Origin of the sequence: Pseudomonas sp. Pseusp11 (assembly GCF_047304405.1) — a bacterium.
Taxonomy (GTDB): domain Bacteria; phylum Pseudomonadota; class Gammaproteobacteria; order Pseudomonadales; family Pseudomonadaceae; genus Aquipseudomonas.
The window spans coordinates 171,378-227,257 of sequence record NZ_JBGLZF010000006.1 but is presented as its reverse complement, the minus strand read 5'-3'; the positions used below and the strand labels follow the sequence as shown (position 1 = coordinate 227,257).

The window sequence follows — 55,880 nt, the reverse complement described above, 5'->3', positions numbered from 1 at the left end:
ACCAACAGCGCCGAAATCAACACGATGCCGATGTACTCACCAACGAAGAACATGCCCCATTTCATGCCGGCATATTCAATGTGGTAACCGTCGGCCAGTTCCTGTTCCGCTTCCGGCTGGTCGAACGGGTGACGGTGAGTCACGGCGACGCCAGCGATGAAGAAGGTCAGGAAACCGAAGATCTGCGGAATGATGAACCACATGTTCTGCGCTTGGTATTCAACGATGTCGCGCATGTTGAACGAGCCAACCTGGATCACGATGCCCATCAGCGACAGGCCCATGAACACTTCGTACGACACGGTTTGTGCCGAGGCCCGCAAGCTGCCCAACAGGGCGAACTTGTTGTTACTCGACCAGCCGGCGAACAGCACCGCGTAGACCGACAGACCCGCCATGGCGAAGAAGAACAGGATGCCGATGTTGATATCCGCCACGCCCCAGGTCGGGGTGATCGGGATGATCGCGAAGGCAATCAGCAAGGCGCTCATGGCCACGACCGGTGCCAAGGTGAAGATCACCTTGTCGGCGAACGGCGGGGTCCAGTCTTCCTTGAAGAACATCTTGATCATGTCGGCCGCAATCTGGAACGCGCCGAACGGGCCGACGCGGTTCGGACCGTAACGGTCCTGCCAGAGGGCGAGCAAACGACGCTCGACCCAGCTCAGCAGCGCGCCGCAGACCACTACGGCGAGCAGAATCACGATGGCCTTGAGGACCGCGATGATTACGTCGATCACTTCAGGAGTGAACAAGGTCATAGCGCTGCCTCCTGCAGACCGTCAACGGATTTGCCAAAGATGGCTGGTGGAATGCCGGCGATACCTGCAGGCAATGCGACCAGACCGGCACCCAGCTCTTCGTTGATGCGCAGCGGCAGACGCAAAGTCTGGCCAGCAACGTTCAAGCTCAGCAGGGCACCGTCATTGACACCCAGACGATCGGCTTCGGACTTGGCCAGCGACACGTAGGCGGCCGGGATGCGTTCCTGTACCGGTGCGGCTTTGGAAGAGTTCTCTTCGCTGCCGAACAGATGGATGAACGGCACGACCTGCCAGGTGCCTGGGGCCGGGTTGAACGCACGCGGAACACTGGCGAACCAGTTCAGCGAATCACCAGTGCTTTCGATCAGGCGAGTGCCCGGGTCGCCAGCGCGCAGGTGACCACCGACTTCGTCCTGGAACTTGTTCCAGGCTTGCGGCGAGTTCCAGCCCGGAGACCAGGCGAAAGGTACTTGCTGACGCGGTTCGGCGGAGCCCGAGTAACCTTCCATCGAGAACGAGAATGCAGTGTCGTTATCCTGGGAGGTACGCGGTTCGTGCACGCTGATGTCGGCGCGCATGGCGGTACGACCGGAGTAACGCAGCGGTTCGCGCGCCAGTTTCAGGCCTTTGATCCGGAATGCGGCGGACGGTGCGGCATCGACGATACGCGCCAGTTGCGGCGTGCTTGCAGCAACGGCAGCGGTGACGTGGTCCAGTTGGGTCCAGTCGATCGGCTGGTTCAGCAGGGTCGAACGCAGGGCGTGCAGCCAGCGCCAGCCTTCGTGAACCAGGATGCTCGCGTCGAGGTAAGTCGGGTCGAAGACCTGGAAGAAACGCTGGGCGCGGCCTTCCTGGCTGACCAGCGTACCGTCGCCTTCAGCGAAGCTGGCCGCTGGCAGTACCAGGTGCGCGCGATCGCTGGTGGCGGTTTTCTGATGGTCCGCCACGATCACCACTTTCGCAGCGTTCAGGGCAGCATCGACCTTGGATTTGTCGGTACGGGTGTACAGGTCGTTTTCCAGCACGACGATGGCGTCGGCCTTACCGTCGATCACGGCTTGCAGTGCTTCGTCGACCGAGTTGCCGCCGAGCATGGCCAGGCCGAGGCTGTTGGCCTCCGGCACGATCAGGCTGATGGAACCGTTCTTCTCGCGCAGCTTCAGGGCTTTGGCGATGTTCGCCGCCGCTTCGATCAGCGCCTTGGAACCCAGCGAGGTACCGGCAATGATCAGCGGACGCTTGGCTGCGAGCAGGGCGTCGGCAATGCGCTTGGCCAGCGCCAGAGCTTCGGCGTCCAGACCTTCAACGGCCGGTGCGCTGGCGTCGAGGGCGTGAGCCACCGCGAAACCGATGCGGGCCAGGTCGTCTGGTGCGGCGTGAACGCATTCTTCAGCGATGTCGTCGAGCTTGGTTTCAGCCAGGCTGGCGATGAACAGCGGGTTCAGCTCGTGCTGGCCGATGTTCTTCACCGCGGCGTCGAGCCATGGCTGAACGCGCATGGCGTCGGCCATGTCTTCGGCCTTGCCCTTGACCGATTGACGCAGGGCCAGGGCCATGCGCGCAGCGGTCTGGGTCAGGTCTTCGCCAAGGACGAAAATCGCATCGTGGTCTTCGATGTCGCGCATGTTCGGGATCGGCAACGGGCTGTCTTTGAGCACCTGCATGACCAGACGAATGCGTTCCAGCTCCGAGGCTTCGATACCGGAGTAGAAGTGCTCGGTGCCGACCAGCTCGCGCAACGCGTAGTTGCTTTCGAGGCTGGCGCGCGGCGAACCGATACCGACGATGTTGCGACCGCGTAGCAGGTCGGCGGCTTTATCCAGTGCTTCGTCCAGGCTCAGTTTCGCGCCGTTCGCCAGCAGTGGCTGACGTGGGCGATCCTTGCGGTTGACATAGCCATAGCCGAAACGGCCACGGTCGCACAGGAAGTACTGGTTCACCGAACCGTTGAAGCGGTTTTCGATGCGGCGCAGTTCGCCGTAACGCTCGCCCGGGGAGATGTTGCAACCGCTGGAGCAGCCATGGCAGATGCTCGGCGAGAACTGCATGTCCCACTTGCGGTTGTAGCGCTCGGAGTGAGTCTTGTCGGTGAACACACCGGTCGGGCAGACCTCGGTGAGGTTGCCGGAGAACTCGCTTTCCAGGGTGCCGTCTTCAACGCGACCGAAGTACACGTTGTCGTGGGCGCCGAATACACCGAGATCGGTGCCGCCGGCGTAGTCCTTATAGAAGCGCACGCAGCGGTAGCAGGCGATGCAGCGGTTCATTTCGTGGGAAATGAACGGGCCCAGTTGCTGGTTCTGGTGGGTACGCTTGGTGAAGCGATAACGGCGCTCGTTGTGGCCGGTCATCACCGTCATGTCTTGCAGGTGGCAGTGACCACCTTCCTCACAGACCGGGCAGTCGTGAGGGTGGTTGGTCATCAGCCATTCAACGACGCTTGCGCGAAACACTTTCGCTTCTTCGTCGTCGATGGAGATCCAGCTGCCGTCGGTGGCGGGGGTCATGCAGGACATGACGATCCGACCACGCTTGTCGTTCTCGTCGGTGTACTGCTTGACCGCGCACTGGCGGCAAGCGCCAACGCTGCCAAGGGCTGGGTGCCAGCAGAAATAAGGGATATCGAGGCCTAGCGACAGACATGCCTGTAACAGGTTGTCTGCCCCATCGACTTCGAGCTCTTTGCCGTCTACGTGGATAGTGGCCATGGTTCAAAGTTCTTCGTTGGCCCGGTGTCAGCGGGCGTGGCTAATGGAATCTTGTTATCCGTCCAAATCCAAACAGCCTCGAAAGGCGTCATCGGACGAAAGGCGAACGGCACGGACCGTTCGCCTTTTTTAAAGCGTTAAGCGCCGACTACGATCGGCTTTGCCAGAGGCGGGACGACGGCGCGGGTAGGCGCGATGCCGGCTTCGAACTCTGGACGGAAGTATTTGATGGCACTGCCCAACGGCTCCACGGCACCCGGTGCGTGAGCACAGAAGGTCTTGCCTGGGCCGAGGAAACCGACCAGACCCAGCAGGGTCTCGATATCGCCGGCTTGCCCTTCACCGTTCTCGATCGCGCGCAGCAGCTTGACGCTCCACGGCAGACCGTCGCGGCACGGGGTGCAGAAACCGCACGATTCACGGGCGAAGAACTCTTCCATGTTGCGCAGCAGGGACACCATGTTGACGCTGTCGTCCACCGCCATGGCCAGGCCGGTACCCATACGGGTGCCCACTTTGGCGATGCCGCCGGCGTACATTTGTGCGTCCAGGTGTTCCGGCAACAGGAAGCCGGTACCGGCGCCGCCTGGCTGCCAGCACTTGAGCTTGTAACCGTCGCGCATGCCGCCGGCGTAGTCTTCGAACAACTCGCGACCGGTAACGCCGAACGGCAACTCCCACAGGCCCGGATTCTTGACCTTGCCGGAGAAGCCCATGAGCTTGGTGCCCATGTCTTCGCTGCCTTCGCGGGCCAACGATTTGTACCAGTCCACGCCGTCGGCAATGATCGCCGGTACGTTGCACAGGGTTTCAACGTTGTTCACGCAAGTCGGCTTGCCCCACACGCCCACGGCGGCAGGGAAGGGCGGCTTGGAGCGCGGGTTGGCGCGGCGGCCTTCGAGGGAGTTGATCAGTGCGGTTTCTTCACCGCAGATGTAACGCCCGGCACCGGTGTGGACGAACAGCTCGAAATCGAAGCCGCTGCCCAGGATGTTCTTGCCCAGCAGGCCTGCTGCCTTGGCTTCTTCCACGGCACGGTTCAGGTGCTTGGCGGCGGTGGTGTATTCGCCACGCAGGAAGATGTAGCCACGGTAGGTTTTCAGCGCGCGAGCACTGATCAGCATGCCTTCGATCAGCAGATGGGGCAGTTGCTCCATCAGCATGCGGTCTTTCCAGGTGTTCGGCTCCATTTCATCCGCGTTGCACAGCAGGTAGCGGATGTTGATGGATTCGTCCTTGGGCATCAGGCCCCACTTCACGCCAGTGGGGAAGCCTGCACCGCCGCGGCCCTTGAGGCCGGAGTCTTTCACGGTCTGGACGATGTCGTCCTGGGCCATGTCGGCGAAGGCCTTGCGTGCGGCGGCGTAACCGTTCTTGGCCTGGTACTCGTCGAGCCATACGGCTTCGCCGTCGTCACGCAGGCGCCAGGTGAGCGGGTGAGTCTCTGCGACACGCTTGATGCGGTTGGCAGGACCAAAGGAAGTCAGGGTCATACGTAGCCCTCGAGCAATTTGGCAACGCCGGCAGGCTGCACATCACCGAATGTGTCGTCGTCGATCATCAACGCCGGCGCCTTGTCACAGTTGCCGAGGCAGCAGACCGGCAGCAGGGTGAAGCGACCGTCGGCGGTGGTCTGGCCCAGGCCGATGCCCAGCTTGCTCTGGATTTCGCTGACCACCGATTCATGGCCGCCGATGTAGCAGACCATGCTGTCGCAGACGCGAATGATGTGACGGCCGACTGGCTGACGGAAGATCTGGCTATAGAAAGTAGCCACCCCTTCAACATCGCTGGCCGGGATGCCGAGGATTTCGCCGATGGCGTAGAGCGCGCCGTCAGGCACCCAACCACGTTCCTTCTGGACGATCTTCAGGGCTTCGATCGACGCCGCGCGCGGGTCTTCGTAGTGATGCAGCTCGTGCTCGATGGCCGAGCGCTCGGTTTCGCTCAGGGCGAAACGGTCTGTCTGGATAAGCGGGCTGTTCATGCTTAGCGGTCCACGTCGGCCATAACGAAATCGATACTACCCAGGTACGCGATCAAGTCCGCGACCATGCTGCCTTTGATCACTGAAGGGATCTGCTGCAGGTGCGGGAAGCTTGGGGTACGAATCCGGGTGCGGTAGCTCATGGTGCCGCCATCGCTCGTCAGGTAATAACTGTTGATGCCCTTGGTCGCTTCGATCATCTGGAAGGATTCGTTGGCCGGCATGACCGGGCCCCACGAAACTTGCAGGAAGTGCGTGATCAGGGTCTCGATGTGCTGCAGCGTGCGCTCTTTTGGCGGCGGCGTGGTCAGCGGGTGATCCGCCTTGTACGGGCCTTCCGGCATGTTGCGCAGGCACTGCTCGATGATCTTGATGCTCTGGCGCATTTCTTCGACGCGAACGATGCAACGGTCGTAGGCATCGCCATTGGCCGCCAGCGGGACTTCGAATTCGAAGTTTTCGTAGCCGGAGTAGGGGCGAGCTTTACGCAGGTCGAAATTGCAACCGGTCGAACGCAGGCCGGCACCAGTGACGCCCCATTCCAGGGCTTCCTTGGTGTTGTAGGCGGCGACGCCGATGGTCCGGCCACGCAGGATGCTGTTGTCCAGTGCGGCTTTCTGGTATTCGTCCAGACGCTTTGGCATCCACTCGACGAAATCCTTGACCAGTTTTTCCCAGCCGCGCGGCAGGTCGTGGGCGACACCACCGATGCGGTACCAGGCCGGGTGCAGGCGGAAACCGGTAATGGCTTCGATCACCGTGTACGCCTTCTGGCGGTCGGTGAAGGTGAAGAACACCGGAGTCATGGCGCCGACGTCCTGGATGTAAGTCCCCAGGAACAGCAGGTGGCTGGTGATCCGGAAGAACTCGGCCATCATGATGCGGATGACGTCGACCTTCTCGGGCACCTTGATGCCGGCCAGCTTCTCGACCGAGAGCACGTACGGCAGGTTGTTCATCACGCCGCCGAGGTAGTCGATACGGTCGGTGTACGGAATGAAGCTGTGCCAGGACTGGCGCTCGGCCATCTTCTCGGCGCCACGGTGGTGGTAGCCGACGTCTGGCACGCAGTCGACGATCTCTTCACCGTCCAGCTGCAGGATGATGCGGAACGCACCGTGGGCCGAAGGGTGGTTCGGACCCAGGTTGAGGAACATGTAGTCCTCGTTCGGGCCGGAACGCTTCATGCCCCAGTCTTCAGGCTTGAAGCGCGCGGCTTCTTCCTCAAGCTGTTGCTTGGCCAGGGTCAGGCTAAACGGATCGAACTCGGTGGCACGGGCCGGGAAGTCCTTGCGCAGCGGGTGACCTTCCCAGGTCGGCGGCATCATGATGCGGCTCAGGTGCGGGTGGCCGGCAAAGTGAATGCCGTACATGTCCCACACTTCACGCTCGTACCAGTTGGCGTTCGGCCAGATGCTGGTGACGGTCGGCAGGTTGAGGTCGCTCTCGGACAAGGCGACCTTGATCATTACGTCACTATTACGTTCGATCGACATCAAGTGATAGAACACAGTGAAGTCGACGCCGTTTGGCAGCCCTTGACGCTTGGTGCGCAGACGCTCGTCCACGCCGTGCAGGTCATAGAGCATGACGTACGGCTTGGGCAGGTTGCGCAGGAAAGTCAGGACTTCGACGAGTTTGGCACGGGCAACCCAAAGCACCGGCATGCCGGTGCGGGTAGGCTGGGCGGTGAACGCCTCTGGGCCAAAACGGTTGTTCAGTTCGACGACCACATCCTGGTCGTCTGCCTTATAAGGCGGGATGTACAGAGCACTGCCTGCAGTCATGGTTATTTATCGCTTTCGGTCAACGTAAAGAATGAAGCCAGTTTCTCGTTCTATAAAAGAAGCAGAGCTGGATCAGACTTCGTCGGGGCTGCGCAGGTTGGTTACCTGAATACGCTGTTCGCGGCGCTGTTCCTTTTGCGAAGGCATCTCGGCGCGGTAAACGCCTTGATCGCCAACGACCCAGGAAAGTGGGCGACGCTCCTGGCCAATCGACTCCTGCAACAGCATCAAGCCTTGCAGAAAAGCTTCAGGGCGGGGTGGGCAGCCAGGCACGTAGACGTCCACGGGCAGGAACTTGTCCACCCCTTGAACGACGGAGTAGATGTCGTACATGCCACCGGAGTTGGCGCACGAACCCATGGAAATAACCCATTTAGGTTCGAGCATCTGCTCGTAGAGACGCTGAATGATCGGCGCCATCTTGATGAAGCAGGTACCGGCGATAACCATGAAATCCGCCTGACGCGGCGATGCCCGGATGACCTCGGCGCCAAAGCGCGCGATGTCGTGGGGCGCCGTGAAGGCGGTGGTCATTTCCACGTAGCAGCACGAAAGACCGAAGTTATACGGCCACAGGGAGTTCTTGCGCCCCCAGTTGATCGTGCCGTTGAGCACGTCTTCGAGCTTGCCCATGAAAATGTTTTTGTGGACTTGATCTTCTAACGGATCGGAAACGGTTTCCCGTTGGCCAATCGGATACTGCTCGTTAGGAGCATCGGGGTCGATCCTGGTGAGATTGTATTGCATTGCCAAAGCCTCATTGTTTCAGCTTCGCTTGCCGCTTAAGACGAGCTGCCGGAGCCCAGTCAAGGGCGCCCACTCGAAATAGGTAGACAAGACCTGCCAACAGAATTGCTATGAAAACGAGAGCTTCGACGAATCCGGTCCAGCCGCTTTCGCGGACGGACACAGACCAGGCAAAGAGAAAGAGGGCTTCGATATCGAAGATCACGAAGAGCATCGCGACCAGATAGAATTTGGCTGAGAGCCGCAAGCGGGCGCCACCTGTAGGTAGCATGCCGGACTCGAACGGTTCGTTTTTGCTGCGGCCCCAGGCTTTTGACCCGAGGAGGCTGGAGACGCCGAGCATGAAGGCGCAAAGGCCGCCGACACCCAGAAGGAAAATGGCAAAGCCCCAGTTGTGGGCCATGAGTCCGGTCGCTTCGGGCATGCTGGTAATCCTTAACAGAGAGCAAAGGTCTCTGAGCTTGATAAAGAAATATGGCAGTGACGATATGTCGCAGCAATCAATCCCGCTGATTTTATGGCTAAACACCCTGCAAGTAAAATTCCTATAGCGAAATTATTTATTGGAATAAGGACATGGCGCACCTCCAAAGCCCTGTAGCCCATGCGGTCCGGGCATTAGCGGGGGTTTTGTCAAATATGTTTTGTAGGGAATGTAACGAACATAGTTGCCGCTAAATGATAATCAATATTATTTGGTGTGATTTTCAAACTGTTTAGCGGGTAGCGGCTCGGGAAGTTGTCTTATATGCGCGTTACTGCAAGTAGCGCGCGGGGTGGTTTTACCTTGTTTTCCTGATCGTGAAACTGCTCTGGATCAAGGTTTTTGCACAGGTTGCCGCCGTTCCCCTCTTGTAGGAGCTGACGAGTGAAACGAGGCTGCGATCTTTTGGTGTATTTTTAGAGGCAGGATCAAAGGATCGCAGCCTCGTTTCACTCGACAGCTCCTACAGGGGGTTGTGGTGTTCATGGAAACGCAGGCAAAAAAACGCCCCGAACCAGTCGGGGCGTCAGATGAGCGGCTTTGCGGTTAGCTTTTTATTCGGTCCGCAAGGGCCGTTTGTTTAAGCGAAGCAGATCAGTGGAACTGTTCTTCTTCGGTCGAACCGGTCAGCGCGGTTACCGAAGACGTGCCACCCTGGATCACGGTGGTCATGTCGTCGAAGTAGCCGGTGCCCACTTCCTGCTGGTGAGCCACGAAGGTGTAACCCTTGGCAGCGTCAGCGAACTCTTGCTCTTGCAGCTTCACGTAGGCAGTCATGTCGTTGCGGGCGTAGTCGTGCGCCAGGTTGAACATGCTGTGCCACATGTTGTGAATGCCGGCCAGGGTGATGAACTGGTGCTTGTAACCCATGGCGGACAGTTCGCGCTGGAACTTGGCGATGGTCGCGTCGTCCAGGTTTTTCTTCCAGTTGAAGGAAGGCGAGCAGTTGTACGACAGCAGTTGGTCCGGGTATTCCTTTTTGATCGCTTCGGCGAAGCGACGAGCCTCGTCCAGATCCGGCTTGGCGGTTTCGCACCAGATCAGGTCGGCGTACGGCGCGTAGGCCAGGCCGCGAGCGATGGCCTGGTCGAGACCGGCACGCACTTTGTAGAAACCTTCCTGAGTACGTTCGCCAGTCACGAATGGTTTGTCGTACGGGTCGCAATCGGACGTCAGCAAATCAGCTGCGTTAGCGTCGGTACGGGCCAGGATGATGGTCGGTGTACCGGCAACGTCAGCCGCCAGACGGGCAGCGGTCAGCTTCTGTACAGCTTCCTGGGTCGGAACCAGTACCTTGCCGCCCATGTGGCCGCATTTTTTCACGGAAGCCAGTTGGTCTTCGAAGTGAACGCCGGCGGCGCCTGCTTCGATCATGCTCTTCATCAGCTCGTAGGCGTTCAGTACGCCACCGAAGCCGGCTTCAGCGTCAGCCACGATCGGTGCGAAGTAGTCGATGTAACCTTCGTCGCCCGGGTTCTTGCCGGCTTTCCACTGGATCTGGTCAGCGCGACGGAACGAGTTGTTGATGCGCTTGACCACGGTTGGAACCGAATCCACCGGGTACAGCGACTGGTCCGGGTACATCGATTCGGCGGAGTTGTTGTCCGCGGCTACTTGCCAGCCCGACAGGTAGATCGCCTGGATGCCGGCCTTGACTTGTTGCACAGCCTGGCCGCCGGTCAGGGCGCCCATGCAGTTGACGAAATCTTTCTCAGGGCGGAAGGACGGCTTGGCACCCTGGGTAACCAGATTCCAGAGCTTCTCGGCGCCCATTTTTGCAAAGGTGTGCTCAGGTTGAACCGAGCCACGCAGGCGGACGACGTCAGCAGCGGAGTAAGCGCGAGTCACGCCTTTCCAGCGTGGGTTTTCAGCCCAGTCTTTTTCGAGGGCTGCAATTTGCTGTTCGCGTGTCAGTGCCATGGAGATAAACCTCGTCGCATAGGTCTGGGGTGGAAAATTCCTGCTCCTGCCCACTACGCAAATCAGGCGTAAGAGGCTGCTCGCTGACCAGAAGCTTAGGCGGTCAAGTCGGGTTCGGCGGGGATGGCGACGGGATGAACGATGGGCTCGAGGGGAAGTGAGCAGGTAAGGGCGAACTGGCGAGCGCATTCGGGCGTCGTGGGCCTTGGTGCGAACTTCAGTGTGGAGCCGGGTTACCTAATTACGCTTCCGTCCCTCGGGACAACTTCGTTCCAGTCGGCAACCTCGTCAAACACACCTTGTGGGCGGTACAGACACGAATCGGTTCGCGGGGTAGGGTACGAACAGCGACTCGAAAGCCCTTGCCAGGGCCTCTGATTAGCGGGAGCGAGGCCATCATGCCTTTGCTTTTTTGGCTCGTCAAACGTTTTGTAGTGCTTTTTTTAGAGCACTACATCTTTGGTCTAATACGACTAATCAGTCAGTTTTTGGTGCTTTAGTCCAAGGTGTCGACTTTCACCCGCAAAGTCATGTCATCCCGGCCCTGAGTCGAGTAGCTGCGGGTCAGGCCCTGTTTGTCGGCCTGAGTCTGACGATTCACGCCGGCCAGGGTGATCCACTCGCCCAGTCGGCCGCTGACAGTTGTGTCGGTACTTTGCACGTTCACTACATCGGGACGTTCCTGGCTCATCCGGTCACGGTTGGTACTGATAGCCAGATGAACGATGTCGCCGGTGACGCTGGCGGTGACGTAGAAACCCTGGGTGACATTGCGGTATTCAGTCTGGCTGCGCGGGTCGCCGTAGCTGTCGGTCTGGGTGCTGGTGAGCGGCACGCTTTGGCCGACCTGGATCAGCGCCGGTGCGCCTTCGCTGGCCTGAACCTGCTGGATACCGCCTTCACGGCTGTCGGTGCTGCGATTGATGATGCGGGTCTGATTCGGTGCGGCGCCATTTATCGAGTAGCCCTGATCGCCCTGAAAGTTGTTTTCATTGGTGTCGACGGTGATCAGCAAGCGTTTGGGGGCGGTGTCGAGTTGCGCGAGGAAGGCCTTGAGTTCGTCGATCTTGCCGGGGTCGGCATTGACGATCAGTTGGTTGCCGTAGGCGCTGACCTTGCCGTCCTTGCCGATGAAATCCTGCGCCACTGGCAGCAGGTCGGCGCTGGTGCGGTAATTCAGGGGCACGATCTCGGTGGCGGCCATGACCGAAAAACTGCAGGTCAGCAGCAGCGTGGTGAGCAGGGTGCGTAGGGACATATCCGTTATCTCCGCTTTCAAAGTCTTGATGATATTGCCAGTTTGTCGGCCTGGCGTGGTGCGAGTTGAATCACAGACAGCAAAACGCCCCGGCATCCGAGAATGACGGGGCGTTTTGTGGTGTTCTTGATATGTATTTGTGGTGAGGGGGGGCTTGCCCCCGTTGGGTCGCGCAGCGGCCCCAAGATTTTTAGGGCTGCTGCGCAGCCCAACGGGGGCAAGCCCCCTCGCCACAGGGAATCAAGCCGAGTGACGCACCATGTCCACATGCGGAATCCCGGCTTCCAGGAATTCCTCACTGACCATGCTGAAACCCAGGCGCTCATAGAACGCCGTGGCCTGCACTTGCGCGCTCAGCATCTGCTGCTTCAGCCCGCGCTTCTCGGCTTCACCGATCACCGCTTGCATCAGCGCATCGCCAACCTTCATGCCGCGCCAGTCTTTGAGCACCGACACCCGGCCGATGTGGCCATCGGGCAACAGGCGGGCGGTGCCGATCGGAAAGTCGCCTTCGAAGGCCAGGAAATGCACCGCCGTGGCGTCATCGGCATCCCATTCCAGTTCAGGCGGAACGGATTGCTCGGCGACGAATACCGCTTCACGAATGCGCCGGATCTCGGCGTTGTCCTTTTGCCAGTCTGCGACACGTACGTGAATCTTATTCATCGGCAAACCCCAGGCTGCCCTGCTTGACCAGTTCACACAGCAGGCCACGGCCGTCTTCGTCGCTCAGCCATGGGCCGAGGTTATCGATATGCAGGGCGTCGGCGGCGCAGATCATTTTCAGCAGTTCGCGCAGTTTGCCCGGCAGGTAACGGCTCTGGCCGCTGGCGAACAGCAGCAGGTCGTCATCGACTTCCGACCAGGCCAGACGTGCACTCGGGTTGCGAATCAGCACGGCACCTTCTTCGAGCGCACTGAGGAAGTCTTGCTCTTCGACTTCTTCCGGGCCGACCACCAGTTCCGGGTAGCGCGGCTCGGTCATGAACTGGCCGAACCAGGTCAGCAGCAGGCGCTCGTCGCTCATGTGCTCGGCCAGCAGGCTTTTGAGGCGATCGAGGGCATCGTGCTGGATCTGATGAGGATCGACCGCCGGCAGGGCGTCGGCGTCGGTGTAGCGCTCTTCATCCGTCAGGAACTGGCTGAGGAAGTCGGTGAAGTGGGTCAGCACTTCAGCGGCGCTCGGGGCGCGGAAGCCGACCGAGTAGGTCATGCAATCATCGACAGCCACACCGGAATGAGCCAGGCGCGGCGGCAGGTAGAGCATGTCGCCCGGTTCCAGCACCCACTCATCGGTGGCTTCGAAATCGGCGAGGATGCGCAGGTCGGCGTGTTGCAGTAGCGGGCTCTCGGAATCGCACATCTGGCCGATTTTCCAGTTGCGCTTGCCGTGGCCTTGCAGCAGGAACACGTCGTAGTTATCGAAGTGCGGACCGACGCTGCCACCCGGGGCGGCAAAGCTGATCATCACGTCGTCGACGCGCCAGCTCGGCAGAAAACGGAAGTTTTCCAGCAGTTCGGCAACTTCCGGCACGAATTGGTCGACGGCTTGCACCAGCAGGGTCCATTCGCGTTCCGGCAGTTTGCTGAATTCGTCTTCGGCGAACGGGCCGCGGCGCAATTCCCAAGGGCGCTCGCCGTGCTCGATCACCAGGCGCGATTCGACTTCTTCTTCCAGCGCCAGGCCGGCCAGTTCGTCGGCGTCGATCGGGCTTTCGAAATCAGGAATCGCCTGACGGATCAGCAGCGGTTTTTTCTGCCAGTAGTCGCGCAGGAATTCCCGTGCCGTGATGCCGCCCAGAAGTTGAAGAGGAATGTCAGGATTCATGTGTAACCTATTGAAAAAATGCACTTTTCAGACGGGAATAAAAACGCCCGGCGGCGCCGGGCGTCTCAAACGGGTAGAGCGGTCGATCAGATGCGTTTGGCTTGTGCTACAGCGTTGCCGATGTAGTTGGCCGGGGTGAGCAGTTTCAGCTCAGCCTTGGCGGCGGCTGGCATGTCCAGGCCGTCGATGAAAGTTTGCAGTGCTTCAGGGCTGATGCCCTTGCCGCGCGTCAGCTCTTTGAGCTTCTCGTACGGGTTTTCGATGTTGTAGCGACGCATCACGGTCTGGATCGGCTCGGCCAATACTTCCCAGCAAGCGTCCAGGTCGGCGGCAATCTTTTGCTCGTTGAGCTCCAGTTTGCTGATGCCTTTGAGGCTGGCTTCGTACGCGATCGCGCTGTGGGCGAAGCCGACACCGAGGTTGCGCAGTACGGTGGAGTCGGTCAGGTCGCGCTGCCAGCGGGAGATTGGCAGTTTGCTCGCCAGGTGCTGGAACAGTGCGTTGGCGATGCCCAGGTTGCCTTCGGAGTTTTCGAAGTCGATCGGGTTGACCTTGTGCGGCATGGTCGACGAACCGATTTCGCCAGCGATGGTGCGCTGTTTGAAATAACCCAGGGAGATGTAGCCCCAGATGTCGCGGTCGAAGTCGATCAGGATGGTGTTGAAGCGAGCGATCGCGTCGAACAGCTCGGCGATATAGTCGTGCGGTTCGATCTGCGTGGTGTACGGGTTGAAGCCCAGGCCCAGCTCGTCTTCGATGAAGGCGCGGGCGTTGGCTTCCCAGTCGATCTCAGGGTAGGCCGACAGGTGAGCGTTGTAGTTGCCGACGGCGCCGTTGATCTTGCCCAGCAGCGGAACGGCAGCGACTTGAGCGATTTGACGCTCCAGACGGTAAACCACGTTCGCCAGTTCTTTGCCCAGGGTGGTCGGCGATGCCGGTTGACCGTGGGTGCGCGACAGCATAGGCACGTCTGCGAAACGGATGGCCAGTTCGCGGATGGCGTTGGCGGTCTGGCGCATCAGCGGCAGCATCACATCATCACGGCCTTCGCGCAGCATCAGGGCGTGGGACAGGTTGTTGATGTCCTCGCTGGTGCAGGCAAAGTGGATGAACTCGCTGACCTTGGCCAGTTCCGGCAGCTTGGCCGCCTGCTCTTTGAGCAGGTATTCGATGGCTTTGACGTCGTGGTTGGTGGTGCGCTCGATCTCTTTGACACGCTCGGCGTGCTCCAGAGAGAAGTTTTCCGCCAGGGTGTTCAACACCGCGTTGGCTTCGGCGGAGAACGCCGGCACTTCGCTGATGGCGGGGTGAGCGGCCAGGCGCTGGAGCCAGCGCACTTCAACCAGAACGCGAGCACGGATCAGACCGTATTCGCTGAAAATTGGGCGCAGGGCCTGGGTTTTGCCGGCGTAGCGGCCGTCAACAGGGGAAACCGCAGTGAGCGAAGAGAGCTGCATGGGGTGTTCTCGGACAGTCGGGCAACGAAATGGGGCGCGTATCATACATGAAAAAAATCCGCCGGTCCGTTGCCAACTGACCGGCGTATTACGCGTTACTGACTACAAAACGGTATTGCGGGCGCGGTTCAGCTGCTGCGCATCAGCGGGTAAAGCTCTTTAAGCAACTTGCGTCGGCTGATCACCAACTGCCAGCGATGACCGCCCAACTGCCGCCACAGGCGTGCCGAACGAATCCCGGCCAGCAACAGTGCGCGGATTTTCGAGGCATTGCTCGGTTGTTGCAGGTTGCGCATGTCGCCATGCACCTGAATCCGTTGGCGCAAGGTGCTCAGGGTGTCCTGGTACAGCGCACCGCAAGCGGCGATCACGTTTTCGTGGGCCTGGCCGAAGTGTTCGACCTGGGACTGAATCTGCGGCAGGCGTTTGCCGATCACGTCCAGCATGTCATTACGCTTGGCCAATTGGCGCTCCAGCCCCAGCATCGCCAGGGCATAGCGCAGTGGTTCACGCTGAAGGGTACTGGGGTCGCGTTCCAGGGCGCCGATCAATGCGCGATAGCCTTCGCGCAAATTGATGTCGTCGCCGCCGTACACTTCCAGAGTGTCCTTGGGGTCGCGAATCAACAGGCTGCCGAGCATGCAAGTCAGGCCGGCTTCGTTGGTCTGGCCGGTCTTGGCTATCTTGTCGACCAGCACGGCGGCGAGAAACACGCCGCCCAGGGCCGTCAGTTGCTCCTGAGTCGGGCTCATGAACGCTGGTCCTTGCTGGTCCAGGGTTCGGCCACTTCGATCACGCCGCCGCCGAGGCAGATTTCACCGTCGTAGAACACCACGGATTGGCCCGGAGTGACCGCGCGTTGCGGGTCATCAAAGGTGGCGCGGTAGCCGGTGGCGGTCTTTTCCAGGGTGCAAGGCTGGTCGCTCTGGCGATAACGCACCTTGGCGGTCAGCCTGCGCGGCTCGGTCAAATCGATCGGGTTGACCCAATAGATGTCCGAGGCGAGCAGGGCGCGGGAGAACAGCCACGGGTGGTCATTGCCCTGGCCAACGATCAACTCGTTGTGTTCCAGGTCCTTGATCAGCACGTACCATGGCTCTTCACCGGCGTCTTTCAGGCCGCCGATGCCCAGGCCCTGGCGTTGGCCGATGGTGTGGTACATCAAGCCATGGTGGCGGCCGATGACTTCACCTTCGGTGGTCTTGATCTCGCCGGGCTGTGCCGGCAGGTATTGCTTGAGGAAGTCGCTGAAGCGGCGTTCGCCGATAAAGCAGATTCCGGTGGAATCCTTTTTCTTCGCGGTGGCCAGGTCGTGTTTCTCGGCAATCGCGCGCACTTCGGGTTTTTCCAGCTCGCCGACCGGGAACAGCGTCTTGGCGATCTGTTCGCCGCCGACGGCGTGCAGGAAGTAGCTCTGGTCCTTGTTCGGATCCAGGCCCTTGAGCAGTTCGGTGCGACCATCGATGTCGCGGCGACGCACGTAGTGGCCGGTGGCGATCAGGTCGGCGCCGAGCATCATGGCGTAGTCGAGGAACGCCTTGAACTTGATCTCGCGGTTGCACAGGATGTCCGGGTTCGGCGTGCGGCCGGCCTTGTATTCGGCCAGGAAGTGCTCGAACACGTTGTCCCAGTACTCGGCGGCGAAGTTGGCGGTGTGCAGCTTGATGCCAATCTTGTCGCACACGGCCTGTGCGTCCGCCAGGTCATCCATGGCGGTGCAGTATTCCGTTCCATCGTCTTCTTCCCAGTTCTTCATGAACAGGCCTTCCACCTCATAACCCTGCTCGATCAGCAGGAGAGCGGAAACGGAAGAGTCCACGCCGCCGGACATACCGACAATGACGCGCTTCTTTTGTGTGGCAGAAGGGGCTGGATCACGCATAGGGATTTAATGAGTGTCTTGAAAAAGGACGCGATTCTAGCAGGCTCAAGCCTGCAAGGCTAAAGAGAAGGGCGGATCAGCTCGAGGCTGAAGTGTTTACCGTCCAGATAATCATCGATGCAGCGGATGATCAGCTCACTGCGCCAGTTTGCGCGCTGTTGCAGCAGTTCGTCACGCGTCAGCCATTTCGCGCCGACAATACCGTCGTCCAATTGATAATCGGGATGGTGTTTCAGCGCTTTGGCGGTGAAGCAGACGCGTTGATAGGTGACTCCGTTGCTCGGGGCGGTGTAGAGATAAATGCCTATTACGCCGGTTGGCTCGACGTCCCAGCCGGTTTCTTCGAGGGTTTCGCGTACGGCGGCCTCGATCAGGGTTTCGTCCGGGTCCAGATGGCCGGCGGGCTGGTTGAGCACCGTTCGTCCGTGCTTGGATTCTTCGACCATCAGGAAACGACCGTTGTCTTCGACGATGGTGGCGACGGTGATGTGGGGTAGCCAATCCATGAAATGTCCTCGATTCATTATGGGGTGCTACAAAGGTTGCGTGTGCCACAAACAGAAACCCCGGCACTGGGCCGGGGCTTCCTTGCATCCTTACAACCTTAAACCAACGCAGCAATCGCGGCGTTGAAGGTTGCGCTCGGGCGCATGGCCTTGCTGATCAGCTCGGCATTGGCGTGGTAGTAACCGCCGATGTCCACTGGCTTGCCCTGAACGGCATTGAGCTCGGCAACGATGGTTGCTTCGTTCGCGGTCAGGGTTTTGGCCAGTTCGCCGAACTGCGCTTGCAGTGCAGCGTCTTCGGTCTGGGCGGCCAGGGCCTGAGCCCAGTACAGCGCCAGGTAGAAGTGGCTGCCGCGGTTGTCGATGTTGCCGACTTTGCGCGATGGCGACTTGTTGTTGTCGAGGAACTGGCCAGTGGCCTGATCCAGAGTCTTGGCCAGCACCAGCGCTTTAGGGTTGTTGTAAGTCACACCCAAATGCTCAAGGGAGGCGGCCAGGGCCAGGAACTCGCCCAGGGAATCCCAGCGCAGGAAGTTTTCTTCCAGCAGTTGCTGAACGTGCTTCGGTGCCGAACCGCCAGCGCCGGTTTCGAACAGACCGCCGCCATTCATCAGCGGAACGATCGACAGCATCTTGGCGCTGGTGCCCAGTTCCATGATCGGGAACAGGTCAGTCAGGTAGTCGCGCAATACGTTGCCGGTCACCGAAATGGTGTCGAGGCCGGACCGAGTGCGCTCCAGGGTGAACTTCATCGCCTCGACTGGCGACATGATGCGGATGTCCAGGCCGGACGTGTCGTGATCCTTCAGGTAAGCCTGAACTTTCTCGATCACTACGCCGTCGTGGGCGCGCATTGGGTCCAGCCAGAAAATCGCTGGAGTGCTGCTTGCGCGAGCACGGTTGACGGCCAGTTTGACCCAGTCCTGGATCGGTGCGTCTTTGGTCTGGCACATGCGGAAGATGTCGCCGGCTTCAACCGACTGTTCCAGCAGCAGGGTGCCTTTGCTGTCGGTGACACGAACAACGCCGTTGGCCTTGATCTGGAACGTCTTGTCGTGCGAGCCGTACTCTTCGGCTTTTTTCGCCATCAGGCCAACGTTTGGCACGCTGCCCATGGTGGTCGGATCGAAGGCGCCGTTTGCCTTGCAGTCTTCAATCACCGCCTGGTAGATGGTGGCGTAGCAGCGATCCGGGATCACGGCCTTGGTGTCGTGCAGCTGGCCGTCGGTGCCCCACATCTTGCCGGAGTCACGGATCATTGCTGGCATCGAGGCGTCGACGATGACGTCGCTCGGCACGTGCAGGTTGGTGATGCCTTTGTCGGAGTTGACCATAGCCAGCGAAGGGCGAACGGCGTAGACCGCCTGGATGTCCGCTTCGATCTGCGCTTGTTGATCGCCAGGCAAAGCCTTGATGCGAGCGTACAGGTCGCCGATGCCGTTGTTCAGGTTGAAGCCGATCTGCGCCAGCACGTCAGCGTGCTTGGCCAGTGCGTCTTTATAGAACTCGGCAACGATCTGGCCGAACATGATCGGGTCGGAGACCTTCATCATGGTGGCTTTGAGGTGAACCGACAGCAGCACGCCTTTGGCCTTGGCGTCTTCGATCTCGGCTGCGATGAAGCTGCGCAGCGCGTTTTTGCTCATGACCGCGCAATCGAGGATCTCACCGGCTTGTACGGTGGTTTTTTCTTTCAGGACGGTGGTGGTGCCGTCTTGAGCGATCAGTTCGATTTTAACGGCGTCAGCGGCGTCGATCAGGGCGGCTTTTTCGCTGCCGTAGAAATCGCCGGTGCTCATGTGAGCCACGTGGGACTTGGAGTCCTTGGCCCAGGCGCCCATTTTGTGCGGGTGCTTGCGCGCATAGTTCTTGACCGACAGCGGTGCACGACGATCGGAGTTGCCTTCACGCAGAACCGGGTTTACGGCGCTGCCCTTGATCTTGTCGTAGCGGGCCTTGGCTTCTTTGTCGGCGTCGCTGGTCACGGTTTCCGGGTAGTCCGGCAGTGCATAGCCCTGGGCTTGCAGCTCTTTGATCGCGGCCTGCAGTTGCGGAACCGAAGCGCTGATGTTCGGCAGCTTGATGATGTTGGCTTCAGGTGTAACGGCCAGGTCGCCCAGTTCGGCGAGGTGGTCGGCTACCGCTTTGTCACCCAATTGCTCGGGGAAGCTGGCCAGGATGCGCCCTGCAAGAGAGATATCGCGGGTTTCAACGGCGATATCAGCGGAGGCGGTGAAGGCCTCTACGATAGGCAACAGTGAATAGGTGGCGAGGGCTGGGGCTTCGTCGGTGAAGGTATAGATGATCTTCGAGCGGGTGGGCATATTCGGATTAACTCTCTCTTCTTTGCTAAAGCGTGCACAGAAACTCGAGGGGCGCCGGGTAAGCGCGTTCGTTCAAAGTCATCCATGAGCCGAATGTCGAGGTTTCTTTGCTGTGATGTTGGGTGCATCGGTCGAGCGTCAAGCGGGTGGACTGCGGTAACAATCCTGCTTTTTCGGGCCCAGGATCTCGGCTACATTTGCAGTGGCAGAGCGGTCGGCCGTCGTGACTCTGTGGTCAGCGGCGGCATTATACATAGGTAGCTGGCAATCTGCCGATGGTTCATATGCAACGATTCTCGTCCATTGGTCTAAAGGTCGCAGGCAGGTGTGGGGAGTAGCCTTGTATGGCGTGCTTGAGTTTGGCGCTTTTCCCTTTACTTTCAGGCTTGTACGTCACGAACTGTGCAGCTTCGCGGCAGATGGACGGAACATAGGGTTTGCGCGCCGATTTAACTGGGGTACGCTCGGACGAAGCCAGATGTTCAATCCAAACAATGGAGTTCAGCATGGGATACAAGAAGATTCAGGTTCCAGCCGTCGGCGAAAAAATTACCGTCAACGCGGACCATTCTCTCAATGTTCCTAACAACCCGATCATTCCCTTCATTGAAGGCGATGGTATTGGCGTTGATATCAGCCCGGTCATGATCAAGGTTGTCGATGCTGCTGTTAAGAAGGCTTACGGCGGCGAGCGCAAAATTTCCTGGATGGAAGTCTACGCCGGGGAGAAAGCGACTCAGGTTTACGATCAGGACACCTGGCTGCCTCAGGAAACCCTGGACGCGGTCAAGGATTACGTGGTTTCCATCAAGGGCCCTCTGACCACGCCGGTCGGCGGTGGCATCCGTTCCCTGAACGTGGCGCTGCGCCAGCAACTCGACCTGTATGTGTGCCTGCGTCCGGTGCGCTGGTTTGAAGGCGTGCCGAGTCCGGTCAAGAAGCCGGGCGACGTCGACATGACCATCTTCCGCGAAAACTCGGAAGACATTTATGCCGGTATCGAATGGAAGGCCGGTTCGCCGGAAGCGACCAAGGTCATCAAGTTCCTTAAAGAAGAAATGGGCGTCACCAAGATCCGTTTCGACCAGAATTGCGGTATCGGCGTCAAGCCGGTTTCCCTGGAAGGCACCAAGCGTCTGGCGCGCAAGGCCCTGCAGTATGTGGTCGACAATGACCGCGACTCGCTGACCATCGTGCACAAAGGCAACATCATGAAGTTCACCGAAGGTGCCTTCAAGGAATGGGCCTACGAAGTGGCTGCCGAAGAATTCGGCGCGACCCTGCTCGATGGCGGTCCATGGATGCAGTTCAAGAACCCGAAAACCGGCAAGAACGTCATCGTCAAGGACGCCATCGCCGACGCCATGCTTCAGCAGATCCTGCTGCGTCCGGCCGAGTACGATGTGATCGCCACCCTGAACCTCAACGGTGACTACCTCTCCGACGCCCTGGCGGCGGAAGTGGGCGGTATCGGTATTGCGCCGGGTGCGAACCTGTCCGACACCGTGGCCATGTTCGAAGCCACCCACGGCACCGCGCCGAAGTACGCCGGCAAGGACCAGGTCAACCCGGGTTCGCTGATTCTGTCCGCTGAAATGATGCTGCGCCACATGGGCTGGACCGAAGCGGCCGATCTGATCATCAAGGGCACCAATGGCGCCATTGGTGCTAAAACCGTGACCTACGACTTCGAGCGTCTGATGGACGGTGCCAAACTGGTGTCGTCTTCGGGCTTCGGTGATGCGCTGATCTCGCACATGTAAGCGAAGAGCGGCTGCAATAAAACCGCCCGGCTTGAGTGATCGAGTCGGGCGGTTTTTTTATGACTGGATGCCTTGGGTGGTATGAATCAGCTCACGGCTTTGGCGTGGCTGCTGGTAGCGGCTGCTGCTGCGGCTGCGGCGGCTGCTGCGTCAATGGCCACTTTGTCCATAATTTTGACGGCATGCAGCCCCTTGGGGCCTTGAACAATGTCAAAGTATACGGCTTGCCCGGCCTTGAGGGTCTTGTATCCATTCATATCAATGGCTGAGTAGTGGGCAAAGAAATCGATTTCTTTTCCGTCCTCGTCACGACCTTCCCTGGCGTCGGTATTAATGAAACCGAACCCCTTGGCATTGTTGAACCATTTCACCTTACCGACAGCCATACCCATATCCCTCTGCAACAGACTCCATCACTGGAGTATCATCCAGTTAATCCGCAGTCTAATCTTGCAAACAGGATTGACTCCGCGGACCTTTTTTACCCACTGTGGGCTCTATTGGTTGTAACACCGTTTTCCCGATAGTCAAGGTGACCGGGCAGTCGGAGTTGAAATCGTCGATGGGCGCCCCCACCACTGTATTTGCACAACTGACGAACCTTTCTTTCCATGCATGCAATCAGCCAGATTCGACTAACATTCAATCAGGATCGCCCTGATTTACACGACGACGATTCCGCAGGCATTGCTGTTCAGGAGGCTAAGCCTGCTTTACAGGCGCCGCCTATGTACAAGGTGGTTTTGTTCAACGATGACTACACACCGATGGATTTCGTCGTCGAAGTGCTCGAGGTGTTTTTTAACCTGAATCGCGAGCTGGCGACCAAGGTCATGCTGGCCGTCCATACAGAAGGACGGGCAGTATGTGGAGTGTTTACCCGCGACATCGCCGAGACCAAGGCCATGCAGGTCAACCAGTACGCCAGGGAAAGCCAGCATCCGCTACTCTGTGAAATCGAGAAGGACGGTTAATCGCCGACCACTTGGGTATGAGGTGAAGCTATGTTAAACCGCGAGCTCGAAGTCACCCTCAATCTAGCCTTCAAGGAGGCTCGTTCGAAGCGTCATGAATTCATGACCGTCGAACACCTGCTGCTGGCCCTATTGGATAATGAGGCTGCCGCTACCGTTTTGCGTGCCTGCGGCGCAAACCTCGACAAACTCAAGCATGACCTGCAGGAGTTCATCGACTCCACCACGCCATTGATCCCCTTGCATGACGAGGATCGTGAAACCCAGCCAACCCTGGGCTTCCAGCGTGTACTGCAACGTGCTGTCTTTCATGTACAGAGCTCGGGCAAACGCGAAGTGACTGGCGCCAACGTGCTGGTCGCGATCTTCAGTGAGCAAGAGAGTCAGGCAGTGTTTCTGCTGAAACAGCAGAGCGTTGCGCGCATTGATGTCGTCAACTACATCGCCCATGGCATTTCCAAAGTGCCAGGGCATGGCGATCACTCTGAAGGTGAACAAGATATGCAGGACGACGAGGGCGGTGAGTCTTCTTCTTCAGGCAATCCTCTGGATGCTTATGCCAGCAACCTCAACGAACTCGCGCGCCAGGGTCGTATCGATCCATTGGTAGGTCGTGAGCTCGAAGTCGAGCGCGTCGCGCAGATCCTGGCGCGTCGTCGCAAAAACAATCCGCTGCTGGTGGGCGAGGCGGGCGTGGGTAAAACCGCGATTGCCGAAGGCCTGGCCAAACGCATTGTCGACAATCAGGTGCCGGACCTGCTGGCCAACAGCGTGGTGTATTCCCTCGATCTGGGGGCCTTGCTGGCCGGAACCAAATACCGCGGCGATTTCGAGAAGCGCTTCAAGGCGTTGCTCAATGAACTGAAAAAACGTCCGCAGGCGATCCTGTTCATCGACGAGATCCACACCATCATCGGTGCGGGCGCTGCGTCCGGTGGTGTCATGGATGCCTCGAACCTGCTCAAGCCATTGTTGTCTTCGGGCGATATTCGCTGCATCGGTTCGACCACGTTCCAGGAATTTCGCGGGATCTTCGAGAAGGACCGTGCCTTGGCCCGGCGCTTCCAGAAGGTCGATGTGTCGGAGCCTTCGGTGGAAGACACCATCGGTATCCTGCGTGGCCTGAAAGGGCGATTCGAGCTCCATCACAACATTGAATACAGTGATGAAGCCCTGCGCGCCGCTGCCGAACTGGCGTCGCGTTACATCAATGACCGGCACATGCCGGACAAGGCCATCGACGTCATCGACGAGGCGGGCGCCTATCAGCGTCTGCAGCCAGTCGAGAAGCGCGTGAAACGCATTGAAGTGCCTCAGGTCGAGGACATCGTTGCGAAAATCGCGCGAATTCCGCCAAAACACGTCACCAGCTCCGACAAAGAGCTGCTGCGTAACCTTGAGCGTGACCTGAAGCTCACGGTATTCGGTCAGGATGCGGCGATCGACTCACTGTCGACCGCGATCAAACTGTCCCGTGCCGGCCTCAAGTCGCCTGACAAGCCCGTCGGTTCGTTCCTGTTCGCAGGCCCGACCGGTGTCGGTAAAACCGAAGCTGCGCGGCAGCTGGCCAAGGCGTTGGGGGTCGAGCTGGTTCGCTTCGACATGTCCGAGTACATGGAGCGCCACACCGTATCGCGTCTGATCGGTGCGCCTCCAGGCTATGTCGGGTTCGACCAGGGCGGTCTGCTGACCGAAGCCATCACCAAGCAGCCTCACTGCGTATTGTTGCTCGATGAAATCGAGAAGGCGCATCCGGAAGTTTTCAACCTGCTGTTGCAGGTCATGGACCACGGTACGCTGACCGATAACAACGGGCGCAAGGCGGACTTCCGTAACGTGATCGTCATCATGACGACCAACGCCGGTGCCGAGACTGCAGCGCGTGCTTCGATCGGTTTCACCTATCAGGACCACTCGTCCGATGCGATGGAAGTGATCAAGAAGAGCTTCACGCCGGAATTCCGCAACCGTCTGGACACCATTATCCAGTTTGGTCGCCTCAGTCATGAGGTCATCAAAAGCGTGGTGGACAAGTTCCTTACCGAACTTCAGGCGCAGCTGGAAGACAAGCGTGTGCTGCTGGAAGTCACCGACGCTGCTCGCAGCTGGCTGGCTGCCGGTGGTTACGACGTGACCATGGGGGCTCGACCAATGGCGCGCTTGATTCAGGACAAGATCAAGCGTCCGCTGGCGGAGGAGATTCTCTTTGGCGAACTGGCTGAGCATGGCGGTGTGGTGCACATCGACATCAAGGACGGCGAGCTGACCTTCGAGTACGAGACCACGGCTGAAATGGCCTGACGTTAACCGCAACAAAGCAAAAGGCGCCGAAAGGCGCCTTTTTGCTGTCTGGCCGACACACCGACACCCCCCCTGCGCAATCGGGTTTCGGCGGCCGTTAAATCGCAGGCAAACAAAAACGCCCGGCATAGCCGGGCGTTTTGTATTGACTTGATTAGCGAGCGCGGTAGGTGATGCGCCCTTTGCTCAAGTCATAGGGCGTCAGCTCGACGCGCACTTTGTCGCCGGTAAGAATACGAATGTAGTTCTTGCGCATCTTGCCGGAGATATGCGCGGTTACGACGTGCCCATTTTCCAACTCCACACGAAACATGGTGTTGGGCAGGGTGTCGACGACAGTGCCTTCCATTTCGAAGCTGTCTTCTTTCGACATGCAGTAAAGCCCTCGGTGTCCAATGAATGGCCCGGTGCAACTGCGCCAGGCAAAAGCGGCGTGCATTGTGCCCGAAAAGTGGGGTTTAAGCCAAGGGGTTCTAGTTCAGGATGACCCAACGTTGATTAATCAGCAGTTCGATAGGGCGATATTGGGTCTTGTAGCTCATTTTTTTGCAGTTTTTGATCCAGTAGCCGAGATAGACCGCTTCCAGCCCCAGGCGCCCGGCTTCGGCAATCTGCCAGAGAATCGCGTAACGCCCAAGGCTGCGACGCTCCTCGCCAGGCTCGTAGAAGGTGTACACCGCTGACAGGCCATTGGGCAGCAAGTCGGTGACGGCCACCGCCACCAGTCGGCCTTCGAGACGAAATTCGTAGAAGCGGGAGAACGGCAGGTCACGCACCAGGAAGGTCGAGAACTGATCGCGACTCGGCGGATACATATCGCCGTCGGCGTGGCGCTGTTCGATGTAGCGCTGATAGAGGTCGAAATACTCCTCGCTGAACGTTGGTCGGGCCGGGCGTACCTGCAGGTCGGCATTGCGTTTGAGAATGCGTTTCTGCTGGCGGTTGGGGGTAAATTGCGCTACAGGAATGCGCGCCGGTACGCACGCATTGCAATTCTGGCAATGGGGCCGGTAGAGATGATCGCCACTGCGACGAAAGCCCATTTCCGACAGATCTGCGTAGACATGCACATCCATGGGCTGACTGGGATCGAGGAACAGCGTAGTGGCCTGCTCCTCGGGCAGATAACTGCAAGAGTGGGGCTGAGTGGCATAGAACTTCAAACGCGCCAACTCGGTCATGATCAACCCTCGGGATAAACTTTTGATAAGGGGACTTTCTCAATTCGTCTCCCCGCATTAAGTGTAAGCCACACGGGCCAATGTCGCTCAGCAAACCCAGGTGGCACGACCGGGTTGATCCAGGTGCCGGGCAAGGTAGCCGGCAAACTCGGTGCGGGGAATCGCTCGGGCGCCCAGGCTGTGCAGATGATCGGTAGGCATCTGGCAATCGATCAGCACAAAACCTGAGTCTTTCAGATGTCGCACCAGCGTGGCAAAGCCATATTTGGAGGCGTTGTCGGCGCGGCTGAACATCGACTCACCGAAAAACAGCTGTCCCATGGCCAGGCCGTAGAGCCCGCCGACCAGCACGCCATCGTCCCAGACCTCCACCGAATGGGCGTAGCCGCGCCTGTGCAGTTCGACGTAGGCGTCCTGCATCGCTTGGGTGATCCAGGTGCCATCGGCGTACTCGCGCGGCGCGGCGCAGGCGCTGATGACCGCGGCAAAATCCCGATCGAAGGTCACTTGATAGCGTTGTTGGCGCAGCAGTTTATTCAGGCTGCGGGAGACGTGCAGTTCGTCGGGAAACAGCACCGTGCGCGGATCCGGCGACCACCAGAGAATCGGTTGGCCTTCCGAGAACCACGGAAAGCAGCCATGGCGATACGCCTGAATCAGACGGTCGGCGGACAGATCGCCGCCCGCGGCCAGCAGTCCGTTGGGGTCGCGCATGGCTTTTTCCAGCGGCGGAAAAGTCAGGGTATTGCGTTGTAACCAAGTCAGCATGGCATCCGGGCTTGCAGAAGGGGAGGGCGGTGGCGGGCCGATAAACCCGCCAGATAGAAGGTTAACCGTCAAACGCCGGGAATGTCATCGAGATACTTCTCGGCATCCAGCGCAGCCATGCAACCAGCTCCGGCAGAGGTCACTGCCTGGCGGTAAACGTGGTCGGCCACGTCGCCGGCGGCGAATACACCCTGGATGGCGGTGGCGGTGGCGTCGCCTTCACTGCCGCCCTTGACCAGCAGGTAGTCGTTGCGCATCTGCAGCTGGCCCTGGAACAGGTCGGTGTTGGGTTTGTGGCCGATGGCGATGAACACGCCGGCCAGCGACAGTTCAGCGGTTTCGCCGGTATGGCTGTGACGCAGGCGGGCGCCGGTCACGCCGCTGGCGTCACCGAGTATTTCGTCCAGGTTCTGGTTCCAGTGCAGGCGGATATTGCCGTTGGCGGCTTTTTCGAAGAGCTTGTCCTGCAGGATCTTCTCCGAACGCAGTTTGTCGCGACGGTGAATCAGATGAACCTCCTTGGCGATGTTCGACAGGTACAAGGCTTCTTCCACCGCAGTGTTGCCGCCGCCGACCACCGCGACCACCTGGTTGCGATAGAAGAAACCATCGCAGGTGGCGCAGGCCGAAACCCCTTTGCCGGCAAAGGCTTCTTCCGATGGCAGCCCCAGGTATTGGGCCGAAGCGCCGGTGGCGATAATCAGTGCATCACAGGTGTAGGTGCCGCTGTCGCCGATGAGCTCGAACGGGCGCTGTTGCAACTTGGCGGTATGGATGTGGTCGTAAACGATCTCGGTGTCGAAGCGTTCGGCGTGTTTCTGCATGCGTTCCATCAGCACCGGGCCGGTCAGGCCTTCGACGTCGCCGGGCCAGTTGTCGACTTCGACGGTGGTGGTCAGCTGGCCACCGGCCTGTATGCCGGTAATGACAACGGGTTTGAGGTTGGCGCGAGCGGCATAAACGGCTGCGCTGTAACCGGCAGGGCCGGAACCCAGAATGATCAGGCGGGAATGCTTCGCTTCACTCATAAAAACACCTCATAAGCCTTTGTCACAAAAGAGAATGCATGCTCAAATTGGACGACGCGTATTGTGCTGTTGGCTATGCTGGAGCCAAGGGTCTCAAGCATGGCATTGGGCGAACAAACCCGTACAATGCCCGCTTGTAACAGTGTTTGTATCAAAAAAGCGCTGCGTGCCGTATTTCGAAAAACCGGGGCACAGTGTTAAAAGTAGTCCCGGTTGGGACTGTTAACTTTTTTACCTGCCTGGATTGGGCAGTTTTTATAGTCATTCAACAGATGGACGCGCCAAGGGCGCAGGAAAAGAAGCGTTTTGAAGAAATCCACCGCAGCACCTAAAACAGTCGTTCCGCTCTGGCGCCAGCAATTGCACTACCGGCTCAAGGAAGGTGCATTGATCGCCATCGGTGCCTTGTGCCTGTTCCTGATGATGGCCTTGTTGACCTATGGCAAGGACGATCCGGGCTGGAGCCATAACAGCAAGATCGACGACGTACAGAACTTCGGCGGGCCTGCCGGTTCTTACAGCGCCGACATCCTGTTCATGGTCCTGGGTTACTTCGCCTACATTTTCCCGCTATTGCTGGCGATCAAGGCCTATCAGATCTTCCGTCAGCGCCACGAGCCATGGCAGTGGAGCGGCTGGCTGTTTTCCTGGCGCCTGATCGGCCTGGTGTTTCTGGTGCTGTCGGGCGCGGCGCTTGCCCATATCCATTTCCATGCGGCGACCGGTCTGCCGGCCGGCGCGGGCGGCGCTTTGGGTGAAAGCCTCGGCGACCTGGCGAAGAATGCCCTGAATATTCAGGGCAGCACGCTGCTGTTCATTGCGCTGTTCCTGTTCGGCCTGACGGTATTCACCGACCTGTCGTGGTTCAAGGTGATGGACGTCACCGGCAAGATCACCCTCGATTTGTTCGAATTGTTTCAGGGCGCGGCCAATCGCTGGTGGGCAGCCCGTACCGAACGCAAGCAACTGGTCGCCCAGCTACGTGAAGTCGACGATCGCGTGCATGACGTGGTTGCGCCGACGGTCACCGACAAGCGTGAGCAGGCCAAGGTCAAGGAACGCCTGATCGAGCGCGAGCAGGCCCTGAGCAAGCACATGTCCGAGCGCGAAAAGCAGGTGCCGCCGGTGATTGCTCCCGCGCCGCCCAAACCGGCCGCTCCGAGCAAGCGCGTGGAAAAAGAGAAACAAGCGCCGTTGTTCGTCGACAGCGCCGTGGAAGGCACCTTGCCGCCGATTTCGATTCTCGACCCGGCGGAAAAGAAACAACTCAATTATTCGCCTGAATCCCTGGCGGCCGTCGGCCACTTGCTGGAAATCAAGCTCAAGGAATTCGGCGTCGAAGTCTCGGTAGACTCGATTCATCCGGGCCCGGTCATTACCCGTTACGAAATCCAGCCTGCCGCCGGGGTGAAAGTCAGCCGCATTGCCAACCTGGCCAAAGACCTGGCCCGTTCCCTGGCCGTGACCAGCGTGCGCGTGGTGGAAGTGATTCCGGGCAAGACCACGGTCGGTATCGAGATCCCTAACGAAGACCGGCAGATCGTGCGGTTCTCCGAGGTCTTGTCGACCCCCGAGTACGATAACTTCAAGTCGCCGGTCACCCTGGCCCTGGGTCATGACATCGGCGGCAAACCGGTCATTACCGACCTGGCGAAAATGCCGCACTTGCTGGTGGCCGGTACGACCGGTTCCGGTAAGTCGGTGGGTGTGAACGCGATGATCCTGTCGATTCTGTTCAAGTCGGGCCCTGAAGACGCCAAGCTGATCATGATCGACCCGAAAATGCTTGAGCTGTCGATCTACGAAGGCATCCCGCACCTGCTGTGCCCGGTGGTCACCGACATGAAGGACGCCGCCAACGCCTTGCGCTGGAGCGTCGCCGAGATGGAGCGGCGCTACAAACTGATGGCGAAGATGGGCGTGCGTAACCTGTCGGGCTTCAACGCCAAGGTCAAGGAAGCCCAGGACGCCGGCGAGCCGTTGAGCGATCCGCTGTACAAGCGCGAAAGCATCCACGACGAGGCGCCGCTGCTGCAAAAACTCCCGACCATCGTCGTGGTCGTGGACGAATTCGCCGACATGATGATGATCGTCGGCAAGAAGGTTGAAGAGCTGATCGCGCGTATCGCGCAGAAGGCGCGTGCGGCGGGTATCCACTTGATCCTCGCGACCCAGCGTCCGTCGGTGGACGTGATCACCGGCCTGATCAAGGCGAACATCCCGACGCGTATGGCGTTCCAGGTATCGAGCAAGATCGATTCGCGGACCATCATCGACCAGGGCGGCGCCGAACAACTGCTGGGCCACGGTGATATGTTGTACATGCCGCCGGGCACCAGCCTGCCGATTCGTGTTCACGGCGCATTCGTGTCCGATGACGAGGTGCACCGGGTGGTTGAAGCCTGGAAACTGCGCGGCGCGCCGGAGTACAACGATGACATCCTCGCCGGTGTCGAAGAGGCTGGTAGCGGCTTTGAAAATGGCGGCGGTGGCGGTGAAGATGATGCCGAAACCGACGCGCTCTACGACGAAGCGGTGCAGTTCGTCCTGGAAAGCCGTCGCGCATCCATCTCCGCGGTTCAGCGCAAGCTGAAAATCGGCTACAACCGCGCGGCGCGCATGATCGAAGCCATGGAAATGGCCGGGGTCGTAACGTCCATGAACACCAACGGTTCGCGTGAAGTCCTGGCCCCTGGCCCGGTGCGCGACTGATCCGGTATTGAAAGGGGCGGCGTCTTGAGGCGCCGCCCGCACTCCCACGAATGTTTATGAGGACTCCCATGCGTCTTATCCGCATGCTGTTGCTGCCGGTACTGGCTCTGACCACGCTCTCGGCCCACGCCGACGACAAGGACGTGGCGCGTCTGACTCAACTGCTGGAAAAATCCCAGACCCTGACCGCGCGCTTCTCCCAGCTGACCCTCGATGGCAGCGGCACCCAGTTACAAGAAACTGCGGGTGAAATGTCCTTGCAGCGTCCGGGCCTGTTCTACTGGCACACCAACGCGCCGGCCGAGCAAACCATGGTCTCGGACGGTAAGAAAGTGACCCTGTGGGACCCGGATCTGGAACAGGCCACCATCAAGACCCTCGACCAGCGCCTGACCCAGACCCCGGCGTTGCTGCTGTCCGGTGACGTGTCCAAGATCAGCCAGAGCTTCGACATCAGCGCCAAGGAAGCCGGCGGCGTGATCGACTTCACCCTGAAGCCGAAAACCAAGGACACCCTGTTCGACAGCCTGCGCCTGTCGTTCCGCAATGGTCTGGTCAATGATATGCAGATGATCGACAGCGTCGGCCAGCGCACCAACATCCTGTTCACCGGCGTGAAGGCCAACGAGCCGATCCCGGCCTCCAAATTCAAGTTCGACATCCCCAAGGGTGCCGATGTGATCCAGGAGTAAACCTGTAGAAGCGGGCTTGTGTGGTGTTCGCCAAACTTGAGAATTGACTCGAGGTTTTAAAAGTACGTGATGGACCTGTTTCGCAGCGCCCCGATTGCTCAGCCCTTGGCCGCCCGTTTGCGTGCGGCCAATCTGGACGAGTACGTCGGTCAGGAACACGTGCTCGCTCGCGGCAAGCCTTTGCGCGAAGCCCTGGAGCAGGGTGCCCTGCACTCGATGATTTTCTGGGGGCCACCGGGCGTGGGTAAAACCACCCTGGCACGGCTGCTGGCGGAAGTCTCGGATGCGCACTTCGAAACGGTTTCGGCGGTGCTGGCCGGGGTCAAAGAGATTCGTCAGGCGGTGGAAGTCGCCAAGCAGCAGGCCGGGCAGTACGGTAAACGCACCATCCTGTTCGTTGATGAAGTACATCGCTTCAACAAGTCCCAGCAGGATGCGTTCCTGCCATACGTTGAAGATGGCACGCTGATTTTCATCGGCGCGACCACGGAAAACCCCTCGTTTGAACTCAACAACGCGCTGCTGTCCCGGGCGCGCGTCTATGTACTCAAAAGCCTCGACGAAGCAGCCCTGCGCAAACTGGTACATCGCGCGCTGACCGAAGAGCGCGGGTTGGGCAAACGGCAGCTGACCCTCAGCGATGAGGGCTTCCAGATGCTGCTGTCCGCCGCCGATGGCGATGGCCGGCGTCTGCTCAACCTGCTGGAAAATGCCTCGGACCTGGCCGAAGACAACAGCGAAATCGGCATCGACCTGCTGCAAAGTCTGCTCGGCGATACCCGTCGGCGCTTCGACAAGGGCGGCGAAGCCTTCTACGACCAGATATCGGCGCTGCATAAATCGGTGCGCGGTTCCAACCCCGATGGCGCCTTGTACTGGTTCGCGCGAATGATCGATGGCGGCTGCGACCCGCTGTACCTGGCCCGACGCGTAGTGCGCATGGCCAGCGAAGACATCGGCAACGCCGACCCCCGCGCCCTGAGCCTGTGCCTGGCGGCGTGGGAAGTGCAGGAGCGCCTCGGCAGCCCCGAAGGCGAATTGGCGGTGGCCCAGGCCATTACGTATCTGGCTTGCGCGCCAAAAAGCAACGCGGTGTACATGGGCTTCAAGGCTGCGATGCGCAGCGCTACCGAACACGGTTCGCTGGAAGTGCCGCTGCACCTGCGCAATGCGCCGACCAAGTTGATGAAGCAATTGGGCTATGGCGATGAATATCGTTACGCCCACGATGAACCGGATGCCTACGCCGCTGGCGAAGATTACTTCCCGGACGAGTTGGAGCCACAACGGTTCTATCAACCCGTGCCCCGCGGCCTGGAGCTGAAGATCGGCGAAAAGCTCAACCACCTCGCGCAGCTTGACCGTCTAAGCCCCCGACAGCGGAGAAAATAGTGATTCCTTTGATCGTTGCGGTTTCTGTCGGCGGTGTCGCCGGCACGCTGTTGCGCTTCGCCACCGGTAACTGGATCAACGCGAATTGGCCGCGGCACTTCTATACCGCGACGCTGGCCGTTAATATCGTGGGCTGTTTGCTGATCGGCGTTCTATACGGCCTGTTTTTGATTCGCCCGGAAGTATCGTTTGCGGTACGCGCCGGGTTGATCGTTGGCTTCCTCGGGGGGCTGACGACTTTTTCATCCTTTTCACTGGATACGGTGCGCCTGCTGGAAACCGGGCAAGTGCCGCTGGCCTTGGGCTATGCGGCCATCAGCGTATTCGGCGGGCTGCTCGCCACCTGGGCTGGCCTGTCCTTGACCAAACTTTGATAACGAGAAACCGACATGCTCGATTCCAAACTGTTACGTAGCAACCTTCAGGACGTAGCGGACCGCCTGGCATCCCGTGGCTTTGCCCTGGATGTTGCGCGCATCGAAGCGCTGGAAGAACAGCGCAAGACCGTCCAGACCCGCACCGAAGCTCTGCAGGCTGAACGTAACGCGCGCTCCAAATCCATCGGCCAGGCCAAGCAGCGCGGCGAAGACATCGCGCCGCTGATGGCGGATGTCGAGCGCATGGCGGGCGAGTTGAGCGCCGGTAAAGTCGAGCTGGACGCGATCCAGACCGAGCTGGATTCGATCCTGCTGGGCATTCCGAACCTGCCGCACGAATCGGTGCCGGTCGGCGATGACGAAGAAGGCAACGTTGAAGTGCGCCGTTGGGGCACGCCAAAGACTTTCGACTTCCCGGTTCAGGACCACGTGGCCCTGGGCGAGAAGTTCGGCTGGCTGGATTTCGAAACCGCCGCCAAACTGTCCGGCGCCCGTTTCGCCCTGCTGCGCGGCCCGATCGCCCGTCTGCACCGTGCACTGGCGCAGTTCATGATCAACCTGCACATCAACGAACACGGTTACGAAGAGGCTTACACGCCTTATCTGGTACAAGCGCCGGCCCTGCAAGGCACCGGTCAGTTGCCGAAATTCGAAGAAGACCTGTTCAAGATCAGCCGCGACGGCGAAGCCGATCTGTACCTGATCCCGACCGCTGAAGTGTCGCTGACCAACATTGTGGCCGGCGAAATCGTCGATTCGAAGTTGCTGCCGATCAAGTTCGTGGCGCACACGCCGTGCTTCCGCAGCGAGGCCGGCGCGTCGGGTCGCGACACTCGCGGGATGATCCGTCAGCACCAGTTCGACAAGGTCGAGATGGTCCAGATCGTTGAGCCGTCGACCTCGATGCAAGCGCTGGAAAACCTGACCGCCAATGCCGAGAAAGTCCTGCAACTGCTGGAGCTGCCATACCGCACCCTGGCGCTGTGCACCGGCGACATGGGCTTCAGCGCGGTCAAGACCTACGACCTGGAAGTGTGGATTCCGAGCCAGGACAAGTACCGCGAGATTTCGTCGTGCTCCAACTGTGGCGACTTCCAGGCCCGCCGCATGCAAGCGCGCTTCCGCAACCCGGAAACCGGCAAGCCTGAGCTGGTGCACACCCTGAACGGTTCCGGCCTGGCGGTCGGTCGTACCCTGGTGGCGGTACTTGAGAACTATCAGCAGGCCGACGGTTCGATCCGCGTGCCTGAAGTGCTCAAGCCGTACATGGGTGGCCTTGAGGTCATCGGCTAAATGGACTATCTGCCGCTGTTTCATAACCTTCGCGGCAGTCGTGTGTTGGTCGTCGGCGGGGGGGAGATTGCCTTGCGCAAATCCCGCCTGCTGGCCGAGGCCGGTGCGCTGCTGCGAGTGGTCGCACCTGAAATCGAACCGCAGTTGCGTGAGCTGGTAGCCGGCAGCGGTGGCGAGTGCCTGGTGCGTGGCTACGTCGAGGCGGATCTGGACGGTTGCGGGCTGATCATCGCCGCCACCGACGACGAACCGCTGAACGCGCAAGTCTCCGCCGATGCCCATCGGCGTTGCGTGCCGGTCAACGTGGTGGACGCGCCGGCCCTTTGCAGCGTGATCTTTCCGGCGATCGTCGACCGTTCGCCGCTGATCATTGCCGTGTCCAGTGGCGGCGATGCGCCGGTGCTGGCGCGGTTGATTCGCGCCAAGCTGGAAACCTGGATTCCTTCCACTTACGGTCAACTGGCCGGTCTGGCGGCGCGTTTCCGCAACCAGGTCAAAGGCCTGTTTCCGGACGTGCAACAGCGTCGGGCGTTCTGGGAGGATGTATTCCAGGGACCGATTGCCGACCGGCAACTGGCCGGGCAGGGCGCCGAGGCCGAGCGCTTGATGCTGGCCAAAATCAATGGCGAAGCACCTGTAGCCACTGGCGAGGTTTATCTGGTGGGCGCCGGGCCGGGTGATCCCGACCTGTTGACCTTCCGCGCCTTGCGCCTGATGCAGCAAGCCGACGTGGTGTTGTATGACCGTCTGGTGGCGCCGGCGATTCTGGATTTGTGCCGTCGCGATGCCGAGCGGGTCTACGTCGGCAAGCGCCGCGCCGATCACGCCGTGCCTCAGGAACAGATCAACCAGCATCTGGTGGATCTGGCCAAGGCCGGCAAGCGCGTGGTGCGCTTGAAGGGTGGCGATCCGTTCATTTTCGGGCGTGGCGGCGAAGAGATCGAAGAACTGGCGGCCCATGGCATCCCGTTCCAGGTCGTGCCGGGCATTACCGCTGCCAGCGGTTGCGCGGCGTATGCCGGGATTCCGCTGACTCACCGCGATTACGCGCAGTCAGTGCGGTTTGTCACCGGGCACCTCAAGGACGGTTCCACCGATTTGCCGTGGGCCGACCTGGTTGCGCCGGCGCAAACCCTGGTGTTTTACATGGGGCTGGTGGGCTTGCCGATCATCTGCGAGCAACTGATCAAGCACGGTCGCGCGGCCGATACCCCGGCGGCGTTGATCCAGCAGGGCACCACGGTCAATCAGCGGGTATTTACCGGCACCCTGGCCGACCTGCCACGGCTGGTGGCGGAGCATGAAGTGCATGCGCCGACACTGGTGATCGTTGGGGAAGTGGTGCAACTGCGCGAGAAACTGGCGTGGTTCGAAGGGGCTCAGGCGCAGGTCTGATTTCTGTGCTGCCTGTTGGAAAAAGATCGTCCGAACGCGGCCCGAGCCTTCGGCAGCTCCTACAGAGGATCGCGTAATCCTGTAGGAGCTGCCGAAGGCTGCGATCTTTTGATCTTAATTCCCTCGCCAAACCCCTTTCCCGCTCAACCGCCCCCGATCATGCGCCCCGGTGAAATCCTGCGCCGGCCCTTTAGGCACAATCCCGGTCGGATTGATGGTCTTGTGGCTGCCGTAGTAGTGGTTCTTGATGTGGGTGAAATCCACCGTTTCGGCAATCCCCGGCCACTGATAAATTTCCTGTAGCCAGTTCGACAGATTCGGATAATCGGCAATCCGCCGCAGATTGCATTTGAAGTGGCCGTGATACACCGCATCAAAACGAATCAGCGTGGTGAACAATCGGATATCCGCTTCGGTCAGGTATTCACCCGTCAGGTAACGATTCGCGCCCAGCAGTTGCTCCAACCGATCCAGCTCAGCAAACAACTCATCGAACGCTTCTTCGTAAGCCTGCTGCGAGGTGGCAAACCCGGCGCGATAGACGCCGTTGTTCACTGCTGGATAAATCCGCTCGTTCAGGGCGTCGATTTCGTTGCGCAGCGGAGCGGGGTAGAAATCCAGGTCATTGCCGGTCAAGTCATCGAATGCGCTGTTGAACATGCGGATGATCTCCGCCGATTCATTGCTGACGATGCGGTTGGTCTGTTTGTCCCACAGCACCGGCACGGTGACACGGCCGGTGTAGTCGGCGGTATCGGCGGTGTAGCGCTGGTGCATGAAATTGAAATGATCGAGCTTGTCGCCGGTTGATCCGAGGTTTTTATCGAAGGTCCAGCCGTTTTCCAGCATCAACCAGCTGACCACCGACACGTCGATCAGGCTTTCCAGGCCTTTGAGTTTGCGCAGGATCAGCGTGCGATGGGCCCACGGGCAGGCGAGGGACACATAGAGGTGATAGCGACCGGCCTCGGCGGCAAAACCACCGACGCCGCTCGGGCCTGGCTTGCCATCGGCGGTCAGCCAGTTACGACGCTGCGCCTGTTCACGCTGGAACGCGCCATCCTTGCTGCTTTGGTACCACTGATCCTGCCAGCGACCTTCGACTAACAAACCCATGTGCCTGACTCCTCAACCTATAAGCGTTGGAGAGGAGTCTATGCGCATAGGTTCGAACAAAAAGCGCAAAGGTTGGGCTGTTATGATCGATTAAATCGATCGGTCCCGGGCGTCCCAATATTGCTGGGCGGTTTCGAAGGCTTGTTCGCGAGGCTGGCCGAGGCCGCGCAAGGCCAGGGCCATGGTCGAGATCAGCGCCATTTGCGGGTAGCTGTCGACCACGTCGCCACGCCATACGGCTTTCAAGTGCTCCGGGTCCAGGCTCGCCGGTTTGACGTGGCGCTGGCTCGACAGCTGCGGCCATTCTTCATCCCAGCTTTCGCCGCCGGTGGTGCCATACAGGTGACTGTCGGCGTCCGGGTTGATCTCAATCTCGCCGCCATCGCCCTTGACGACGATTGCCGTGTCCCCGAGCAGACCGCTGGCATCGCGATGCACTGCCTGGTAGCCGGGGTGGAAAATGCTTTGCAGGCCACAACGGGCGCCCAATGGGTTGAGAATCCGCGCCAGGGAATGGATCGGCGAGCGCAGGCCCAGGGTGTTGCGCAGGTCGATCATTCGCTGAAGCTGGGGGGCCCAGTCCACCAATGGCATGAACGCCAGGCCGCCCTGATCGAGGGCCGCACCGACCTGCTGCCAGTTACGGCACAGTGGAATGTTCAGTGTCTGGAGCAGTTGTTCGCTGTACAGCCGACCTGCCGTGTGCGCGCCGCCGCCATGCATGAAGATGCGCACGCCGTTCTGCGCCAGGCACTTGGCCGCCAGCAGATACCACGGCAAATGACGCTTCTTGCCGGCGTACGTCGGCCAATCCAGATCGACCGCCAGTGCCGGTGGATTCAGGCGTTCACGCAAGGCTTCGGTGAACCCGGCCATTTCCTCGGCGCTCTCTTCCTTGTGCCGCAACAGCATCAGGAACGCGCCGAGCTGGGTGTCCTCGACCTTGTCGTCGAGCACCATGCCCATGGCTTGGCGGGCTTCTTCGCGGGTCAAATCACGGGCGCCGCGTTTGCCTTTGCCAAGAATCCGCACGAACTGGGCGAACGGGTGCTCGGCGGGCGTTTCGAGGGTCAGCGCTGGATAGTCGGTCATAAGCAATTCGTCGGTTTGGGCAGGCCCGCCAGTTTCGCGGCGAGTTTGGCAGGGGTGCCTTTGAACAGTCGGTTCAGGTGCAGGCTGTTGCCCTTGTCGGGGCCGAGCTTCAATGCGGTGTACTTGATCAACGGGCGGGTGGCCGGGGACAACTGGAATTCGTCGTAGAAACGGCGCAGCAGTTCGAGGATTTCCCAATGTTCCGGGCTCAACTCGATGTCTTCGGCGGCGGCGAGAGCGGTGGCCACCTCGGTAGACCAGTCGCTCAGTTCCACCAGGAAACCGTCCTTGTCCAGTTCAATGGCGCGGGCGCCAACGGTCAGGGATTTCATAGCCAACTGTTGACCTTGTCATAGTGAATCGACAGTTCGACGAAGGCCGGGTAGTCAATGGCACTGGCCCAGTCCGGAACTTGCACAGCACGGGCCTGTGCGTCTTCGGCCAGTACGAACAGTTTCAGGTTGCGAGCATGCAAAGAGCTGAATGGCGCGGTGCCTGGCTGCAAGGCATAGGCCGCATCGCCACTCAGCAGCAGCGCATCGTTGGGGCCGATCACGCGCAGGCAACTGCTCAGGCGCTCGTCGCCGAAAGGGGAATGAGACAACACATGCAAAGTCGACATCAGAGGGTGATCACCTGGTCGTAACGGTCAATAAGGGCGGTGATGTCCTGGGCGCTCAGTACCCGGGCTTCTTCAAGCGACAGACCTTTGGGGTCCAGGCCTCGGGCCGCTACGCTGTCAGCGCATACGAACAGGTCTTCGACGCCGAACATCGGCAAGGCTTGCAGGTTGGCGCTCAGGTCTTTTTGCTGCAACGCCTTGGCGTCCTGTTTCGCAGCGAGCTGGAACACGCCGTCATCGAGAAACAGCAGGCCGATTGGCAAATCGAAAGCACCGCCGGCCAATACAATGTCCAGCGCTTCCCGCGCATTCGGCCCGGACCACGGCGCCTGACGGCTGATAATCAGCAAGGATTTAGCCATCTCACGCGCCTCCGAAACAGATCAGGCGGTCAGCGTCCTGCACCGCGTCATGCAACTGGCCAAGGCCGGACAATTCCCACGGCGCGCCCACGGCGACCGCTTCACGCTGATAGCGCTGGGCTTCTTCCTCGTTCAGCACGCCACGACGCAGGGCGGCGGCGATGCAGACCACGCCATCGAGTTGATGCTCGCTGACAAAGGTGCGCCATTGTTTCGGCAAGTCCTGCTCATCCTGAGGCGTGACCACACTGCCGGACGCGTTGTAGACGCCATCCTGATAGAAAAACAGCCGGACAATCTCATGTCCGCTGGCCAGCGCGGCTTGGGCGAACAGCAAGGCTCGGCGCGAGGAGGGCGCATGGGCGGCGGAAAACAGCGCAATGGCGAATTTCATGACGGACTCGATCAGCAAAACTGCGGCCATGATAAAGCTTTATCGGCGGGGCGGCGAAGGGCTTTGGGTAGGTGAGATTGCGACGGTTACTTGGTCAACCCATATAACTCGCAATACTCCAGCCAGTCCATACCGGCCATCTCTGCGACTTCCTTGTGCACCTCCAGGCGTTGGGCGTGGTAATCCTCAGGCGTGGCGGCGGTCAGTTGCAGTGTCAGCTCCCAGGCAAACAAACCCAGACGCTCCGCCTCGGCTTCGAACGCTTCATGCAAACGCTCGTCGCGGTACTGCGTCACTGTCTCGCCTTTGGCCTGGGCCAACAGTGGATTAAGGTTGTCCAGTTCGACACGCAGCTCGGGGCGCTGATCGAGAAACTTCTTCAGCGCCTGCTCGTGTTGCTGTTCAGTTGCCGCCATGGTCACTCCTTGAAGGGATTACGAAGACTGCTTTTTGTTCGCCTTGGCAGCCGCGGCCAGGCACTCGAGGGCAAACTGCTCGGTGTAGGTCATCTGGATCGGCGTGGTTTCGCCTTTGACGGTTCTTTCGCCGTCGAGAATGTAGCGAATCCGCTTGTCGGTGACGCCAATTCGCTTGGCGATCCAGGCCGGCGTCTGGCCGATCTGGCTGATCAGTTTGTCGGCGTAGTCGGTGGAGGGTTTGTAGAACTCGGCATTGGGTGTCATGGCTTTCCTGAAAAATGGGCGATGCGACGCTATCGGCGCGACAGGGTGCGCGAATCGTTGCGCGGTGTCGCGGTATAAATGAAGTAAAGCAGAACGATACGTCGTGCCGCGGTGGTAAAGTCCGCTTTTTCCTGATGAGCGAACGCAATGCGAATTCTGATGGTGGCGCTGGCCGCAACCTTGCTGGCGGGCTGCGCCGGATCGGCGATGAACGACGCCCGCACCAAAACCCCGTACAAAACCCTGACCTCGGACAAACCGGAAAAAGTCGTCGCCCAGTGCGTGCAGTTTGCCTGGCAGGACGAGGCGGTGTTCGGCGTCGATGCCGGCGCGTATTTGCAGCCGGGCAAGAAGGGCGGCTCGACGGTCTACACCCGTTCGGCCGAGTCTTTCGTGGACGTGACCAGCGATGCTTCAGGTACGGCCTTGAGCTACTACGCCCAGCATGATGATTTTGTCGCCAAGCGCCGTTTGGCGGCGTTGGCGACCTGTTTGTAAGCAAGATCGAAGATCCAGAAAAGGCACCCCAAAAACCGAAGCTTACAAATCCATCAAACGCTTCTGGAAAAAGAAGCGCTTGTGGCCCGGCGGGTAATCGGCAATGTGCCCCAGCTCGCTGTAGCCGTGTTTCTTGTAAAACTCCGGCGCCTGGAAGTCGAAGGTGTCCAGCCAGATGCCGATGCACGCCTTCTCCCGCGCCAGGTCTTCGGCCATCTGCATCAGCTTCGAGCCTATCCCTTGTCCCCGGGCCTGGTCCGGCACCGACAACAATTCAATGAAAAACCACCGGTAAAACACTCGGCCATAAAGCCCGCCGAGAATCTCGTCATTGTCATCGCGTACCAGCAAGGCAATCTGCTCTGACACCGTGGGCCCGGCTTTTGAGGCGTTGTAGGCGCGCAGCGGTGTGAGGATTGCTTCGCGTTCTTCCTGAGTGGCGTTTGTCGACAGTTCAATTCGCAGGGTCATGGGCTACATCCATATGGCAAAGAGGGAGCCTATCGCGATCGTAGTTTGTTTGGAACTCCCGGGCCGCTGACCTGAAGCACACAATCATTTGTTACTTTGGCGTGTAGTCCAATTGGATTTCTAGTAACACCAACCCTCTGAATCAACACGTTCTGAAGGATTGGACAAAGCGTTAAAAAAAGAGGCCCGGCAACCATGCCGGGCTTTTCTGTTTTCGCCTAACATGGACGCCCTCTGACGAAAATAAGGATGAATTGTCATGTCGAACACAGCCGAGCGGGTCAACATCATCGAGTCCCAGGTGTTGTCCCACGACTGGTATCTGCTGAAGAAAATCACGTTTGATTACTTGCGCAACAACGGCGACTGGCAGCGCCAGAGCCGCGAGGTCTACGACCGTGGCAACGGCGCGGCGATTCTGCTGTTCAACCGCGAGAAGAAAACCGTCGTGCTGACTCGCCAGTTCCGGTTGCCGGTGTTCGTCAACGGCCATGATGGTTTGTTGATTGAAGTGGCGGCGGGGCTGCTGGAAGGCGCTGCGCCTGAAGAGCGCATTCGCGCTGAGGCCGAAGAGGAAACCGGCTATCGCGTCCACCATGTGCAGAAGGTGTTCGAGTCCTACATGAGCCCCGGTTCGGTCACGGAGAAACTGCATTTCTTTATCGCCGAATACGACGCGTCTTCAAAAGTCAGCGAGGGTGGTGGGCTGGAAGAAGAAACCGAGGAACTGGAAGTGCTGGAGTGGAAGTTCGACGACGCCCTTGAGGCGTTTTATCGCGGGGAGATCTGCGATGCCAAGACCATCATGCTGCTGCAGTATGCGGCGATGAAGGATATTTTCGGACCGGTCTGAGTCGGCGGGGCTTACCTGGATCGAGAGAGCGTTCAGGCACAATGGTCGAGCGTTTCGGCACAGTAATCGCCCAGCGCTCTCTCTAGACTCGTGCTTCACGCCAAGACACCGATGAGGTCACGATGAACATCCGAATTATCCTATCCGCATTGTCCATGGGGGTCGTCCTCACTGGGCACGCAGCCGACTTCTCGCTGACAAGCCAGGATATTGCTGAAAATCGCCCGCTGACCAGTCGCGAGGTATTCCAGGGTTTCGGTTGTGAAGGGGGTAATACGTCTCCGCAACTGTCCTGGTCTAACGCCCCGGCGGGCACTAAAAGTTACGCGATCACGGTCTACGACCCTGATGCGCCGACCGGCAGCGGCTGGTGGCATTGGACGGTGGTGAATTTACCCGCTTCAACCAAAAGTTTGCCAAGAGGAGTCGGTTCGAACCTGCCTGCCGGTGCAATACAAGGGCGAACCGATTATGGCCAACCGGGATATGGCGGGCCTTGCCCTCCGGTTGGGGAGAAGCCCCATCGCTATCAATTCACCGTATGGGCGTTGAAAGTCGACAAGTTGCCACTCGACAACCAGGCCAGCGGAGCCTTGGTGGGCTATATGCTCAATGCCAACGCCTTGACCAAAGCGACCATCACTTCAACTTACGGACGTTAAGAACAATGCGCCCTTGTGACGGCATCCAGCACCGGGAAAACATTATCGATGCGTGTGTCATACGGGCGCGGCAGCCTCATACCTTGCAACGGGTGCCGATATTCGCAACCACCTTGTGTCGAGTGCGACAGGGGGAAAAGCTGCTGCAATGGGATGACCGGGAGATGCGCGCAGGGCCGCAACATCTGATTCTGATGCCGGCCGGGCGCGAGCTTGGCATCTCGAACTTCCCCGGCCTTCATGGTCACTACATCGCTGATGTCGTGACCTTTCCCGGTTCGACACTGCGCAACTTCAGCAGCCGATATGGCCGGCAGATCATGAGTGGTCACCGTGCCCCGAAGACAGATCTGTGTGTGCCTCTGGACAGGCATACGACGCAGGCATGGGATCAGTTATTGGCCGCCATCAATGCGAACGCTCCGGATGCATTACGCACCCACTATGGGGAAGCTGTTCTGCTCAGCCTGAGCCTCAACGGCCAGGCCGGACCGCTGCTGACGGATCGCAATGATCCACTGTGCGAACGTGTGCAGCAGTTGCTGATGGGCAGCCCTGAGAGCGACTGGACGGTTGCGAGCGTTGCACAACACCTGAACCTTGGTGAGTCGACGTTGCGGCGCCAACTGGCCAATGAGGGGAGCAGTTTCAGGAGTATTCTGGAAAGTGTTCGACTTGCAACGGCGCTGCAATGGTTGCAAACCACTTCTCGGCCCATCGGTGAAATTGCCGGCGCCAGCGGCTACGCCTCGGCCTCACGTTTTGCCGTGCGCTTTCGCTCACATTACGGCCTGTCGCCACGGGAATTGCGGGCGGCGATTTAGGTATTCCTGTACTTGATTTGATCCGAGTGAAAACGGCCTGTCCGCCGTTTTTTTGTACCTGGCGAAAACCTTAATCGCCGGCCCCTGTGGCGAGGGAGCTTGCTCCCGCTCGGCTGCGAAGCAGTCGCAAATACGGCGGATGCGGTGTGTCAGGAAAACTCCCTATACCGGTTTGGGGCCGCTGCGCAGCCCAGCGGGAGCAAGCTCCCTCGCCACAAAATCACGGCATTTCCGGCAACTCTTGCGGCCGCAAATCAAACACCAGCACCTCGGCGTCCACGCCATTGCTCAAGGTCAGCACCCGTTCTTCACGAACCCGTACGCCGTCGCCTTCGCGCAGCTGCATACCGTTCAATTCGACACTGCCCCGCGCCACATGCACATAAGCGTAGCGATCGGCGGCCAGTTCCAGCGTGGCGCTTTCCTTGCCGTCGAACAGGCCGGCATACACTCGCGCATCCTGCCGGACTTTCAGCGAACCGTTGGCCCCGTCCGGGGAGATGATCAGCTGCAAGCGGCCGCGTTTTTTCTGGGTACTGAAATGCTCTTGCTGATAACGCGGTTTGGCGCCGCTGACGTCGGGCACGATCCAGATTTGCAGGAAGTGCACCGGGCGTGTCGATGAGTGGTTGTATTCACTGTGCGCCACGCCACTGCCGGCGCTCATCAATTGCACGTCGCCAGGGCGGATCACCGAACCGGTGCCCAGCGTGTCCTTGTGTTCCAGCGCGCCTTCGAGCACGTAGGAGAAAATCTCCATGTCGCGGTGAGGGTGCTGGCCAAAGCCTTTGCCGGCGGCCACGCGGTCGTCGTTGATCACCAACAGGTCGGAAAAACCCTGTTCCCGCGGGTTGCGGTAGTTGGCAAAGGAAAAGGTATGGAACGACTTCAACCAACCGTGATTGGCCGCGCCGCGATCCGAAGCTTTGCGAAGGGTCAGCATTATGAAATCTCCTGTCAGGACGTGAATTCGTCCGAGTGAGGAGAAGGTTAATGGTTACGCTTAAGTGCAATAAGTAGATGAAAATTGAAATACTGTCTCTTGCAGGTTGACAGTTATGTGAGCGGGTTCATGTATGCTTGTTGTTACATGTGGCCATAATGCCGGGCGCCAGACCTGTGGGCGGCGCAGTGGTATTGAACAGTTCTCTATTAGTGACTTTGAATCCATGAAAACCGTGGCAATGGTGTTGTTCCCAGACTTTCTCCTGCTCGACATGGCCGGTCCCATGGAAGTGTTTTCCATCGCCAATCGTTATCTGCAACCGGCGGACCGATACGAGCTGTTGACCATCGGCACCGAGCAGGGCGCATTGCGGGCCTCCAATGGCGTCAGCGTCCAGGCCGATCTGCACATCGATCAGGCGAACGGGCACTATGACGTGCTGCTGGTGCCGGGCGGGCCGGGGGCTTACAACGAAAAGCATCCGCCGCTGCTCAACTGGCTTCAGGGTGCCGTCAGCCGTGCGAACCGATACGGGTCGATCTGCACCGGCGCGTTCGTGCTTGGGCATGCCGGATTGCTGGACGGCTTTCGCGTGACCACTCATTGGCATTACACCGAACGACTGATCAAAGGCTTCCCCAAGGCCATCGTCGAGACCGATCAGATTTTCGTGCAGGACCGCAACCTCATCACTTCCGGCGGTGTCACCGCCGGCATCGACCTGGCGCTGGCGGTGGTTGCCCAGGACCACGGCAAGAAAGTCGCCCAGGATGTGGCCAAAGTGCTGCTGGTAGTGATGAAACGCCAGGGCGGGCAGGCGCAGTTCAGTCCGTTGATGGCCGCGGTGGGCCCCCAGGAAACGCCAGTCACCCGGGTGCAGAACCATGTGCTCGAGCACCTCGACGAAGCGTTCGGTATTGAGCGTATGGCCAGTCTGGTGAACATGAGTGCGCGGCACTTCGCCAGGGTTTTCACTCGGGAAGTGAATATGACGCCGATGGAGTTTCTGCAAAGCGCGCGCATCGATCACGCCAGGAATCTGTTGGAAACCAGCGAGCTGCCGCTCAAGACCGTGGCTTATAAAAGTGGCTTCGGCAGCGTGCGGCACATGCGTTTTCTATTCAGTGAAAAGCTCGGCCTGACCCCCACCCAGTATCGCGAGCAGTTCAGTTAACGCGCTGTTGTCCGTCGTGCGCACCGCGATGACCGTGACGCTCCTCCCATGGCCGTTGTACCGTCACCCATGCCTGCCAAGATACCCGTGAACTCTTTTTTGGGAGGTGCGGGGCCTGGATGGGCGGGATCGAGGGAGCTTGCAGTTCCTTGAGCCGAGCCAGGTTTTCAGCATATGAACGTGCATGAACAACCTCAGAGAGATAAACAGTGACACGGTGCTGCGGTTCGGGCCCTACGCATTCCACTTGCATCAGCGGTTGATCCTGGACGGTGATCGGCCGCTGCGCATGGGCGGGCGAGCCCTGGACATTTTGCAGGTGCTGGTTGAGCACGCTGGTGCGGTGGTCAGCAAAGAGGCGCTGATTGCCCACGTATGGCCGACCTCGGTGGTCGAGGAAATCAACTTGCGCGTCCACATTGCCGCCCTGCGTCGAGCGCTCGGCGATGGGCCGAACGGGCAGCCCTATATCGTTAATATTCCCCAGCGCGGTTATAGCTTCATCGCCCCGGTGCAGCACGATCGGGCGGGCACGCCGGTGCTGCTCGAAACCGTGCACAAGCCTCAACACAACCTGCCTGCGCGGCTCACACCGGTGATCGGTCGCGACTCGATCGTCGGCAGCGTGGTTCGGCAGTTGCCGGTTCGACGCTTCATGACCCTGGTCGGCCCCGCCGGCATTGGCAAGACCACCGTGGCGTTGCGCGTGGCCGAGTTGCTGTTGCAGCACTATCGGGACGGTGTCTGGATGGTTGATCTGGCAGCCATCGATGACCCGTCGCAGCTTGTCGATCATCTGTCGCGCACTCTGGAACTGGACGTCGGCGCAAAGGCGTTGACGCAGCGGCATGCCTTGCTGGTGCTCGACAATTGCGAACACGTGCTCGAGCGTTGTCGGACAGTGGTGGACGATTTGCTGGCCTCGGCGCCTCGGTTGTCGATCCTCGCCACCAGTCGCGAACCGCTGCGAGCAGCGGGGGAAACGCTGCTGCGGTTACCCGCCCTGACGGTGCCACCCGCCTCGGCGATTCATAGCGTGGACGAGGCCATGGGGTATTCAGCGGTGCAGCTGTTGGTCAGCCGCGCCCGAGCCCGTCAGCTAGGGTTTGCCCTGCGCCAACAGGATCTCAATGCTGTGCGCGAAATCTGTCGGCGGCTGGATGGCTTGCCCCTGGCCATTGAGCTGGCGGCGGCGCAGATCGATGCATTGGCGCTGGTGGGGTTGCAAGCGCAACTGGGTAACTGTTTTCAGCTGTTGAGCCAAGGTCGACGCACCGCCGTGCCGCGGCATCAGAATCTCAAAGCCGCACTGGACTGGAGCTATGAACGGCTGAGCCCGTTGGAACAGATCGTGTTGCAGCGGCTGGCGGTGTTCAAGATGGCGTTTACGCTGGACGCGGCGATTGGCGTGATCAGTGACGCGATGCTGCTGCCTGCTAGCCTGGTCAGTGTGGTGGAGAGTCTGGCGAATACATCGCTGCTGTCGGTGGAGCAGGGTAACGGTGTGACCCGCTACCGCTTCCTCAATACCACGCGCACCTACGCTTTGGAGAAGCTTGAACACAGCGGTTACTTGCGTGCCTTCGAACTGCGTTATGAGCGCTACATCAGCCGGGCCCACTGGACATCAGTCGGACAGGTGGTGCTGCAACTCGCCGAGTAACCGCCGGACTTTTATCAGGTCCGGTGTGGCGAAGCCTTCGGTGAAGCGCTGGTAAATCGGCGCCAGCAGCTCATGGGCTTGCCGGAAGTGGCCCTGACGCTGCCACAGCAGGGCCAGTGATGTGGCGCTGCGCAGTTCCCAGGCCAGCGCTCCCTGGGTTTTTGCCACGGCTAAAGCCTTGAGCAGCACCGCCTCGGCCGCGTCAGCACTGCTCGGGCAATCCTCTGCCAGTAACGCGTCGGCCCGGGCCCGCAGAATCTCTGCCGTGCTCCAGCCCGCCGCGCCGTTTTCGGCCCGCTCCAGCAACGCATCATCGATGAAACGGCTGCCCAGAGTGACCATGATTTCCTTGATCAACCCGGTGTCTGGTCGCGGAGATGAGGGCGCATCAGTTCCGTCGATCACCTGCGCGTAATGTTTGGCCCAGGTGTAGAACAGCAACACCGAGTGTTTCTTCGCCTGCTCAAGCAGCAAGGCCAGGAGCTCGCGGGCGACCGGCGTGTTGCCGTTGTAGTGGGCGATCAGGCAACCGGACAGCGCCAGGGTGTAGCAGATGGACGTGCCATGATTGATTTGCATCGCGATGTCGAGCGCCTGTCGTGCGGTATGCCAGGCTTTTTCCGGAAGCCCTTGCAGCCAGAGAATGCGCGCCAGAATCGTCAGCGTCGCCACGCTCTGGTCGTATTGCACGCCAAAACCATGGGTGAAGCGGTTGAGCTGGCCGCTCTGGGCCAGGCGTTGAATGACCTGTTCGGCATTCTCCCGCGCCAGTACCTGATCCCCGGCAAAATGCAGGGCCAGGACCCGCAAACGTTGGGTGCTGAGGGCCGTCACCGCGTCGTCGTGCGGCCTCAACCGCTCGAATTGTCGGCTCTGCTCCAGAGCCAGTTGGTAGTGGCCGCAGCTGAGATCAACCGCCAGGTGCCCGGAAATCGCTTTGAGCTGACCGGCCACATCATTGCAGTGTTCGGCCAGGTGTTTGGCGCTGACGAAGGCTTCGACGGATTCGGCGCTACTGCCCAGGGTGTGATAGCAGGAACTGCCGAGGGCAAGCTTGAGGTTCATGGTCAAGCGCGGGCAGGGCTGATGCGTCGTTTCGAGCAACGCCAGGGCTTTGCGCACGTACACGCCGTATTCCTTGAGCAGCGACAGCTCTTGCCAGAGCGGTGCCGAGGTCGCGGCGAGACGGATGGCCAACGCTTGCGATCCTTGAGTATTCAAGCCCCAATCGAGCGCCGCACGAATGTCTTCCAGGTTGCGGGCGTAACGCTCGGTCCAGCGCTCGCTCTGGGTGTGTTCCCAATCACTCTGCGCCTGCTGCATCAAGGCCAGGCAGCATTCGGCGTGGCGCTCTCGGGTGTCCGCCAGCTCTTGGGCCTGGTCGAGTTTTTCCAGCGCATAGCCACGTGTGGTGTCGAGCAGACGGTAGAACACTTCTTCATCGCCGACTTCCACGTTCAGCAATGACTTGGCCACCAATTGGGTAATCGAGGCAAACACCACATCGGGCTCGACGTACTGGCCGACAATCACGGCAGCCGCCGATTCCAGGGTAAAAGCGCCCCGGAATATCCCCAGTCGGCGCAGGCACGTCTGCTCGCAGGCATTGAGCAGTTCGAAGCTCCAGTCCAGCGTGGCGCGCAGGGTCTGATGGCGGCCCATGGTGGTCGGGCAGCCTTGGGCGAGCAGGCGAAAGCTGTCTTGCAGTTGCGACAGCAAGCCGCTCAAACCCAGGTTGCCGACCTGCGCCGCTGCCAGTTCGATCGCCAACGGAATGCCGTCCAGACGTCGGCAGATTTCAATCGCCAGCGGCAGGTCGGCTTCGCTCAGTTCGAAGCTGTCGTGGCTGGCCATCGCCCGCTCGACAAACAATTGCAGCGCCGAAAACGTCAGGGCCTGAGCGCGGTCGAGCAGGGCGATGGGCGGCGGGCAGTCCAGTGATTCCAGGCGCTGCACGTATTCGCCTTCGGCCCGCAGGCTTTCGCGACTGGTGGCCAGAATGTGCACTTGGGGTGCCGCGCGCAGGATGCTTTCGCTGAGCAACGCAATGGCATCGATCAGGTGTTCGCAGTTGTCGATGACCAGCAGCATCTGCCGTTCGCGCAAGCATGTGGCGAGCCCGTTTATGGGGTCGGCGTCATGCAACGACAAGCCCAGCGCTGACGCCAAGTGCGCGCCGATCATCAAAGGGCAGTTGATCGGTGCCAGGTCCACCAGGCGAATGCCGTCTCGATAGCGACCGATCAGTTGCTCGGCGACGCGCAGCGCCACGGTCGTCTTGCCGATCCCGCCGGGGCCTACCAGGGTGATGAAACGCTGCTGCGAGAGTTGCGCCAACAGTCTGTCGACCAGCGCCTGACGGCCGATCATGCGAGTCCGGCGCACCGGCAGGTTATGGCCGCCCGGTTCATTGGCGTCGTTTTGGGGATGTTGTTCGATGGACTCCAGGGAAAACGGCGCGACAAAGCTGTAGCCGCGCTGGGCGACGGTGATGATGTAACGCTGGCCGGCCTGACCGTCACCAAGGGCTTTGCGCAGTGCCGCCATGTGCACGCGCAGGTTGGAGTCTTCCACTACGCTTTTGGGCCAGACCCGCGCGATCAGTTGCTGCTTGCTCACCACCTGGCCTGCGTGCTCCAGCAACATCAACAGAATGTCCATGGCTTGCCTGCCCAGGCGCAGGGGCTGGTCGGCCTCCATCACCAGGCGTTGGCCAGGGTAGATCCGGTAGGGGCCGAAATGGATGGCCTGTTCGGGGGTAAGGGTCAACGGGTCACTCCTGCTTGCATCCGTCTATCACGCGGTATCCAGGCATATTCCTGAGGTTTTTTCGGCAGCGCAACGTGGCGCCATACATCTCGGCAGCAGGTGCAACGGCTGCGGCCTTGCCGTCAGTGCCCGGCGGTCCCGTATTTATTGGACTCAGCGCTGGTGAACGGCGCACCGGGGCCATGGGTGTACGGCAGAAAATTAACAACGTTTAACTCGTACCGATCCGGTCTACGCTCAAAAATCCATTTCTTCAAGTAGCCGAAGGTATCGGCCTTTTTGCAACAGAAAGTGCAACAAAAAGCGTGCCGCAAAAAGGACGAACACTTCTGGAGGAGCCGGAATGAGCAACGTGGTGGTGGTCTATCACAGTGGTTACGGGCACACCCGGGTCATGGCCGAAGCCGTGGGCCTGGGGGTGGAACGACACTTGGGCAGCACCTGTCGATTGATTCCGGTGGAAGAAGTGGAGGAGCACTGGGAGCGCTTGCACCATGCCGATGCAATCATCTTTGGCGCCCCGACCTACATGGGCAGCGCCTCGGCCGCCTTCAAGGGTTTCATGGAGGCCACCGCGTCGTTCTACCTGGCCCAGCCCTGGCGCGACAAACTCGCTGCCGGGTTTACCAACTCCGGTTGCCTGTGCGGCGACAAGCTCAACACCTTGCTGCAAATGGCGGTGTTCGCCGCCCAGCACTCGATGATCTGGGTCGGCCTCGACCTGCTGCCGGCGCGTAGCAGCATCGGCGTGTTCAACGGGCAGTTGAACCGACTCGGCAGTTCTCTGGGGGCGATGGCCCAATCCAACGTCGAACAATCCCCCGAATTTGCTCCGCCCCTGGAAGACCGCCGCACCGCCGCACATTTGGGCGAGCGGGTGGCGCGCCTGGCCGAACGAATGGCTCATACCTCTTATTAACCGTCGTAAACCCCATGCATCAGGAGAATCATAATGAGCACCTTCACCACCCGAGACGGCACCGAGATTTACTACAAGGACTGGGGCACCGGTCAGCCGATCGTCTTCAGCCACGGCTGGCCGTTGAATGCCGACAGTTGGGAGTCGCAGATGATCTTCCTGGCCTCCAAAGGCTACCGGGTCATCGCCCATGACCGCCGTGGTCACGGCCGTTCGAGCCAGCCATGGTTCGGCAATGACATGGACACCTACGCCGATGACCTGGCGCAGTTGATCGAGCATCTGGATCTGCAAAACGCTGTGTTGTTCGGTTTCTCCACTGGCGGTGGCGAAGTGGCGCGCTACATCGGTCGCTACGGTACTGGACGCGTGGCCAAGGCCGGGCTGATTTCATCGGTGCCGCCGCAGATGCTCAAGACCGAGGCCAACCCGGGCGGCCTGCCGATGGAAGTGTTCGACGGTATTCGTCAGGCGTCTTTGGTCGACCGTTCGCAGTTGTACAAGGATCTGGCCAGCGGCCCGTTCTTCGGCTTCAACCGGCCGGGCGCCAAACCCTCGCAAGGCATGATCGACTGGTTCTGGTTGCAGGGCATGGCTTCTGGCCACAAGAACGCGTACGACTGCATCAAGGCGTTCTCTGAAACCGACTTCACCGAAGACCTGAAGAAGTTCGACGTGCCGACCCTCGTGGTGCATGGCGACGACGATCAGGTGGTACCGATTGAAGCGGCGGGCATCGCCTCGGCGAAACTGGTCAAGGGCTCTACGTTGAAGGTCTACCCGGGAGCCCCGCACGGCCTGACCGATACCCACAAGGATCAACTCAACGAAGATCTGCTGGCGTTCATCAAGGGCTGATCAAAATCAAAAGATCGCAGGCTGCGCCAGCTCCTACAGGGTTATGTGAACGCCCGTGGGGCTGGTGAGGGCTGCGATCTTTGTTGTTCATCAGCGCCTACAAGGTGATGTGAACACCCGTAGGAGCTGCCGAAGGCTGCGATCTTTTGATCTTGAGAGAGGGAAGAACACGCACGGCACGGCAACGCCAGGCAAACGGTGTGATGCCTTCGCTGCGGGTAAATATATGAGAGAAATGTGCCTGGTCGCAGAAGCCACATTCCAGGCTGATTTGCGTCAGGGTCAGGTCGGTGTTCCGGATCAACTGTTTGGCCCGAGCAATGCGTTGCTGTCGGATCCAGTCTTGCGGTGAAACACCGGTGCTGCATTTGAACGCACGGGAAAAATGACTGCGCGACAGGGCACAGACCCGTGCCAGTTCGGTCACTTCCAGGGTTTCGCCGAGGTGGTCGAGGATCAACTGTTTAACCAGGTTTTCACGCCAGGGGCTAAGGCCTCCCGTGGTCTTTTTTTGCGTTTCAATGGCACACGCCTTGATCGCGTTTTGCTGAATGAGAGCCATGGCCAATGTCCGTGTCGGTGGGCGCGCGCGGGTGCACTGCACGGTGGGCCAGCACGTTTCTTTTTCTAAAAACTCTAAAAAAGAGCTCTGCGCAGAAGGCTTCATTTTTGGTCGCGAGGGCTTTGGCTTGCGAGTTAAACGTTGTTAATTCCGCAGTCAGGCTTAAGGGTGAAAGTGCGCCAACTGAGCACATCGCTGCAATTCGTGCGGATGCACGGTCATGCAAGATGGGCGACGTGTAGCGGCCTGGACTGGGCCGCTTTTTCTGGCTCGATCAAGGGTGATCTCATGAAGCAATCCCGCGTTTGCACACTTGGCGGACTTGGCCTGGCATTGGCGCTGATGTCCAGCATCAGCCTGGCCCAGGCGCCAGCTCAGGTGAACACTCAGGTGCCCGGTTATTACCGGCTCGCGGTGGGCGACTACGAGGTGACGGCGTTGTTCGATGGCTACAACGACCTCTCGCCTAAATTGCTCGACGGTCTGACCCAAGACCAGATCCGCGCGTTGCTGGCTCGTCGTTCGATTGAAACGCCGGGGGTGCAAACCGCGTTCAACGCGTTTCTGGTGAATACCGGCAAACAACTGATTCTGGTGGATACCGGGGCAGGGCAGTGCATCGGTGCCACTGCGGGCCAATTGTCGGCGAACATGCAAGCCGCTGGTTATAAGCCAGAACAGGTCGATACCATCCTGCTCACCCACTTGCATCTGGACCATGTGTGCGGATTGGTGGATGGGCAGCAAAAGCCTGTGTTCGCCAACGCCACGGTCTACGCCGCCAAGGCGGAAGCCGATTACTGGCTTGACCCTCAGGCCATGGTCAAGGCACCGGCCGGTGCCAGGGAATTCTTCAAGATCGCCCAGGACTCCACCGCGCCCTACATCGCGGCGGGCCGTTTCAAAACCTTTACTGCCGGGCAGTCGCCAGTGCCGGGCGTTGTCGATGCCGAGCTGGAGGCCGGGCACACACCGGGCAGTACCACGTATCGGTTCAACTCCCAAGGTCAGAGCATTCTGTTCATGGGCGATCTGGTGCATAACCTGGCGGTGCAGTTCGAGCATCCTGAGGTGTCGATTCGTTTCGACGTCGACAATCAGCAGGCGATCAAGAGCCGCGCCAAGGTTTTCAGCGATGCGGCGGCCAGCAAGATCTGGGTCACGGCAGCGCATTTGCCGTTTCCGGGTGTCGGCCATATCACCGCAGTGGACAAGCATTTCCAGTGGGTGCCCATCGAGTACGGACCTTACAAACGAGCGGCGAAAGTGCCGATGATCGAGTAAAGTCCGACACACTTGCGCCTGGCTGAACACAAAAGGGAACCGTGCCCATGAACCGTAATGATCTGCGTCGCGTCGACATGAACCTGCTGGTGATTTTCGAAGCGCTGATGTTCGAAAAAAACCTGACCCGCGTCGCCGAAAAACTGTTCATGGGCCAACCGGCGGTGAGCGCGGCACTGGGCCGGTTGCGTGATTTGTTCGACGATCCGTTGTTGCTGCGCAACGGTCGCGGCATGGAGCCGACGGCGCGGGCGCTGGCGATTCTCAAGGAGCTGCAACCGGCGATGGACACCATCTCGGGGGCGGTCAGCCGCGCCAAAGAGTTCGAGCCGGCCAGCAGCTGCGATGTGTTTCGCATCGGGCTGTCGGACGATGCCGAGTTCGGGCTGTTTCCACCGTTGCTGCGCCAGTTGCAGGAAGAGGCGCCGGGGATCGTGGTTGTGGTACGCCGCGCCAACTATCTGTTGATGCCGGCGTTGCTGGCGTCAGGGGAAATCTCGGTGGGGGTGAGCTACACCACCGATCTGCCGGCCAATGCCAAGCGCAAGAAGCTGCGGGACATCCCCTGTAAAGTCCTGCGCGGCGATGACCGCCCGGGGCCGCTGACTCTCGACGAATACTGCGCCCGTCCGCATGCGATGGTGTCGTTCTCCGGCGACCTGAGCGGCAACATCGACCTCGACCTGGCCAAGGTCGGCCGCACCCGCCGCGTGGTGCTGGGCGTGCCGCAATTCAGTGGTTTGCGCGCGTTGCTCGCTGGCACTGAGATGATCGCCACCGTGCCGGATTACGCCGCGTGTGCGTTGGTGGAGGGGTGTGGGTTGCGCGCGGAAGATCCGCCGTTTCCCATCGACGCCGCGCAGCTGTCGATGGCCTGGAGCGGGGTGCATGACAACGATCCAGCGGAGCGCTGGTTGAGATCGCGGATCAGTCAGTTCATGTCGGCGCCGCTGGATATTGCGGCGGTGTAAACAGGCAGAACACGTGCTGCGAGCAAGCGCTTTTGCTCTTACCGTTCATCCGTTTTTTTCCTGACCTGTAATTTCTGATAGTAGCGCGATGTCGCCAACCAGTGTGTGATGAGTCAGTGCCCATGGGGCGACCTCAATCATCCACAAGGAGCGAATGATGAATAGCCCAGTTGCCGCAGCGCTCATCAACTCTCCGCCAGCCCCTGAACTCGAGCAAAACCCGGGTAACCCGCCACTTGACCCAGTGTTGGTCCGCAATAACCTGACGGTTGTCATCAACTACCCCATGCAGCCTGGGGAGAGCTTGCAGGTGATCTGGACGGCTGCGCCGGGAGCGCCGAGCGAGGCCTCATTCACGACCGTCTTCTTTCCGGTCGGCGGCACTGCGCCATGGAAAGTCCCGCTGCCCAACTGGATAGTGGCCTATAGCTTGAACAACGTGGTGACGGTGACTTATGTCGTCATGAACGGCACCACACCGATCACGACCTCCTTGCCGCTGACGGTCACCATTGTGCCGCTTGCGCAGAGCGCTCTGCCCATCCCGTTGATCACCCAAGCGCCCAACAATGGCATCGGCAGCGTGTTGGATGTGGCGTTCTTGACCCATTTCACCCTACGCATCAATGGCTGGCCGCTGATAACGGACGGGCAGTATTTCTGGATGAGCCTGAGTGGCATCAACGACGACGGCAGCGCTTTTTACATTGAATACTGGATAGCGCCCAACAGCGTAGTTACTCAGACATTTCTGCAGTCCGGTTTTCATGCCGAGACGTTTTCGGCGTTGCCGCTCAAGATGCTCAAGCATGGCAGCACGTTGACACTGGATTTCAGGGCCGCGCTGGATAAAAAACTGAACAAGAATGCAGCACTGAAGTTTGCGCCGCGTCACTACACCATCAATAACGATGCCCAAACGCGACTGTTGGCTCCCTCTATCGTGGAAGCCAAAGGTAACCCTCATCTGGACCCGCTGGCGGCCCGATACACCCTCACGGCTCGTCTCTCCTTTCCCGTGATAACGGGCGCCAGGGTCCGTGTGCGCTGGATAGGTGCGCCGGGCACTTCGCCAGAGGGTTCAGTCGTCACCGCTTATGTCGATGCCGGTGCTACCAGTACTAAAGACGTGTCGCTGCGCAATTCGGTGGTCGCCTTTAACCTGGGCCAAACGGTGACGGTGATCTTTGACCTGATGGTCGGCAACGCTCCCGCCGTGAGTTCGCTGCCGCTGATGTTGAACGTGCTGCCTCTTGCGCAGAACGCATTGCCCCAGCCGATCATCAGGGAAGCATTGGGCAATGGTCATGGCAACGAGCTGGACTTGACCTCCCTCAAAGAGTTCACCCTGTTCATAGAGGGTTGGCCGCTGATCGCCGTCGGTCAGTACTTCTGGGTAAGCCTGATTGGAACATTGGCCGATGGCGGCGTTTTCAATGTCGAGTACGTGATTGCCCCCCACCCCCCTGTCGACCAGTCGTTTGTCACCCACGACTTCTTTTCGCAAATCTTTTCAACCACCCCGCTAAACCTGCTCATGGATGGCAGCACACTGACAGTGCAACTCAGGGTGGCGCTGGATAAAAGCCTGAGCAAAAGTTCAGCAGTGAAGTTTCCAGCGAAACAGTA

Annotated in this window: 53 protein-coding genes (2 of these 53 cut by a window edge); 20 read left to right on the top strand and 33 right to left on the bottom strand. The window is 59.7% G+C overall.

The genetic code is table 11. From position 1 onward, the window contains the following. From nuoH to ACCC96_RS07475, 16 genes are all read right to left on the bottom strand, one after another. A protein-coding gene (nuoH, locus tag ACCC96_RS07550; protein ID WP_019648467.1) for an NADH-quinone oxidoreductase subunit NuoH crosses the window boundary here: on the bottom strand, nt 1-761 show its 5' portion. Its footprint begins 247 nt before the window's first position; only the first 761 of its 1,008 coding nucleotides appear in the window; the start codon lies at nt 759-761; its stop codon lies beyond the left edge, outside the window. After that, the gene (nuoG, locus tag ACCC96_RS07545) at nt 758-3,472 is read right to left on the bottom strand and encodes an NADH-quinone oxidoreductase subunit NuoG (protein ID WP_413695359.1); all 2,715 of its coding nucleotides are present in this window, start codon (nt 3,470-3,472) and stop codon (nt 758-760) included. The genes nuoH and nuoG overlap by 4 nt, the downstream gene beginning before the upstream one ends. A gap of 137 nt (nt 3,473-3,609) precedes the next feature. Continuing rightward, entirely contained in the window at nt 3,610-4,965 is a 1,356-nt protein-coding gene (gene nuoF, locus ACCC96_RS07540) for an NADH-quinone oxidoreductase subunit NuoF (protein WP_258669446.1), read from the bottom strand. Continuing rightward, entirely contained in the window at nt 4,962-5,459 is a 498-nt protein-coding gene (nuoE, locus tag ACCC96_RS07535; protein ID WP_007940871.1) for an NADH-quinone oxidoreductase subunit NuoE, read from the bottom strand. Before nuoE ends, nuoF begins: the two co-directional genes overlap by 4 nt. Before the next feature lie 2 nt (nt 5,460-5,461). Then, on the bottom strand, nt 5,462-7,246 hold the full coding sequence (gene nuoC / locus ACCC96_RS07530; RefSeq protein WP_019648471.1) for an NADH-quinone oxidoreductase subunit C/D: 1,785 nt from the start codon (nt 7,244-7,246) through the stop codon (nt 5,462-5,464). A gap of 72 nt (nt 7,247-7,318) precedes the next feature. Next, nucleotides 7,319-7,993 (bottom strand): NuoB/complex I 20 kDa subunit family protein, encoded by a 675-nt coding sequence (locus ACCC96_RS07525; protein WP_007940869.1) that lies wholly within the window; start codon nt 7,991-7,993, stop codon nt 7,319-7,321. 10 nt (nt 7,994-8,003) lie between these two features. Continuing rightward, nucleotides 8,004-8,417 (bottom strand): NADH-quinone oxidoreductase subunit A, encoded by a 414-nt coding sequence (locus ACCC96_RS07520; protein WP_007940868.1) that lies wholly within the window; start codon nt 8,415-8,417, stop codon nt 8,004-8,006. Nucleotides 8,418-9,071: 654 nt separating this feature from the next. Next, entirely contained in the window at nt 9,072-10,397 is a 1,326-nt protein-coding gene (gene aceA / locus ACCC96_RS07515) for an isocitrate lyase (protein ID WP_007940867.1), read from the bottom strand. A 496-nt stretch (nt 10,398-10,893) separates the two neighbouring features. Further along, a complete protein-coding gene (locus ACCC96_RS07510) occupies nt 10,894-11,655 on the bottom strand; it encodes a secretin N-terminal domain-containing protein (protein WP_019648473.1) in 762 nt (253 codons plus the stop codon). A gap of 240 nt (nt 11,656-11,895) precedes the next feature. After that, nucleotides 11,896-12,321 carry a GNAT family N-acetyltransferase gene (locus tag ACCC96_RS07505; RefSeq protein ID WP_018925516.1) on the bottom strand — a complete coding sequence of 142 codons (426 nt, stop codon included), beginning with the start codon at nt 12,319-12,321 and terminating at the stop codon, nt 11,896-11,898. Further along, the gene (locus ACCC96_RS07500) at nt 12,314-13,483 is read right to left on the bottom strand and encodes a cupin domain-containing protein (RefSeq protein ID WP_258669426.1); all 1,170 of its coding nucleotides are present in this window, start codon (nt 13,481-13,483) and stop codon (nt 12,314-12,316) included. Before ACCC96_RS07500 ends, ACCC96_RS07505 begins: the two co-directional genes overlap by 8 nt. Nucleotides 13,484-13,569: 86 nt before the next feature. Further along, nucleotides 13,570-14,940 (bottom strand): adenylosuccinate lyase, encoded by a 1,371-nt coding sequence (gene purB, locus ACCC96_RS07495; protein ID WP_413695358.1) that lies wholly within the window; start codon nt 14,938-14,940, stop codon nt 13,570-13,572. A gap of 128 nt (nt 14,941-15,068) precedes the next feature. Next, a complete protein-coding gene (gene hflD / locus ACCC96_RS07490) occupies nt 15,069-15,692 on the bottom strand; it encodes a high frequency lysogenization protein HflD (protein WP_413695357.1) in 624 nt (207 codons plus the stop codon). Continuing rightward, complete coding sequence (gene mnmA, locus ACCC96_RS07485) at nt 15,689-16,822, bottom strand: tRNA 2-thiouridine(34) synthase MnmA (protein ID WP_413695356.1); 1,134 nt, start codon at nt 16,820-16,822, stop codon at nt 15,689-15,691. The genes hflD and mnmA overlap by 4 nt, the downstream gene beginning before the upstream one ends. Nucleotides 16,823-16,881: 59 nt before the next feature. Then, nucleotides 16,882-17,328, bottom strand: coding sequence for an NUDIX hydrolase (locus tag ACCC96_RS07480; RefSeq protein WP_018925520.1), 447 nt, complete (start codon nt 17,326-17,328; stop codon nt 16,882-16,884). Nucleotides 17,329-17,426: 98 nt separating this feature from the next. Then, nucleotides 17,427-19,652: an NADP-dependent isocitrate dehydrogenase gene (locus ACCC96_RS07475; RefSeq protein ID WP_413695355.1), complete on the bottom strand. Its 2,226-nt coding sequence runs from the start codon at nt 19,650-19,652 to the stop codon at nt 17,427-17,429. Between the two features lie 506 nt (nt 19,653-20,158). Here ACCC96_RS07475 and icd point away from each other — a divergent pair. Beyond that, entirely contained in the window at nt 20,159-21,415 is a 1,257-nt protein-coding gene (icd, locus tag ACCC96_RS07470; protein WP_019580084.1) for an NADP-dependent isocitrate dehydrogenase, read from the top strand. 86 nt (nt 21,416-21,501) lie between these two features. On the opposite strand, the gene ACCC96_RS07465 is transcribed toward icd, so the two are convergent. Further along, nucleotides 21,502-21,801: a cold shock domain-containing protein gene (locus ACCC96_RS07465; protein ID WP_309475216.1), complete on the bottom strand. Its 300-nt coding sequence runs from the start codon at nt 21,799-21,801 to the stop codon at nt 21,502-21,504. Nucleotides 21,802-22,026: 225 nt separating this feature from the next. Between ACCC96_RS07465 and clpS the strand changes: the two genes are divergently transcribed. Further along, nucleotides 22,027-22,389, top strand: coding sequence for an ATP-dependent Clp protease adapter ClpS (gene clpS, locus ACCC96_RS07460; protein WP_015094394.1), 363 nt, complete (start codon nt 22,027-22,029; stop codon nt 22,387-22,389). Nucleotides 22,390-22,419: 30 nt separating this feature from the next. Beyond that, entirely contained in the window at nt 22,420-24,690 is a 2,271-nt protein-coding gene (clpA, locus tag ACCC96_RS07455; RefSeq protein ID WP_019648478.1) for an ATP-dependent Clp protease ATP-binding subunit ClpA, read from the top strand. A gap of 154 nt (nt 24,691-24,844) precedes the next feature. Here clpA and infA read toward each other — a convergent pair whose 3' ends face one another. The 4 genes from infA to trxB form a co-directional block, all read right to left on the bottom strand. After that, complete coding sequence (gene infA, locus ACCC96_RS07450; protein ID WP_002553999.1) at nt 24,845-25,063, bottom strand: translation initiation factor IF-1; 219 nt, start codon at nt 25,061-25,063, stop codon at nt 24,845-24,847. A 100-nt stretch (nt 25,064-25,163) separates the two neighbouring features. Then, the gene (locus ACCC96_RS07445; protein ID WP_018925525.1) at nt 25,164-25,871 is read right to left on the bottom strand and encodes an arginyltransferase; all 708 of its coding nucleotides are present in this window, start codon (nt 25,869-25,871) and stop codon (nt 25,164-25,166) included. Between the two features lie 87 nt (nt 25,872-25,958). Next, complete coding sequence (gene aat / locus ACCC96_RS07440; protein WP_018925526.1) at nt 25,959-26,639, bottom strand: leucyl/phenylalanyl-tRNA--protein transferase; 681 nt, start codon at nt 26,637-26,639, stop codon at nt 25,959-25,961. A gap of 68 nt (nt 26,640-26,707) precedes the next feature. Further along, nucleotides 26,708-27,667, bottom strand: a complete 960-nt coding sequence (trxB, locus tag ACCC96_RS07435) for a thioredoxin-disulfide reductase (RefSeq protein WP_413695354.1) — start codon at nt 27,665-27,667, stop codon at nt 26,708-26,710. Between the two features lie 306 nt (nt 27,668-27,973). Between trxB and ACCC96_RS07430 the strand changes: the two genes are divergently transcribed. The 6 genes from ACCC96_RS07430 (at nt 27,974) to cysG (ending at nt 35,528) form a co-directional block, all read left to right on the top strand. Continuing rightward, nucleotides 27,974-30,379, top strand: coding sequence for a DNA translocase FtsK (locus ACCC96_RS07430; RefSeq protein WP_019580089.1), 2,406 nt, complete (start codon nt 27,974-27,976; stop codon nt 30,377-30,379). A 68-nt stretch (nt 30,380-30,447) separates the two neighbouring features. After that, nucleotides 30,448-31,071 carry an outer membrane lipoprotein chaperone LolA gene (gene lolA, locus ACCC96_RS07425; protein WP_018925528.1) on the top strand — a complete coding sequence of 208 codons (624 nt, stop codon included), beginning with the start codon at nt 30,448-30,450 and terminating at the stop codon, nt 31,069-31,071. A gap of 69 nt (nt 31,072-31,140) precedes the next feature. Next, nucleotides 31,141-32,463 (top strand): replication-associated recombination protein A, encoded by a 1,323-nt coding sequence (locus ACCC96_RS07420; protein ID WP_413695353.1) that lies wholly within the window; start codon nt 31,141-31,143, stop codon nt 32,461-32,463. After that, nucleotides 32,463-32,837: a fluoride efflux transporter CrcB gene (gene crcB, locus ACCC96_RS07415; protein ID WP_007941127.1), complete on the top strand. Its 375-nt coding sequence runs from the start codon at nt 32,463-32,465 to the stop codon at nt 32,835-32,837. Before ACCC96_RS07420 ends, crcB begins: the two co-directional genes overlap by 1 nt. A gap of 15 nt (nt 32,838-32,852) precedes the next feature. Then, nucleotides 32,853-34,133: a serine--tRNA ligase gene (gene serS, locus ACCC96_RS07410; RefSeq protein ID WP_258669397.1), complete on the top strand. Its 1,281-nt coding sequence runs from the start codon at nt 32,853-32,855 to the stop codon at nt 34,131-34,133. After that, on the top strand, nt 34,134-35,528 hold the full coding sequence (gene cysG / locus ACCC96_RS07405; protein WP_019580092.1) for a siroheme synthase CysG: 1,395 nt from the start codon (nt 34,134-34,136) through the stop codon (nt 35,526-35,528). A 114-nt stretch (nt 35,529-35,642) separates the two neighbouring features. Here the strand turns inward: cysG and ACCC96_RS07400 are convergent, their stop codons facing one another. From ACCC96_RS07400 to ACCC96_RS07365, 8 genes are all read right to left on the bottom strand, one after another. Continuing rightward, on the bottom strand, nt 35,643-36,644 hold the full coding sequence (locus tag ACCC96_RS07400; protein WP_413695352.1) for a glutathione S-transferase family protein: 1,002 nt from the start codon (nt 36,642-36,644) through the stop codon (nt 35,643-35,645). A gap of 90 nt (nt 36,645-36,734) precedes the next feature. Further along, nucleotides 36,735-37,736, bottom strand: a complete 1,002-nt coding sequence (locus tag ACCC96_RS07395) for a glycosyl transferase family protein (RefSeq protein WP_413695351.1) — start codon at nt 37,734-37,736, stop codon at nt 36,735-36,737. Next, the gene (locus ACCC96_RS07390; protein ID WP_007941133.1) at nt 37,733-38,068 is read right to left on the bottom strand and encodes a TusE/DsrC/DsvC family sulfur relay protein; all 336 of its coding nucleotides are present in this window, start codon (nt 38,066-38,068) and stop codon (nt 37,733-37,735) included. The genes ACCC96_RS07395 and ACCC96_RS07390 overlap by 4 nt, the downstream gene beginning before the upstream one ends. After that, complete coding sequence (tusB, locus tag ACCC96_RS07385) at nt 38,065-38,358, bottom strand: sulfurtransferase complex subunit TusB (protein WP_258669365.1); 294 nt, start codon at nt 38,356-38,358, stop codon at nt 38,065-38,067. Before tusB ends, ACCC96_RS07390 begins: the two co-directional genes overlap by 4 nt. After that, a complete protein-coding gene (gene tusC / locus ACCC96_RS07380) occupies nt 38,358-38,720 on the bottom strand; it encodes a sulfurtransferase complex subunit TusC (RefSeq protein WP_028941281.1) in 363 nt (120 codons plus the stop codon). Before tusC ends, tusB begins: the two co-directional genes overlap by 1 nt. A gap of 1 nt (nt 38,721) precedes the next feature. After that, on the bottom strand, nt 38,722-39,114 hold the full coding sequence (gene tusD, locus ACCC96_RS07375; RefSeq protein ID WP_258669362.1) for a sulfurtransferase complex subunit TusD: 393 nt from the start codon (nt 39,112-39,114) through the stop codon (nt 38,722-38,724). 86 nt (nt 39,115-39,200) lie between these two features. Continuing rightward, nucleotides 39,201-39,530, bottom strand: a complete 330-nt coding sequence (locus tag ACCC96_RS07370) for a DUF6388 family protein (protein ID WP_413695350.1) — start codon at nt 39,528-39,530, stop codon at nt 39,201-39,203. Between the two features lie 18 nt (nt 39,531-39,548). Next, a complete protein-coding gene (locus ACCC96_RS07365) occupies nt 39,549-39,797 on the bottom strand; it encodes a hypothetical protein (RefSeq protein WP_413695349.1) in 249 nt (82 codons plus the stop codon). 147 nt (nt 39,798-39,944) lie between these two features. Here ACCC96_RS07365 and ACCC96_RS07360 point away from each other — a divergent pair, with 147 nt between their 5' ends. Continuing rightward, complete coding sequence (locus ACCC96_RS07360; protein ID WP_007941140.1) at nt 39,945-40,295, top strand: hypothetical protein; 351 nt, start codon at nt 39,945-39,947, stop codon at nt 40,293-40,295. A 42-nt stretch (nt 40,296-40,337) separates the two neighbouring features. Here ACCC96_RS07360 and ACCC96_RS07355 read toward each other — a convergent pair whose 3' ends face one another. Then, a complete protein-coding gene (locus tag ACCC96_RS07355; protein WP_413695348.1) occupies nt 40,338-40,766 on the bottom strand; it encodes a GNAT family N-acetyltransferase in 429 nt (142 codons plus the stop codon). Nucleotides 40,767-41,025: 259 nt separating this feature from the next. Here ACCC96_RS07355 and ACCC96_RS07350 point away from each other — a divergent pair, with 259 nt between their 5' ends. The 3 genes from ACCC96_RS07350 to ACCC96_RS07340 all read left to right on the top strand — a co-directional run bounded on the left by ACCC96_RS07350 (nt 41,026) and on the right by ACCC96_RS07340 (nt 43,105). After that, a complete protein-coding gene (locus ACCC96_RS07350; protein ID WP_413695347.1) occupies nt 41,026-41,619 on the top strand; it encodes an NUDIX domain-containing protein in 594 nt (197 codons plus the stop codon). Nucleotides 41,620-41,741: 122 nt separating this feature from the next. After that, the gene (locus tag ACCC96_RS07345) at nt 41,742-42,281 is read left to right on the top strand and encodes a kinase inhibitor (RefSeq protein WP_413695346.1); all 540 of its coding nucleotides are present in this window, start codon (nt 41,742-41,744) and stop codon (nt 42,279-42,281) included. A 5-nt stretch (nt 42,282-42,286) separates the two neighbouring features. Then, nucleotides 42,287-43,105, top strand: a complete 819-nt coding sequence (locus ACCC96_RS07340) for a helix-turn-helix transcriptional regulator (protein ID WP_413695345.1) — start codon at nt 42,287-42,289, stop codon at nt 43,103-43,105. 220 nt (nt 43,106-43,325) lie between these two features. Here ACCC96_RS07340 and ACCC96_RS07335 read toward each other — a convergent pair whose 3' ends face one another. Beyond that, the gene (locus ACCC96_RS07335) at nt 43,326-44,048 is read right to left on the bottom strand and encodes a pirin family protein (protein ID WP_258669351.1); all 723 of its coding nucleotides are present in this window, start codon (nt 44,046-44,048) and stop codon (nt 43,326-43,328) included. Between the two features lie 226 nt (nt 44,049-44,274). Between ACCC96_RS07335 and ACCC96_RS07330 the strand changes: the two genes are divergently transcribed. Continuing rightward, nucleotides 44,275-45,225: a GlxA family transcriptional regulator gene (locus ACCC96_RS07330; protein WP_258669348.1), complete on the top strand. Its 951-nt coding sequence runs from the start codon at nt 44,275-44,277 to the stop codon at nt 45,223-45,225. A 184-nt stretch (nt 45,226-45,409) separates the two neighbouring features. Further along, nucleotides 45,410-46,888, top strand: a complete 1,479-nt coding sequence (locus ACCC96_RS07325; RefSeq protein ID WP_413695344.1) for an ATP-binding protein — start codon at nt 45,410-45,412, stop codon at nt 46,886-46,888. On the opposite strand, the gene ACCC96_RS07320 is transcribed toward ACCC96_RS07325, so the two are convergent. After that, nucleotides 46,853-49,657, bottom strand: coding sequence for an ATP-binding protein (locus ACCC96_RS07320; protein WP_413695343.1), 2,805 nt, complete (start codon nt 49,655-49,657; stop codon nt 46,853-46,855). The two genes, ACCC96_RS07325 and ACCC96_RS07320, sit on opposite strands and share 36 nt — an antisense overlap. Before the next feature lie 343 nt (nt 49,658-50,000). Here ACCC96_RS07320 and ACCC96_RS07315 point away from each other — a divergent pair, with 343 nt between their 5' ends. Next, complete coding sequence (locus tag ACCC96_RS07315; RefSeq protein ID WP_413695342.1) at nt 50,001-50,576, top strand: flavodoxin family protein; 576 nt, start codon at nt 50,001-50,003, stop codon at nt 50,574-50,576. A 33-nt stretch (nt 50,577-50,609) separates the two neighbouring features. Continuing rightward, the gene (locus ACCC96_RS07310) at nt 50,610-51,434 is read left to right on the top strand and encodes an alpha/beta fold hydrolase (RefSeq protein ID WP_258669338.1); all 825 of its coding nucleotides are present in this window, start codon (nt 50,610-50,612) and stop codon (nt 51,432-51,434) included. 97 nt (nt 51,435-51,531) lie between these two features. On the opposite strand, the gene ACCC96_RS07305 is transcribed toward ACCC96_RS07310, so the two are convergent. Continuing rightward, nucleotides 51,532-51,996: a helix-turn-helix domain-containing protein gene (locus ACCC96_RS07305; RefSeq protein WP_413695341.1), complete on the bottom strand. Its 465-nt coding sequence runs from the start codon at nt 51,994-51,996 to the stop codon at nt 51,532-51,534. 288 nt (nt 51,997-52,284) lie between these two features. Between ACCC96_RS07305 and ACCC96_RS07300 the strand changes: the two genes are divergently transcribed. From ACCC96_RS07300 to ACCC96_RS07290, 3 genes are all read left to right on the top strand, one after another. Continuing rightward, nucleotides 52,285-53,280 carry an MBL fold metallo-hydrolase gene (locus ACCC96_RS07300; protein ID WP_413695340.1) on the top strand — a complete coding sequence of 332 codons (996 nt, stop codon included), beginning with the start codon at nt 52,285-52,287 and terminating at the stop codon, nt 53,278-53,280. A gap of 47 nt (nt 53,281-53,327) precedes the next feature. Beyond that, nucleotides 53,328-54,251 (top strand): LysR family transcriptional regulator, encoded by a 924-nt coding sequence (locus tag ACCC96_RS07295; RefSeq protein ID WP_019648497.1) that lies wholly within the window; start codon nt 53,328-53,330, stop codon nt 54,249-54,251. 157 nt (nt 54,252-54,408) lie between these two features. Beyond that, nucleotides 54,409-55,880, top strand: partial view of a hypothetical protein gene (locus ACCC96_RS07290; RefSeq protein ID WP_413695339.1) — the 5' portion only. It continues 1,033 nt past the right edge of the window; 1,472 of the gene's 2,505 nt are visible here — the first part of the coding sequence; its start codon is at nt 54,409-54,411; its stop codon lies off the right edge, out of view.

What these genes read in the sequence shown, in the direction of transcription:
- ACCC96_RS07325 (WP_413695344.1), top strand. Translation starts at nt 45,410, where the DNA reads ATGAACAACCTCAGAGAGATAAACAGTGACACGGTGCTGCGGTTCGGG.
- ACCC96_RS07340 (WP_413695345.1), top strand. Translation starts at nt 42,287, where the DNA reads ATGCGCCCTTGTGACGGCATCCAGCACCGGGAAAACATTATCGATGCG.
- ACCC96_RS07395 (WP_413695351.1), bottom strand. Translation starts at nt 37,736, where the DNA reads ATGACCGACTATCCAGCGCTGACCCTCGAAACGCCCGCCGAGCACCCG.
- trxB (WP_413695354.1), bottom strand. Translation starts at nt 27,667, where the DNA reads ATGAGTGAAGCGAAGCATTCCCGCCTGATCATTCTGGGTTCCGGCCCT.
- purB (WP_413695358.1), bottom strand. Translation starts at nt 14,940, where the DNA reads ATGCAGCTCTCTTCGCTCACTGCGGTTTCCCCTGTTGACGGCCGCTAC.
- nuoE (WP_007940871.1), bottom strand. Translation starts at nt 5,459, where the DNA reads ATGAACAGCCCGCTTATCCAGACAGACCGTTTCGCCCTGAGCGAAACC.
- ACCC96_RS07475 (WP_413695355.1), bottom strand. Translation starts at nt 19,652, where the DNA reads ATGCCCACCCGCTCGAAGATCATCTATACCTTCACCGACGAAGCCCCA.
- tusC (WP_028941281.1), bottom strand. Translation starts at nt 38,720, where the DNA reads ATGGCTAAATCCTTGCTGATTATCAGCCGTCAGGCGCCGTGGTCCGGG.
- ACCC96_RS07345 (WP_413695346.1), top strand. Translation starts at nt 41,742, where the DNA reads ATGAACATCCGAATTATCCTATCCGCATTGTCCATGGGGGTCGTCCTC.
- ACCC96_RS07360 (WP_007941140.1), top strand. Translation starts at nt 39,945, where the DNA reads ATGCGAATTCTGATGGTGGCGCTGGCCGCAACCTTGCTGGCGGGCTGC.
- ACCC96_RS07480 (WP_018925520.1), bottom strand. Translation starts at nt 17,328, where the DNA reads ATGGATTGGCTACCCCACATCACCGTCGCCACCATCGTCGAAGACAAC.
- nuoG (WP_413695359.1), bottom strand. Translation starts at nt 3,472, where the DNA reads ATGGCCACTATCCACGTAGACGGCAAAGAGCTCGAAGTCGATGGGGCA.
- ACCC96_RS07525 (WP_007940869.1), bottom strand. Translation starts at nt 7,993, where the DNA reads ATGCAATACAATCTCACCAGGATCGACCCCGATGCTCCTAACGAGCAG.
- ACCC96_RS07355 (WP_413695348.1), bottom strand. Translation starts at nt 40,766, where the DNA reads ATGACCCTGCGAATTGAACTGTCGACAAACGCCACTCAGGAAGAACGC.
- ACCC96_RS07510 (WP_019648473.1), bottom strand. Translation starts at nt 11,655, where the DNA reads ATGTCCCTACGCACCCTGCTCACCACGCTGCTGCTGACCTGCAGTTTT.
- clpS (WP_015094394.1), top strand. Translation starts at nt 22,027, where the DNA reads ATGCATGCAATCAGCCAGATTCGACTAACATTCAATCAGGATCGCCCT.
- tusB (WP_258669365.1), bottom strand. Translation starts at nt 38,358, where the DNA reads ATGTCGACTTTGCATGTGTTGTCTCATTCCCCTTTCGGCGACGAGCGC.
- ACCC96_RS07330 (WP_258669348.1), top strand. Translation starts at nt 44,275, where the DNA reads ATGAAAACCGTGGCAATGGTGTTGTTCCCAGACTTTCTCCTGCTCGAC.
- icd (WP_019580084.1), top strand. Translation starts at nt 20,159, where the DNA reads ATGGGATACAAGAAGATTCAGGTTCCAGCCGTCGGCGAAAAAATTACC.
- nuoF (WP_258669446.1), bottom strand. Translation starts at nt 4,965, where the DNA reads ATGACCCTGACTTCCTTTGGTCCTGCCAACCGCATCAAGCGTGTCGCA.
- ACCC96_RS07445 (WP_018925525.1), bottom strand. Translation starts at nt 25,871, where the DNA reads ATGACCGAGTTGGCGCGTTTGAAGTTCTATGCCACTCAGCCCCACTCT.
- infA (WP_002553999.1), bottom strand. Translation starts at nt 25,063, where the DNA reads ATGTCGAAAGAAGACAGCTTCGAAATGGAAGGCACTGTCGTCGACACC.
- serS (WP_258669397.1), top strand. Translation starts at nt 32,853, where the DNA reads ATGCTCGATTCCAAACTGTTACGTAGCAACCTTCAGGACGTAGCGGAC.
- ACCC96_RS07520 (WP_007940868.1), bottom strand. Translation starts at nt 8,417, where the DNA reads ATGCCCGAAGCGACCGGACTCATGGCCCACAACTGGGGCTTTGCCATT.
- ACCC96_RS07370 (WP_413695350.1), bottom strand. Translation starts at nt 39,530, where the DNA reads ATGGCGGCAACTGAACAGCAACACGAGCAGGCGCTGAAGAAGTTTCTC.
- ACCC96_RS07500 (WP_258669426.1), bottom strand. Translation starts at nt 13,483, where the DNA reads ATGAATCCTGACATTCCTCTTCAACTTCTGGGCGGCATCACGGCACGG.
- aceA (WP_007940867.1), bottom strand. Translation starts at nt 10,397, where the DNA reads ATGGCACTGACACGCGAACAGCAAATTGCAGCCCTCGAAAAAGACTGG.
- ACCC96_RS07295 (WP_019648497.1), top strand. Translation starts at nt 53,328, where the DNA reads ATGAACCGTAATGATCTGCGTCGCGTCGACATGAACCTGCTGGTGATT.
- lolA (WP_018925528.1), top strand. Translation starts at nt 30,448, where the DNA reads ATGCGTCTTATCCGCATGCTGTTGCTGCCGGTACTGGCTCTGACCACG.
- ACCC96_RS07335 (WP_258669351.1), bottom strand. Translation starts at nt 44,048, where the DNA reads ATGCTGACCCTTCGCAAAGCTTCGGATCGCGGCGCGGCCAATCACGGT.
- ACCC96_RS07505 (WP_018925516.1), bottom strand. Translation starts at nt 12,321, where the DNA reads ATGAATAAGATTCACGTACGTGTCGCAGACTGGCAAAAGGACAACGCC.
- ACCC96_RS07300 (WP_413695340.1), top strand. Translation starts at nt 52,285, where the DNA reads ATGAAGCAATCCCGCGTTTGCACACTTGGCGGACTTGGCCTGGCATTG.
- ACCC96_RS07315 (WP_413695342.1), top strand. Translation starts at nt 50,001, where the DNA reads ATGAGCAACGTGGTGGTGGTCTATCACAGTGGTTACGGGCACACCCGG.
- ACCC96_RS07420 (WP_413695353.1), top strand. Translation starts at nt 31,141, where the DNA reads ATGGACCTGTTTCGCAGCGCCCCGATTGCTCAGCCCTTGGCCGCCCGT.
- hflD (WP_413695357.1), bottom strand. Translation starts at nt 15,692, where the DNA reads ATGAGCCCGACTCAGGAGCAACTGACGGCCCTGGGCGGCGTGTTTCTC.
- ACCC96_RS07400 (WP_413695352.1), bottom strand. Translation starts at nt 36,644, where the DNA reads ATGGGTTTGTTAGTCGAAGGTCGCTGGCAGGATCAGTGGTACCAAAGC.
- mnmA (WP_413695356.1), bottom strand. Translation starts at nt 16,822, where the DNA reads ATGCGTGATCCAGCCCCTTCTGCCACACAAAAGAAGCGCGTCATTGTC.
- ACCC96_RS07350 (WP_413695347.1), top strand. Translation starts at nt 41,026, where the DNA reads ATGTCGAACACAGCCGAGCGGGTCAACATCATCGAGTCCCAGGTGTTG.
- ACCC96_RS07310 (WP_258669338.1), top strand. Translation starts at nt 50,610, where the DNA reads ATGAGCACCTTCACCACCCGAGACGGCACCGAGATTTACTACAAGGAC.
- ACCC96_RS07390 (WP_007941133.1), bottom strand. Translation starts at nt 38,068, where the DNA reads ATGAAATCCCTGACCGTTGGCGCCCGCGCCATTGAACTGGACAAGGAC.
- ACCC96_RS07365 (WP_413695349.1), bottom strand. Translation starts at nt 39,797, where the DNA reads ATGACACCCAATGCCGAGTTCTACAAACCCTCCACCGACTACGCCGAC.
- aat (WP_018925526.1), bottom strand. Translation starts at nt 26,639, where the DNA reads ATGCTGACTTGGTTACAACGCAATACCCTGACTTTTCCGCCGCTGGAA.
- cysG (WP_019580092.1), top strand. Translation starts at nt 34,134, where the DNA reads ATGGACTATCTGCCGCTGTTTCATAACCTTCGCGGCAGTCGTGTGTTG.
- ACCC96_RS07305 (WP_413695341.1), bottom strand. Translation starts at nt 51,996, where the DNA reads ATGGCTCTCATTCAGCAAAACGCGATCAAGGCGTGTGCCATTGAAACG.
- ACCC96_RS07465 (WP_309475216.1), bottom strand. Translation starts at nt 21,801, where the DNA reads ATGGCTGTCGGTAAGGTGAAATGGTTCAACAATGCCAAGGGGTTCGGT.
- nuoC (WP_019648471.1), bottom strand. Translation starts at nt 7,246, where the DNA reads ATGACTGCAGGCAGTGCTCTGTACATCCCGCCTTATAAGGCAGACGAC.
- clpA (WP_019648478.1), top strand. Translation starts at nt 22,420, where the DNA reads ATGTTAAACCGCGAGCTCGAAGTCACCCTCAATCTAGCCTTCAAGGAG.
- tusD (WP_258669362.1), bottom strand. Translation starts at nt 39,114, where the DNA reads ATGAAATTCGCCATTGCGCTGTTTTCCGCCGCCCATGCGCCCTCCTCG.